The organism is Enterobacter sp. PL_is379 (assembly GCF_055817355.1).
Genome location: NZ_JBVPGT010000023.1, coordinates 115343 through 173013, shown reverse-complemented (window position 1 = coordinate 173013; position 57671 = coordinate 115343). Strand labels below are relative to the sequence as shown.

Here is a 57671-nt window from a genome sequence, read left to right as displayed (position 1 = left end):
CCGAGCCGGATTCGCCCACCAGCCCCAGGGATTCCCCCGGGCGCAGCGAGAAGCGGAGGTTTTTCAGCACCGGGTTGCAATCGACAATGCGGCGCAGAATACCTTTGCGGATCGGGAACGAGACGGACAGATCCTCAACGCGCAGCAGCGGCGTGCTGTCCGCATCGAGAGGAACCGGGTCGCCGGCGGGTTCGCTGTCGAGCAACCGCTGCGTATAGGGGTGCTGCGGTGCGCTCAGCAGCGTTGACGCCGTATTCTGTTCAACACAGCGCCCGTTCTGCATCACCGCGACGCTGTCGGCCAGCTTTCTGACAATGCTCAGGTTGTGCGTGATAAACAGCAGGCTCATGTTCAGCTCGTCACGCAGTTCCCGCAGCAGCGTCAGTATTTGCGCCTGTACCGTCACGTCCAGCGCCGTTGTGGGCTCGTCGGCTATCAGCAGTTCGGGGCGCGTGAGCAGGGCCATGGCGATCATCACGCGCTGGCGTTCGCCGCCGGAGAGCTGGTGCGGAAAATCATTCAGCCGTTTGGCCGCGTTGCGTATGCCTGTTCGCTCCAGACAGTCCAGAATTTCTCCGCGTGCGGCCTCTTTGCGCATCCCCCGGTGCAGGGAGAGCACTTCATAGAGCTGTTTCTCCAGGCTGTGCAGCGGGTTGAGGGAAACCATCGGCTCCTGGAAGATCATAGCGATTTTGTTGCCGCGAATGCCGCGCAGGGTCTGTTCGTCGGCGTGCAGCAGCGAACGGCCGTGAAAGAGAATATCCCCTTGCGGGTAGCTCACTGGCGGAGAGGGAAGTAGCCGCAGGATGGAGAGCGCCGAAACGCTCTTGCCTGAACCCGATTCACCCACCAGGGCCAGCGTTTCACCGGGCTGGATCTGCAGCGACAGGTCGGTGACCACGGTGCGCGTCTCGTCCTGCTTTGAAAAAGCAATCGACAGGTTATCAATACTCAGAAGAGGCTGGGTCATTTTATACCGCCTTGTTCGGATCGAAGGCATCGCGCACGGCTTCGCCAATGAAAATCAGCAGCGACAGCAACACGGCCACGGAAAGAAAGGCGGCGATGCCTAACCACGGCGCCTGCAGGTTGTTCTTGCCCTGCAGCAGCAGTTCGCCAAGCGATGGGGAACCCAACGGTAACCCGAAACCGAGAAAATCCAGTGAGGTGAGGGTGGTGATGGAGCTACACAGAATAAACGGCAGGAAGGTGAGCGTTGCCACCACGGCGTTGGGCAACATATGGCGGAAAATGATCCCGCGATCGCTAACGCCAAGCGCCTGCGCGGCGCGAATATAGTCGAAATTACGGGTGCGCAGAAACTCGGCCCTTACCACACCGACCAGCGCCATCCAGCCGAACAGGACGGTGATGCCTAATAGCCACCAGAAGTTGGGCTGTACGACGCTGGAAAGCAGGATGATCAGAAACAGCGTCGGCATGCCTGACCAGACTTCAATAATCCGCTGGCCCCACAGGTCAATTTTCCCGCCGTAGTAGCCCTGAACGGCACCCGCCACGACGCCCATGACGCTTGAGAAGATCGTCAGCATCAGCCCAAAGAGAAGCGAGATTCGCGTGCCGTACAGGATGCGGGCCAGCACGTCGCCGCCGTTCGCATCGGTTCCCAGCCAGTTTTGCGCGGAGGGCGGGGAAGGGAAGGGGGTCGTGGTGGCGAAGTTAATGCTGTTTGCGCCAAAACGTACCGGCGCCCAGAGCGCCCAGCCGTGCCTGTCGATTTGATCGCGAAGCCACGGATCCTGATATTCAGCCGGGGTCGCAAACGGGCCGCCAAAGTCGCTTTCGGTGTAACTGGCGATAACCGGTACGTACCAGCGGTCGTTAAAATGCACCAGCAGCGGTTTGTCGTTGGCGATCAGCTCCGAACACATGCTTAAGGCAAACAGCACGGCAAAAATCCACAGCGACCAGTAGCCGCGGCGGTTGTGGCGAAAACGGGCCCAGCGGGCCTGGTTGACGGGGCTTAAACGCGGCATCAGCGGCCCTCAAAATCGATTCGGGGATCGACCAGCGTATAGCTGATATCACTGATGATATTCAGCAGCAGGCCAATCAGGGTGAAAATATAGAGTGTGCCAAACATCACCGGATAATCGCGCGACACGGTAGCCTCATAGCCCAGCAGCCCCAGGCCGTTGAGCGAGAACATCACCTCTATCAGCAGCGAGCCGGTAAAAAACATGCCGATGAACGTGGCCGGAAATCCGGCGATCACCAGCAGCATGGCGTTGCGAAACACGTGTTTCCACATGATCTGCTTCTCGCTCACGCCCTTGGCGCGGGCCGTGACGACGTACTGTTTACGAATTTCATCGAGAAAGGCGTTTTTGGTCAACATGGTCAGGGCCGCAAACCCGCCGATGACCGTGGCCAGCACCGGCAGCGTGATATGCCAGAGGTAGTCGGTAATTTTCTGGTACCAGGGCAGGGAGCTGAAATCGGCGGAGACCAGCCCCCGCAGCGGGAAGAGGTCGAAATAGCTTCCCCCGGCAAAAAAGACGATCAGCAGGACGGCAAACAGAAATGCCGGGATGGCATAGCCAATAATGATGAACGTGCTGCTCCAGATATCGAACCGGCTGCCGTTGTACACCGCTTTGCGGATCCCGAGCGGAATAGAGACCAGATAGATAATCAGCGTTCCCCACAGCCCCAGCGTGATCGAAACCGGCAGGCTTTGCTTGATCAGCGTCAGCACTGACGCACTGCGAAACAGGCTATCGCCAAAATCGAAGCGGATGTAATCCCAGAGCATTTTGAAATAGCGCTCGTGAATCGGTTTGTCAAAGCCGTAGCGGTGGGTGATCTCGGCGATCACTTCCGGATCCAGCCCGCGTCCGCCGCGGTAGTGGCTTTCACTGATATTCCCTACGCCGGTTCGCGCATGGCTGGCGCCCATCCCTTCAGCGCCGCCGCCGGGCATGCCGCCGCTGTTGCCAAATTCAATGGCGGCAATGGCCTGATCGACCGGCCCACCGGGGGCGATTTGCACGATAAAAAAGTTAATCGTGATGATGGCCCACAGGGTGGGGATGACCAGCAGGAGACGGCGGAGAAGATAGGCACCCATGATAATTCCTTATCGCCGCTCAGCGGGAAGTCTGGCGGCTTTGTTAACGTCATACCACCAGGTATCAAAGCCCAGGGAGTAGACAGGGCGCACGGCAGGCACGGAGAACTTATCCCAGCGCGCAAGGCGATCTTCGCCCATATACCACATCGGCAGCATGTAGTAGTTCCAGGTTAAGACCCTGTCGAGGGCGCGCCCGAGCGGCAGGAGCTTTTCTTTATCCCCCTGCGCCGCCACGATTTTCGCAATGAGCGCGTCAATCGCCGGGCTTTTTACCCCCGGCGCGTTGTACGAGGAGTCAATGTAGCTGGAGGCCCAGGAGATTTGCAGGTCCGAGCTGGGCCACGGCTGGGCGGGCCACAGGCGCTGCATCATGTCGTAATCACGGCTGCGCATGCGGCTGGTGATCTGCGCGTTATCCACCTGGCGAATGTTCATAGTCACACCCAGCCGCTCAAGATTGTGCTTAAACGGCAGCACCCACTGATCGTTGCCTCCGGACGAGAGCAGCAGCTCAAAGCTGAGCGGCTTACCCGTTTTGGCATCCACACGCTTTTGATTTTTCAGGTGCCAGCCCGCGTCATCCAGCAGCTTGCTGGCCTTCAGCAGGTTGTCACGGTCGTAGCCGTCACCCTTCGATGCGGGCGGCTGAAACACGGTGGTGAACACCTGTGGCGGAACCTCCGCTTTTAGCGGTGCCAGCAGGACCAGCTCGTCGGCTTTCGGGTAATCGCGCGCGGCGTATTCGGTATTCTGAAAATAGCTGTTGGCGCGGCTGTAGGCCCCGTAAAACAGCGCTTTGTTCATCCACTCAAAATCAAAGGCCAGGGAGATGGCTTCCCGCACCCGGCGGTCATTAAATACCGGACGCTGAATATTAAACGCCAGCCAGCGGGTGTCCTGGGCAGACTCATTTTTGTGCTCGTCTTTGACGATATAGCCTTTTGCGAAATTTTTGCCGATATAGCGGGTCGCCCAGTTTTTGGCGCTGCTCTCGACGCGCAAATCGAAGGCCCCGGCTTTGAACGCTTCAAACGCCACGTTATCGTCGAGGTAGTAATCATAGCGAAGGGTGTCGAAGTTCCAGCGTCCGCGGTTTACCGGCAGATTGGCCGCCCAGTAGTCTTTGACGCGGGAATAGACGACATATTGCCCCATGCGCCAGTCGGTAATGCGGTAAGGGCCGCCAGCCAGTGGGGGAGTCGAAAGGGGATCGCTCAGCTTATGACTTTTCCAGAACGATTCAGGCATTACCGGCAGCGAGAAGAGGCTCAGCATGTTCTCTTTGTTGGGTTCGCTCAGCTCGATGCGCACGGTGAGCGGCGCAATGGCTCTGACGGACGCGCCCTTATATACGATGCGGAACTGGGGCACGCCTTCGGTCATAAATTTATGGAAGGTGAACGCAACGTCGCTGGCTTTAACCGGTGTGCCATCGTGAAAACGTGCCCGCGGGTTCAGCGAGATTTCCGCCCAGGCGAAGTTATCGGCGTAACGCACGTTCTCGGCAATCAGCGGATAGTAGCTGCCGGGTTCATCGTCAGAGGTGACAAAGAGCGTATCGTAAAGCGATTCCGTCCGCGCTGCCGCCACGCCGCGCAGGGCGAAGCGGTTGAAGTTGTCGAAGGTTCCCGTGGCGGAAAGCGTCACCTTACCGCCCTTCGGCGCGGCAGGGTTGACGTAATCGAAGTGCGTAAAATTGACCGCGTATTTTGGCTCGCCAATCACCGCGAAGGCGATATTTTCTTTGATGGCTTGCGCCTGGCTGGACAGGCTGGTGAATGCCAACATCAGCAACATAAAGCGCATAAGCATCTCGCGGCGGCTCCCTCTTTTACAGACCGGCTCGGTTAAGCTGAATAATAAGTGACGTCGCGGACAATGTGAAATTAATCGCCCTCGGGCGAAATATCAGGACGCCATTCGCGGAACTGCGCCAGCGGCATCGGACGGCTAATCCAGTATCCCTGCAGGAAGTTAACGCCGTGTTCGCGCAGCCAGGCCGCCTGTTCCGGCGTCTCTACCCCTTCGGCGACGGTCGACATATTCAGTCGTCTTGCCAGCGTCAGAACGGCATCCAGCACCGGCGACGTCACGGTCTCAGTACCGATCGCATTCACAAAACCACGGTCGATTTTGAGGTAGTCCATGGTGAAATGCTCAAGATAAATTAGCGCGCTGTGGCCGGTACCAAAATCATCAATGGCGATTTCAAACCCTTCGTTATGCAGCCATTCGAAGAGGCTGTTGGCTTCCCGATGATTCAGCATGTCACGTTCGGTAATTTCCAGCACGATCTGGAAATAATCCGGCGGCAGTAGCGCTTTGAAGGTGCGCATATCGTCCTTGAAGCTTTCCGCATGCAGATGCCCCGGCGCAATGTTAATGCCCACCTTGGCACCCGGGGGTAACAGCGTTTGTAACACGGGTGCATCGTGAATGATAAGGTCAAAGAGATGCAGCGTCAGCGGCACGATCAGCTTCTGCGCTTCGGCAAAATTGATAAACGCGTCAGGCGGAATTTCCCCCATTGTCGGGTGCTTCCAGCGCATCAGCACTTCAAGCCCGGTCATTTTGAGCGATTTGGCATCAACGACGGGCTGATAGACCACGTAAAACTGGCCGCGCTTAATGGCGCTTAAAATCTCTTTACCCGGGTTGAGCCGAATGCTGAGGATGTAGTAGTTGAGCGATCCGGCACAAATGCCGCATACCAGCCCGAAGAATACGGCGTAGAGAATTTCATCGCTGGTCCATGCGTCCGCATACAGGTTGATGGTCAGGGGGACGTCTTTCAGCGTCGCCGTGCGGACCGGGATGTCATGTAATTCGTGCGCATGAACCAGGGTACTGGACTGGGTCGACAATGCGTTATCGCCGATGATGATGGCTATACCCGCGAACTCGTCCTGGCGCTCCGTGTAGAGCAGGTAAGGCGTCAGATTAATATTCACTGAGGTGAACACTCCGCCGCCCTTTACTAATGGGTTGCGGTACCAGATCGCAATTGCAGGTTCATCAGGCAGCATGGGGGTACCCGGGAGCAGCGCCATATCGATCGGTTTATCGATATTCAGCTCAGGTATCAGCGTCTCCATCGGGACATTCATCGGGCCTGTGGCGGAAGAGCAGAACGCCATCTTGTCCCTGACCAGCAGGAAGGCGCGAACGTTAATGCTGAAGGCCGCGCGTGAGGTGAGTTCCTGATTGACGTCGTGGCACGTGTTAAGCGTGAGGGGCTGGAGAACATTGACCGCTTTTTTTAAATCGTCGAAATAGCTCCCCATATAGGCGCTTACATCATTCACCAGAGTGTCGAATTTGACTTCCCGCTTGTGGTAACTCCAGGAAAATTGCAGTGAACCCAGGAGCAGGGCGGTGATGAGACCCGTGATAATACTGAGGATCAGTATCTTACGATTACTGGAGAAGTAGCGGGTGAGCATAGACGTCGTGATTCCTGAAATGCCGCTGGATGTATTCAGTGTAATGGGCAAAAAAAAACACTGCCGAAGCAGTGCTTTTTTTCATCATATCGTCAGCCAAGGGATAACCAACGATACAATAGTCATATTAACTGCGGGTCAGTACGCGGCGTGCTTCGTTGTAGCGCTTCTTCCAGTACGGTTCATTCATGCTGGAAATGGTCACACCGCTGCTGGTGGAGGCATGTACGAACTGGTCGTTACCAATGTAGATGCCAACATGTCGACCTGTAGAACCGGCACGGAACAGGACTAGATCACCGGTGCGCAGTTTGGTACGTGAAATCGACTTGCCCATCTCCTGCTGTTCATAGGTTGAACGCGGAAGATCTAACCCAAATTGCTCACGGAACGTACGCTGTACAAAACCGGAACAATCAATACCTGTTTTTGTGCTGCCGCCAAGACGATAGCGCACGCCTTTCCAGTCAGCATACTGGTCCATAATGCGGGACTTCACGTCCAGATTACGTACCATATTTTCAAATTCATCCTGAGAGGCTTGCAGTGACGAGGAATCTTCCATTCCCACAACACGCGTCTCAGGATGCATATTCTTTGCGGTGTTCGATGTACTACATGCAGATAACAGTACCGCGACTGCTATCACCGGGATCCCCCGTAAGATATATCTCAGAAACGGTTGAGATTTGACCATTTTGTTTATTATCCCTTGAAGTCCTTAACGACAAATATCGTTATAAAAATGCCAAACGTGACGAGACTAATTATCTGTTCACATTGAGACAATTCTTTCTGGTCACATTTGTGGCATAGCGCACAAAATTATTCACCATCGAAATAATTATCCCTATGGGGCAAAACGAGTTCGAGATTAACCGATTGCCAGGGGTATTGCGAGTAAAAAAAGCCTTTTTTTTATAAGAAAATGTGATACAGAAAGTAAAAATCCGTAATTGCTTAAAATGCGGTCAGATCCGAGGCTTTATCGCGCAATTGCTTCATTTTTATCATGAATGTGATGACAAGAATATGACACTGGGAAAAGATCGTGGCGGGAAGGCTATCAGGGATCATGTCGATCCCTGATAGCTCACGTTAATTTAGGTTAGTTATTTGTTCAATTATTGTTGCGTTTTACCGGGAAGGTAACGATCGAACAGCGCTATTATCCTGTCGCTCAGTGGGGTCATCAAACACCACGGCAGCGCAATCAGCGCCACGGAGAGCGAACCGACGGCAATATCGGTGAACCAGTGAGCGCCAATCATTACGCGCGGGAAGGCAAAAACCACAAAAATAATCAGGGCTATGGCAAACGCTTTTCTGCCGAAATAGCGAAGCATAATTGCGGAAAAAATAAGCAGCATCATGCCGTGATCGCCGGGGAAACTGTCCTTCGACGCATCTTTTGTTGGAATATGCAGCAGTTCACTCACGCGATAAATATCGGTGAAAAAGAGCGTTGGGCTGGAACGCTTAACCGGAATAATCGCGGTGGCCAGCTGGTTAATGACGACGGCAAACAGCAGCATCACCAGACCGATAATCAGAATACGTCGACGCCCGGCTTTGTCCTCTTTCAGCCAGAAAGAGAGCATCAGGCATCCCATGGCCAGCAGCGAGAAGCCGTCGAAGGCGCGGTTGTTGGTGATGGCAACCAGCCACAGGAACGCGTTGCTCTTCACCAGCTCCTGGTTGAAGAAGTGGAAAATGGCAGAATCCAGCGGGAACCAGAAACCATGATCCGCCGGGATATACCAGGAGAAGAAAAGCGCCAGACCGGCGACATTAAGCAGTAATATCAGGGGAAATCGAGTTGTCATAACGTTCTGTATAGTGTGAAAACAGGGGCAACGTTAGCCGCCTGAACTTAAACGAATCCTCAACAGGCTGGACTGGAGGGCATTCCAGTCGGCGTTAACCGCACTAATTAACTCTATACGGCTGTCGGGCGGCGCCACGTTTTGCGTTTCAATAAAGAAATCGTCGCCCTGACGGTTGATTCGCACCAGCCCGTCTGGCGTGCGCATGATCCCTTTCACGCGATCGACGGGCGCAAGTCGGGCCCACTCGAGGATCCCGATGGTGTCGAAAACGGTTTCAGCATCAAAAATCCACCCGCAGGCCTGATATCCCTGACCGCTGTTCAGGTTACGGCGCCAGCGCTGGTGCTCCGGCAGACTCAGGGCTGCCAGGCCCTGCTTAACCGGGTGACTGTGCGCATGCTCCGCGCTGGCGGGCAACGCGGTGAGGTTCAGACGTGGAAGGTCAAGCAGGGCGCTATCAATATTCCCCTGGGTGGCCTGCACCCGCGTGCGATTGCCGCCGAAATGCTGCCACCACGACTCCAGCGCGGCCTGGCTTTCAGCCGTGGCGCGATCGGCTTTATTCGCGACTATAACGTCAGCCGAGGCGAGCTGATCGCGGAAGTTCTCATTGGCCAGCGACTTGTCATCCAGAAGCTGACGCGGATCGAGCAGGCACAGGGTGGCGCGCAGATCGATCCACGGCTCGTAAACCGGGGCGGTCAGTAGATCGAGGATCTGCTTCGGGTGACCCAGCCCGGTGGGTTCAATCAGCAGGCGGTCAGGTTTGCCCTGACGCAGCAGGGTATTGAGCCCGACCTGCATCGGCAGGCCATTGACGCAGCACATGCACCCGCCGGGGATCTCTTTAATCATTGCGCCGCTGGATGACAGCAGCGCGCCGTCAATGCCCACCTCGCCAAATTCATTGACCAGCACGGCCCATTTCTCGGCCGGATCTTTATTTGCCAGCAGGTGGAGAATTGAGGTGGTTTTACCGCTGCCGAGAAAACCGGTGATGAGGTTGGTTTTGGTCACGTGCGCTCCGGATGAGAATGGTGATGCTATAACACTATTCTCTATCCTGGCGAAAAACGTGCCCTGTGAGAAGGGGAAGGGCGAACGGAGGCCTCATCCGTTCGCATTAAGCGCAATAATCGTTAAAGATTTAACGTTTCGATAACAGCCTGACGTGCGCCGTGGCGGGTTATGCGCTCATAGGCCTGGCTGACAGCCTCCACAAAAACGCGATTATGCGCAAGATCGTGACCGAAGACCTCACTCAGCCCCAGCAGCGCGTGGACGCGGTTGGCGTCGCTGCTGGCATTGACGATGGCGCGGATTTTATCGCTAAGGGGATCGCGTACGTCAATCGCGTTTCCGCGTTCGTCGGTACCGCTGACGTAGCGTATCCAGCCGGCCACGCCCAGGGCCAGCAGCGACCACGGCGTATTTCGCTCAAGATGAACGCGGATCCCGTCCAGCATTCTCTGGGGCAGCTTCTGGCTACCGTCCATCGCGATTTGCCAGGTCCGGTGCTGGAGGGCCGGGTTGGCAAAGCGCTCCAGCAGGCTATCGGCGTAGGCGGTGAGGTCGACATCCTCAATACGTAATGTTGGGGCCTGCTCGTCCAGCATGAGTCGACGGGCGGCTTCACGGAACGCCGCGTCCTCCATGCATTCATTTATATGGGCGTAGCCGGCGAGGTACCCCAGATACGCCAGGAAAGAGTGGCTGCCGTTGAGCATGCGCAATTTCATCTGCTCCCACGGCAGAACATCCTGCACCATCTGGACACCGGCCACTTCCCACTCGGGACGTCCGGCGACAAAATTATCTTCTACGACCCACTGAATGAACGGCTCGCAGCTTATGGCGCACGGATCTTCCACGCCAAGCGCGTCGGTGATTTCCGCCAGCGAGGCCTCCGTTGCGGCGGGCACAATCCTGTCGACCATCGTCCCCGGGAAACTCACGTGGCTATCAATCCATTCAGATAACCCTGCGGAACGTTTTTGCGCCATGCCCAGCACCGCGTTTTTCACCACGTGCCCGTTGTCAGGGATATTGTCGCAGGACAGCACGGTAAACGCAGACAAGCCGCGCTCGCGGCGGCGGTGGAGGGCTTCGACCAGGATCCCTGGGGCCGAATGTGGCTCGGAGGGGTTTTCAAGGTCGTGGACGATCCGGGGGTTATTCAGATCGAGTTTTCCGGTCGCGGGATCGATGCAATAGCCTTTTTCCGTGATGGTGAGCGAGACAATCGCAACCTGAGGCTCGCAAAATTTCTCAATAATGGCGGGCAGGGAGTCCAGCTTTGCGTTCAGGCATTCATGGACGGCACCGACGATAATGGCCTCATTTCCTTCAGCCCCTTTTTCCAGCACTGTGAACAGATGATCCTGCGCGCGCAGCTGGCTCATCAGCACATCGCCGCTGAAAAGGCTAATCTCACAAATCCCCCAGTCGCCGCCTTTTTCATTCAGCACCCGATTTGTTAACAATGCCTGGTGCGCACGGTGAAACGCGCCAAAGCCAAAGTGGACGATGCGGGAGCGTAATGACTGGCGATCGTAGCGCGGTTGCTGAACCCGGGCAGGAAGGGCGGTGGAGGCAATTGTCTTCATGAGATACACACCTGATTAACCATTAATTAACAATGCCAGTGTAAAGTTATATGACAGCAAATAAAATTGGTGAGCCGTAAATATCCCCGTTATGTGAGTTTGATCAATCAATGTGTGGCGGTGTATTGACCCTTCACGGCAAACATGTATGGTAGTCGTCATTGCAGTAGCACATATTGGTATAACAACTTAAGAGGGTGAGGCAATGGAACAAACCTGGCGTTGGTACGGGCCGAACGATCCGGTTTCTCTTGATGATGTGCGTCAGGCTGGCGCAACGGGTGTCGTCACGGCGCTGCATCATATTCCAAACGGTCAGGTATGGCCGGTAGAGGAAATTCAACAGCGTCAGGCGCTGCTGGCGGAGAAGGGGTTAACCTGGTCTGTGGTGGAAAGCATCCCGGTTCATGAAGACATTAAAACCCATTCAGGGGAGTACCAGACCTGGATTGTTAACTACCAGCAGAGCATCCGTAACCTTGCGGCCTGCGGCATTGATACGGTCTGCTATAACTTCATGCCTATCCTCGACTGGACGCGAACCGACCTTGAATATCAGATGCCGGACGGCTCGAAAGCGCTGCGTTTCGATCAGATTGCCTTTGCGGCATTCGAACTGCACATTCTGAAACGCCCTGGCGCCGAAGCGGATTACACCGCGGAAGAGCAGCAGCAGGCGCGCGCGTGGTTTAACGCTGCCAGTGACGCGGACATCGAAAAGCTGACCCGTAATATTATTGCGGGCCTGCCTGGGGCCGAAGAGGGGTATACGCTGGATCAGTTCCGCGCGCGTCTGGCGGAATACGGTGATATTGATAAGCAGCAGCTGCGTGAAAACATGGCGTATTTCCTGCGCGCTATCGTGCCGGTTGCGGAAGAGGTAGGGGTTCGCCTGGCCGTGCATCCGGACGATCCACCGCGTCCTATCCTCGGCCTGCCGCGTATCGTGTCTACGATTGAAGATATGCAGTGGCTGAAAGAGACGGTAAACAGCATTTACAACGGTTTTACCATGTGTACCGGCTCCTACGGCGTGCGTGCGGATAACGACCTGGTGCGGATGATTGAAACCTTCGGCGATCGTATCCACTTCACGCATCTGCGCGCGACCTGCCGCGAAGAGAATCCAAAAACCTTCCACGAGGCGGCGCACCTGGGCGGTGATGTGAATATGGTGGCGGTGGTAGACGCCATTCTGGCGGAAGAGGCGCGTCGTAAGCAGGCGGGCGATGTGCGTCCTATTCCGTTCCGCCCTGACCACGGTCACCAGATGCTGGACGATCTGCGCAAGAAAACCAACCCGGGCTATTCGGCGATTGGCCGTCTTAAAGGCATGGCGGAAGTGCGCGGCGTTGAGCTGGCGCTGAAGATGACGAAGTATCCGGAGCTTCTGTAGCCTGAATTGATACAATAAAAAAACCGGCCTGAGAGCCGGTTTTTGTGTTTTTGTAGGTCGGGTAAGGCGAAGCCGCTACCCGACAAACGCCGCAATCAGTCAGCGCGACCCATATAGCGTTTTTCTTCGATATGGATGCGGATTTTCTCGCCAGCGGAGAGGTATTCCGGTACCTGCACAACCAGGCCGGTCGTCAGGGTAGCCGGTTTGTTGCGCGCGCTTGCTGACGCGCCTTTGATGCCAGGCGCCGTTTCAACGATTTCCAGATCGACGGTCTGAGGCAGTTCCAGCGCCAGCAGCACGCCGTCCCAGGTCAGAACCTGCATGTCAGGCATGCCGCCTTCAGGGATAAACAGCAGCTCTTCTTCAATTTGATCTTTGGTGAAGATGTACGGGGTGTAATCTTCTTTATCCATGAACACGTATTCGTTGCCGTCGATGTAGGAGAAATCAACATAGCGACGGGTCAGGGTCACGGTATCGACGATATCGTCACCTTTAAAGCGCTCTTCCACTTTCAGGCCGGTACGCACATCGGCGAAACGCATTTTGTACAGCGTTGCTGCACCACGGGCGCTCGGGGCCTGAATGTCGATATCTTTCACAATCAGCAATTTGCCGTTGTAATTCAGCACCATACCTTTCTTAATTTCGTTCGCTCTTGGCATTGCAGTAATCCTGTTTACGGGAGGTAAAAAATATCGCGCCAAATTACTCGCGCGCGGCCTTTCAGGCAAGAGGAATTCGTGGCTTTTGCTATCAATACGCAAAAGGTGTTACTGTGCGCGCGATGCCCGACTCGCGGGCGATCGTCAGCGAAAGAGAGCATTTATGGATTGCCGTCCCGATTGTGGCGCGTGCTGTACTGCACCGTCCATTTCAAGCCCCATTCCAGGAATGCCCGAGGGCAAGCCTGCCAATACCCGCTGCGTTCAGCTCTCGGAAACCAACCTGTGCATGATCTTTGGCTCACCGTTGCGCCCGAAAGTCTGCTCCGGGCTTCAGCCCGCTGCCGAAATGTGCGGCAGCACGCGAGAGCAGGCGATGACGTACCTTCTTGAACTTGAAACGCTCACTGCGCCTTAAACATCTTTAATTCTCGCCAGGCAGGCCATCGTCAGCGTACACATCACCAGCGCAATCCAGAACACCGTGTGATAGTTCCAGATTTCGGCCACGACACCGGCCATTGAGCCCGCGATAATCCAGCCCACGCGGGTGGTATTAGTATAAAGGGTGGTGGCTGAGCCTGCCTGACCCGGCATCAGATCCTGGAAATAGAGCATGCCTATCCCGGCGAGAATGCCAATATAGATGGCGTTCAGCAGCTGTAACGCCAGCAACAGCCCAGGCGTATGTACCGTCAGCATACCGATATAAAACAGCAGACCGGCGACAGCGGCGATGCGCATTAAAAACCGCTTTCCGAAGCGCTTAGCGTAATAGCCCGCGATGAGCATCGTCGGGATCTCAAGCCCGGCCGCGGTGCCCATCATGATGCCCGCCAGCTTCTCCGACAGGTGCAGTTCATTAATAATAAACAGCGGCATATTGATGATATACAGGCTGTTGGTGCCCCACATCATAGTGCAGATAACAAACAGGAGCAGGGAATCGCGGCGGTTACGGCGCGGCGCTTCCACTACGCCCGTTGCCACTTTGGGCTCTTTGCGCATGGACGGCAGGAAGAACCACACCAGCGCGCCGCACGCCACAAACGCAACGGCCGCACTCAGGTACATCACCGTAAAACCAAAACCCATCGCCAGCGCGTAGGCCAGCGGCGGACCAATCACCCATGCCAGCGATACCTGCGCACGCAGGACAGAGCTGAACATCACCGCTTCACGTCCGGTATGGTCCGCGTGTTCGCGGGCAAGGGCGAACAGCTGAGGGTTTGCCGTTGAGCCAAAGCTGCTCAGAAATACCCCGACGAAGAGCAGAATGAAATAGTTGCGGTTCCAGGCAAACAGAACGCAGGCCATGACCCCCAGCAAGCAGCAGAAAACGATCAGGCTTTTACGATCGCCTTTTCTGTCGGATCGCCCCGCCAGAAACTGGCTGACCAGGATGCCGATAATGGCGCTTCCGGTGAAAAAGAAGCCCACCATCGCCGGACGGACGTGAACCTCATTTGTCAGGAATAAGCTCAATGTCGGCGTCTGTAACGCGCCGGCAATGCCCGTGAAGAAGGCAACAACCAGGAATGCCGCAGAGGTCAAATCAAAGGGCTTCGGCGAGACGGCCGCAGGGGTGTTATGCATGTTTTATAATTAGCGAGTAGCAGAGAGGGGCGGAGTTTACGCCGTCAGCTAAAAAATAAACAGTGGGTGCGGTCAATGATGCCACGAAAAATCAAAATGGCATTTCAACTTACCTCTCACCCGGCTGACCTTAGCTGAAACTGGCTTGCTGAACTTCAGCAAAATTCAGCTGAACGAAGAAGAAATGTGCTGTATCTCTAAATTCTGAGATCGGAAATACGAGTTTACTTGCAAGACATTGCAGAAAGCGCAAGACTTTTTGAAACGTTTCAGCGCTATCTTGTTTTAACAAACGGAGCAGGCTAGCGCATTTTTTCTCATTAAAGCTGAAACGATTCAAGTTCAGCAGGAGTGGAGAACCATGTTCCAGTTATCTGTTCAGGATATCCACCCGGGCGCTCAGGCCGGGGATAAAGAAGAGGCTATTCGCCAGGTTGCCGCTGCGCTCGTGCTGGCGGGTAACGTCGCGGACGGCTATGTCAACGGCATGCTGGCGCGCGAGCAGCAGACCTCAACCTTCCTCGGCAATGGCATTGCCATTCCGCACGGCACAACCGATACCCGCGATCAGGTGTTGAAAACCGGCGTTAAGGTTTATCAGTTCCCGCAGGGCGTGCTCTGGGGCGACGGTCAGGTAGCCTATGTGGCCATCGGTATCGCGGCCAGCAGCGACGAACACCTAGGCCTGCTGCGTCAGCTGACGCATGTCCTGAGCGATGACGATGTGGCTGAACAGCTTAAGTCCGCCACCACAGCTGAAGAGCTGCGTGCGTTGCTGATGGGCGAAAAACAGAGCGAAGCGCTGAAACTGGATAATGAAACGCTGACGCTGGATGTGGTTGCCTCCGATCTGGTGACGCTGCAGGCGCTGAACGCGGGCCGTCTGAAAGAAGCCGGCGCGGCGGATGCCACGTTTGTGACGCGCGTGATTAACGATAAGCCGTTGAATCTGGGTCAGGGTATCTGGCTGAACGACAGTGCTGAAGGCAACCTGCGCAGCGCTATCGCCGTGAGCCGCGCGGCCAATGCGTTTGACGTAGAAGGCGAGCCTGCAGCCATGCTGGTGACCGTGGCGATGAACGATGAACAGCCGGTTTCCGTGCTGAAGCGTCTGGGCGATCTGCTGCTGAACAACAAAGCTGAAAAACTGCTGAACGCTGATGCCTCCACCGTGCTGGCGCTGCTGACCAGTGATGATGCGCCGACTGAAGACGTGCAGACCGCTGAGTTCGTGGTACGTAACGAGCACGGCCTGCATGCCCGTCCGGGCACCATGCTGGTGAATACCATTAAACAATTCGAGAGTGAGATCACCGTGGCGAATCTTGATGGCACGGGCAAACCTGCCAACGGCCGTAGTCTGATGAAAGTTGTCGCGCTGGGCGTGAAGAAAGGGCACCGTCTGCGTTTCACCGCACAGGGTGCTGATGCTGAACAGGCGCTGAAAGCGATTGGCGATGCCATCGCGGCGGGTCTGGGGGAGGGCGCATAATGAGCAGACGTGTTGCGACTATTACGCTGAACCCGGCTTATGACCTGGTAGGATTTTGCCCGGAAATTGAGCGCGGCGAAGTCAACCTCGTGCGTACCACTGGCCTGCATGCTGCGGGTAAAGGGATTAACGTCGCGAAAGTGCTCAAGGATCTCGGTATCGACGTCACCGTAGGTGGATTCCTCGGTAAAGATAACCAGGATGGTTTCCAGCAGCTGTTCAGCGAGCTGGGCATTGCCAACCGTTTTCAGGTTGTTCAGGGCCGTACCCGTATCAACGTTAAGCTGACGGAGAAAGACGGTGAAGTGACTGACCTGAACTTCTCTGGCTTCGAAGTGACGCCGTCAGACTGGGAGCGTTTTGTGAACGATTCTCTGACCTGGCTCGGTCAGTTTGACATGGTCTGCGTCAGCGGCAGCCTGCCGTCCGGCGTGAGCCCGGAAGCGTTTACCGACTGGATGACGCGTCTGCGCAGCCAGTGCCCGTGCATCATTTTTGACAGCAGCCGCGATGCGCTGGTTGCGGGCCTGAAAGCCTCGCCGTGGCTGGTGAAGCCGAATCGCCGCGAGCTGGAGATCTGGGCGGGTCGTAAGCTGCCAGAATTAAAAGATGTGATTGACGCTGCCCATGCGCTGCGCGAGCAGGGTATCGCTCACGTGGTGATCTCGCTTGGTGCAGAAGGCGCGTTGTGGGTTAACGCGTCTGGCGAATGGATCGCCAAACCGCCGTCAATGGAAGTTGTGAGTACCGTTGGCGCAGGGGATTCCATGGTTGGCGGCCTGATTTATGGTCTGCTGATGCGTGAATCCAGTGAACATACTTTACGTCTTGCCACTGCCGTTGCTGCCCTGGCCGTAAGCCAGAGCAATGTCGGTATTACCGATCGTACCCAGTTAGCCGCGATGATGGCGCGCGTTGACTTAAAACCTTTTAACTAACAGCAGGAGAGGAATAATGAAAACGCTGCTGATCATTGACTCCGGTCTCGGACAGGCTCGCGCCTATATGGCGAAGACCTTGCTGGGCGCGGCGGCACAAAAAGCACATCTGGAGATTATCGATAATCCAGGCGATGCAGAACTGGCCATTGTACTGGGCGACAAAATCCCGGCTGACAGTGCGCTGAACGGCAAAAAAGTGTGGCTGGGCGATATTAATCGCGCGGTGGCACACCCGGAACTGTTCCTGAGCGAAGCGAAAGGTCACGCGTCTGTCTACAGCGCGCCTGTCGCAACGGCACCGGCTGCGGCCACGGGTCCAAAACGCATTGTTGCGGTGACGGCCTGCCCGACGGGCGTGGCTCACACTTTTATGGCGGCTGAAGCCATTGAAACCGAAGCGAAAAAACGCGGCTGGTGGGTAAAAGTTGAAACGCGTGGCTCCGTCGGTGCCGGCAACGCTATCACCCCAGAAGAAGTGGCTGAGGCCGATCTGGTGATCGTGGCGGCGGATATCGAAGTGGACCTGGCGAAATTTGCCGGTAAGCCAATGTACCGTACGTCTACCGGCCTGGCGCTGAAAAAGACCGCGCAGGAGTTTGATAAAGCGCTGGTGGAAGCGAAGCCGTATCAGGCAACCGGCGCGCGTCAAACCGCGACAGAAGGTAAGAAAGAGTCTGCGGGCGCCTATCGCCATCTGTTGACCGGCGTGTCTTACATGCTGCCGATGGTGGTGGCGGGTGGTCTGTGTATCGCTCTCTCGTTCGCGTTTGGTATCACCGCGTTTAAAGAACAAGGCACGCTGGCCGCTGCGCTGATGCAGATCGGCGGTGGTTCAGCCTTCGCTCTGATGGTGCCGGTACTGGCGGGCTTTATTGCCTTCTCCATCGCTGACCGTCCTGGCCTGACGCCGGGCCTTATCGGCGGTATGCTGGCCGTGAGCACGGGTTCCGGCTTTATCGGCGGGATTATCGCAGGCTTCCTGGCCGGTTACGTCGCGAAGCTCATCAGCTCGAAGCTCAAGCTGCCGCAGAGTATGGAAGCGCTGAAACCGATCCTGATCATCCCGCTGATTTCCAGCCTGGTTGTCGGTCTGGCGATGATTTACCTGATTGGTAAGCCGGTTGCGGGCATCCTGGCGGGTCTGACCCACTGGCTGCAAACCATGGGTACCGCAAACGCGGTTCTGCTGGGTGCAATCCTCGGTGGCATGATGTGTACCGACATGGGTGGTCCGGTGAACAAAGCGGCTTACGCCTTTGGTGTTGGCCTGCTGAGTACCCAGACCTACGCGCCAATGGCGGCGATCATGGCGGCCGGTATGGTGCCTCCTCTGGCTCTCGGCCTGGCGACGATTATTGCCCGTCGTAAGTTCGATAAAGCACAGCAGGAAGGCGGCAAAGCGGCGCTGGTGCTGGGTCTGTGCTTCATCACCGAAGGGGCGATTCCGTTCGCGGCTCGTGACCCAATGCGTGTACTGCCTTGCTGTATCGCGGGTGGCGCGGTAACGGGGGCAATCTCCATGGCGATTGGCGCGAAGCTGATGGCACCACACGGCGGTCTGTTCGTGCTGCTGATCCCTGGCGCCATCACCCCGGTACTGGGCTACCTGCTGGCCATCGTTGCCGGTACGCTGGTGGCGGGTCTCTCTTACGCAGTGCTGAAACGTCCGGAAGCGGAAGTCGTGGCAAAAGCAGCGTAAGCGATAAACAACAAAAAAGCCGGGTTGCATTACGCACCCGGCTTTTTTTATGCCGCCTGTTCAGCGGTTTGCTGTGCCTTCAGCCAGGCAATCTCTTCTGCCCAGATATCCGGATTAATGGTTTCCAGCACCATCGGAATACCGTCGAAGCGGGCGTCCTGCATAATGAAGCGGAACGCATCGTGACCTATGTTGCCTTCGCCCAGGCTGTGGTGGCGGTCAACGCGGCTGCCAAAGGCGCTTTTCGCATCGTTCAGGTGCATTCCACGCAGGTACTTAAAGCCCACAATGCGCTCGAACTCATCAAACGTGTTTTTCGTTGCCTCGGTGGTGCGCAGGTCGTAACCGGCGGCAAACGCGTGGCAGGTATCAATGCACACGCCGACGCGGGATTTATCCTCCACGCCGTCGATAATCGCCGCCAGATGTTCGAACCTAAAGCCGAGGTTGCTGCCCTGACCGGCGGTATTCTCAATCACCGCGGTGACGCCTTTGGTCTTGTCCAGCGTGATGTTGATGGACTCGGCAATACGCGCCAGGCAGGCATCTTCATCGATTTGCATCAGATGGCTACCCGGATGGAAGTTCAGCAGCGTCAGCCCCAGCTGTTCGCAGCGCTGTACTTCATCAAGAAACGCCTCGCGGGATTTTTCCAGCGCCTCTTCAACCGGGTGACCGAGGTTGATCAGGTAGCTGTCGTGGGGAAGGATTTGGCCTGGCCCGTAGTGATACTTCTCACAGGCAGCCTTGAAATCATCAATCACTTCAGCGGTGAGCGCTGCGGCGCGCCACTGGCGCTGGTTTTTGGTGAACAGGGCGAAAGCGGTCGCCTCGATTTCGGCGGCGCGAATGGCGGCATTCGCAAGGCCACCTGCAGCGCTGACGTGCGCTCCAACATATTTCATAAAAAAACTCCTGCTAACCCGAAACGCTTATGATAGCGGGTTAGCAGGAGAAGGACGAGATGGTTTATGCCATCAGGCTGTGCACCGCGAGGTTAATGGCACCGCCGCCGACAATCAGCCAGATGAAGAGCACCAGCGCCATCAGCAGCGGTTTCGCACCGGCTTTTTTCAGCGCGCTGACGTGTGTGGTGACCCCCAGCGCCGCCATGGCCATCGCCAGCAGTACCGTATCCAGCGTTACCAGCATATCGACAACGGCTTTCGGCAGCAGGTGGAAGGAGTTGAAAATCGCCACCACGATAAACAGGATCGCAAACCACGGAACGGTGATTTTGCTCTTCTGGTTACTGTCTGCTGGTGCCAGCTGCTTAACCCGCGCGGCAAGGAAAATCAGGAACGGGGCCAGCATCATCACGCGCAGCATTTTGGCAATCACCGCCGCGTTTTCGGCGTCCGGGTTAATGGCATGTCCTGCCGCCACCACCTGAGCCACTTCGTGCATGGTCGAACCGATGTAGATGCCGTAGGTTTCCGGGCTAAACCAGTGGGCAACCAGCGGATACATGGCCGGGTAGAGGAAAATCGCCAGCGTACCGAAGATCACCACCGTCGCTACCGCCACGGTCACCTTGCTGGCTTCGGCTTTAACGACGGGCTCTGTTGCCAGCACCGCCGCGGCCCCACAGATACTGCTCCCCGCACCGATCAGCCAGCTGGTTTGCTTATCCAGGCCAAAGACTTTCTGGCCGATAAAGCAGGCCAGCAAAAAGGTGCTGGTCAGGGTCAGGACGTCGATGGCGATTCCGCTTACGCCCACATCCGCAATCTGCGAAAAGGTGAGACGGAAGCCGTAAAGAATGATCCCAAGACGCAGCAGGTGCTGTTTGGCAAAGATCACGCCGCCGTCGCAGGATTTCCAGATATGTGGGTAAACGGTGTTACCCACGACCATGCCCAGCAAAATGGCCAGCGTCAACGCGCTAAAACCCGCGCCTGCGATAGCCGGGATGCTGCCGCCCCATAGCGCGACGGCGGTGACCGCAGCGCTGAGCGCAAGACCCGGCACGAAGTGCCACACTGTACGATGATGTTGTAAGGTGATTTCTGACATAACCTTCTCCTTTGTCTGGCTAAAGGTTACGGCGCTCTGGCTTAAAAATAAAATTGATTATATACTTATAATCAATCTATATAAGTGGTAAGCAACCATGCACATTACATTGCGTCAGCTGGAAGTGTTTGCCGAGGTGCTAAAAAGCGGCTCGACGACCCAGGCGTCACAAATGCTGGCGCTCTCGCAGTCTGCGGTCAGCGCGGCGTTGACCGATCTTGAAGGACAGCTGGGCGTGCAGCTTTTCGACAGGGTAGGGAAGCGTCTGGTGGTGAACGAGCACGGTCGTCTTCTTTATCCACGCGCGCTGGCGCTGCTGGAGCAGGCTATCGAAATCGAACAGCTGTTCCGCGAAGACAACGGCGCGATCCGCGTCTATGCCAGCAGCACCATCGGGAACTACATCCTGCCGGAAGTGATTGCCCGCTACCGCCGGGATTTCCCGACTCTGCCGCTGGAGATGAGCGTGGGCAATAGCCAGGACGTCATCAACGCGGTGATCGATTTCCGCGTGGATATCGGCCTCATCGAAGGACCCTGCCATAACGTCGATATCATTGCCGAGCCCTGGCTGGAAGATGAGCTGGTGGTGTTTGCGTCCCCGGCCTCGTCGTTATTGCAGGGCGAGGTGACGCTGGAGCGCCTGGCGCAGGCGCAGTGGATCCTGCGCGAGCAGGGCTCCGGCACGCGTGAAATTGTCGATTATCTGCTGCTTTCCCATCTGCCGCATTTCCAGCTAGGGATGGAGCTGGGGAACTCTGAGGCGATCAAGCACGCGGTGCGTCATGGCCTGGGGATCAGCTGTCTTTCCCGGCGCGTCATTGCCGAACAGCTGGAAACGGGGTCGCTGGTTGAAATCCCGGTTCCATTGCCGAAGCTGGTGCGCACGCTGTGGTGCATTCATCATCGTCAGAAACACCTTTCCAGCTCGCTGCAGCGTTTTCTGCGCTACTGCGAGATGTAATCTTCCCCTCATCCTGACCCTCTCCCCAAAGGGGAGAGGGAAAAATTATGCTTTACTTATAATCCTGGCCGAGTCATGAAGCTCTCTTATAACTGAGTATTTCTGCCGGAAGGAACACGGATCGTCTGCTACAATCGCGCCTCATTTATTAAATGGACAGCATTTTCATATGGTTTCAGAAATTAAAACCACAGAAGCGCCCACGCTACGTCGTGAACTCAAGGCGCGTCACCTGACGATGATCGCCATTGGAGGCTCAATCGGTACAGGTCTTTTCGTTGCCTCTGGCGCAACGATTTCGGCAGCCGGCCCGGGTGGGGCACTTTTCTCTTATATCCTGATTGGCCTGATGGTGTACTTCCTGATGACCAGTCTCGGCGAACTGGCCGCGTACATGCCGGTATCCGGTTCGTTTTCGACCTACGGTCAAAAATACGTTGAAGAAGGCTTCGGCTTCGCGCTGGGCTGGAACTACTGGTACAACTGGGCGGTCACTATCGCCGTTGACCTCGTCGCCGCGCAGCTGGTAATGAACTGGTGGTTCCCGGATACGCCGGGCTGGATCTGGAGCGCCCTGTTCCTGGCCGTCATCTTCCTGCTGAACTACATCTCCGTGCGCGGTTTCGGCGAAGCGGAATACTGGTTCTCTTTGATCAAAGTGGCAACCGTCATCATCTTTATCGTCGTCGGTGTGGCGATGATCGTTGGTATTTTCAAAGGCGCAGAACCTGCGGGCTGGAGTAACTGGACAACAGGCGATGCGCCGTTTGCCGGTGGACTGTCGGCGATGATTGGCGTGGCGATGATTGTCGGTTTCTCCTTCCAGGGGACCGAGCTGATTGGTATCGCTGCCGGTGAGTCAGAGAACCCTGAGAAAAATATTCCGCGCGCGGTTCGTCAGGTCTTCTGGCGTATCCTGCTGTTCTACGTGTTCGCGATCCTCATTATCAGCCTGATCATTCCGTACACCGATCCAAGCCTGCTGCGTAATGACGTTAAAGATATTAGCGTCAGTCCGTTCACGCTGGTCTTCCAGCACGCCGGTCTGCTTTCTGCTGCGGCAGTGATGAACGCCGTTATCCTGACCGCTGTGCTTTCAGCCGGTAACTCCGGGATGTACGCGTCCACCCGTATGCTCTACACGCTGGCATGCGACGGTAAAGCCCCGCGTATCTTCGCGAAGCTGTCCCGTGGCGGGGTACCGCGTAACGCGCTGTATGCCACCACGGTGATTGCCGGTCTGTGCTTCCTGACCTCTATGTTTGGCAACCAGACGGTGTACCTGTGGCTGCTTAACACGTCCGGAATGACGGGCTTTATTGCCTGGCTGGGGATTGCCATTAGCCACTACCGTTTCCGCCGTGGCTTCGTCAAACAGGGTCACGATATTAACTCGCTGCCGTATCGCTCCGGCTTCTTCCCGCTGGGTCCCATTTTCGCCTTCATTCTGTGCCTGATCATTACGCTTGGACAGAACTATGAAGCGTTCCTGGCGGACACCATTGACTGGGGCGCCGTCACGGCGACCTACATTGGTATTCCGCTGTTCCTCGTCATCTGGTTTGGTTACAAGCTGACGAAAGGAACAAAATTCGTTCGCTACAGTGAAATGGAATTCCCGGAACGATTTAAACAATAACCGCACTTCCTCTCTATTAGCCCGCTCGTTTGAGCGGGCTTTTTTATTCCCACATTCTGAAACAAAGATATATTTCTTAACAATTCAATTGATAATAATTATCGTTTGCTTTATCGTTATCAAAAATAAGCGTGCTACCGACCCACCGCAGATGTGGGCGGCAGGGAAGACGCTGTGAGCAATGATGATTTGATTGAGTTGTATTTACCTCATGGAGATATGGAATGTTTAGGTTGAATCCCTTCGTCAGGGGAGGACTTTGCGCGTCCGCAATGTCCCTGGCCCTGCCTGTTATCGCAGCGGAATCCGGCGACACAATGGTTATCACGGCCTCCGCGACCGAGCAAAACCTGAAAGACGCACCGGCAAGCATCAGCGTCATCACCCAGGAAGATTTGCAGCGCAAACCCGTTCAGAACCTGAAAGATGTGTTACGGGATGTGCCGGGCGTGCAGCTCACGAGCGAAGGGGACAACCGTAAAGGGGTAAGTATTCGCGGACTGGACAGCAGCTACACGCTGATCCTAATTGACGGCAAGCGCGTCAATTCCCGTAACGCGGTATTCCGCCATAATGATTTCGACCTCAACTGGGTGCCGGTTGACGCCATCGAACGAATTGAAGTGGTGCGCGGACCGATGTCTTCTCTTTACGGCTCCGATGCGCTGGGCGGCGTGGTGAACATTATCACCAAAAAAATCGGCCAGAAATGGACGGGTACCCTGAGCGCAGATTCCACGGTTCAGGAACATCGCGACCGTGGAGACACCTACAACGGTCAATTCTATACCAGCGGTCCGCTGGTGGACGGTCTGCTGGGGCTGAAAGCCTACGGTAGCCTCGCAAAGCGTGAGAAAGACGGTCAGCAGAAGTCCTCTACCACGGCGAGCGGTGAAACACCGCGCATTGAAGGCTTCACCAGCCGCGATGCGAATGTGGAATTCGCCTGGACGCCGTCTGAAAATCATGACTTTACGGCGGGCTACGGTTTCGACCGTCAGGATCGTGACTCGGATTCTCTCGACAAAAACCGCCTTGAGCGTCAGAACTACTCTCTCAGCCACAACGGCCGCTGGGGCGTCGGCAACAGCGAGCTGAAGGTGTACGGCGAGAAGGTGGATAACAAAAACCCGGGCAACAGCAATCCGATCACCTCCGAGAGCAACGCGGTGGACGGGAAATACGTGCTGCCGCTGGGCGACATCAACCAGCTGATGACCTTCGGCGGCGAATGGCGTCACGATAAGCTGAAGGATCCGGTCAACCTGACGGGCGGTTCCGGCAGCAGTACGTCGACAAGCCAGTATGCCCTGTTCCTGGAGGACGAGTGGCGTATCTTTGAACCTCTGGCGCTGACCACCGGCATCCGTATGGATGACCATGATACCTACGGCGACCACTGGAGCCCGCGCGCCTATCTGGTCTACAACGCGACCGATACCGTAACGGTGAAAGGGGGCTGGGCGACCGCGTTTAAAGCGCCGTCACTGCTGCAGCTGAGCCCGGACTGGGTCACCGGCTCGTGCCGAGGTGCCTGTGAGATTGTCGGTAACCCGGATCTGAAACCAGAGACCAGCGAGAGCTTCGAGTTAGGTCTCTACTACAGCGGGGAAGAGGGCTGGTTAGAGGGCGTGCAGGCCAGCGTGACCACCTTCCAGAATAACGTCGATGACCGCATCAGCATCAGCCGTACGGCCAATGCGAAGCAGGCGCAGAGCTACCCTAACTACGTTGGCCTGAATGCTGACGGTGAACCGATATTCCGCTATTACAACGTCAACAAGGCGCGCATCCGTGGGGTGGAGACCGAGCTGAAATTCCCGCTGGCGGACGACTGGAAAGTGACGCTGAACTACACCTACAACGACGGTCGTGATATCAGCAACGGCGGCAACAAGCCGCTGTCCGATCTGCCGTTCCACACCGCCAACGGGACCGTTGACTGGAAGGCGACGCAGGACTGGTCGTTCTATGTTCAGGGCAACTACACCGGTGAGAAACGCGCGCTGACCAGCAGCGACCCAACGCCGGGTGGTTATGTTATCTGGAATACCGGCGCCGCGTGGCAGGCGACGAAAAGCGTGAAGTTGCGTGCGGGCGTGCAAAACCTGCTGGACAAAGATCTGAGCCGCGACGATTACAGCTACACGGAAGATGGCCGTCGCTACTTTGTCGGTGTGGATTATAAGTTCTGATGTAACCTTTATGCCCGGTGGCGCTTCGCTTACCGGGCCTACAAAACCCACGAATGTAGGCCGGGTAAGGCAAAGCCGCCACCCGGCAATCGGCCGCACTTACCCGAACAAATGCTCCGCATGGAAGCGGAGATGATCCTCAATGAAGGACGCAATGAAGTAATAGCTGTGATCGTATCCCGGCTGAATGCGCAGCGTCAGCGGCCAGTCCTTCTGGCGTGCCGCTTCTGCCAGCACCGCAGGCTGCAGCTGTCCGGCGAGGAACTGATCCGCATCGCCCTGATCGATAAGCATCGGGATAGCATTTTCTGAGCTGCTGGCCAGCATCAGCGCGCAGCTGTCCCATGCCTGCCATTTTTCCGCATCCTCACCCAGATAGTGTGTGAAGGCTTTCTGCCCCCACGGCACCTGTGTTGGGTTCACAATCGGTGCAAATGCCGACACGCTGACGTATTTCCCCGGATTTTTCAGCGCCATGATGAGCGCCCCGTGTCCGCCCATTGAGTGGCCGCTGATCGCGCAGCGCTCGCCGACCGCAAACTGCGACTGCACCAGCGCAGGAAGTTCATCGCGGAGGTAATCATACATGCGGTAGTGGCGCGCCCAGGGCTGCTCGGTCGCATTGAGATAAAACCCGGCGCCTTTGCCCAGGTCGTATCCGGCATCGTCGGCCACATCGTCGCCACGCGGGCTGGTGTCTGGCATCACCAGCGCAATGCCCAGCTCGGCGGCAATACGCTGCGCGCCCGCTTTGGTGGTGAAGTTTTCGTCGTTGCAGGTCAGGCCGGAAAGCCAGAACAGAACCGGTGGATTTTCCGTCTGCGGCAGGAAAATGCTGAACGTCATTGCACAGTTCAGGGTGGTGGAGTCGTGCCGCCAGCGCTGCTGTCGACCTTCAAAACAACGGTGCTCTTCGAGCAGTTCCATGCAGGGCTCCTTAATGAGAATGCGTATTCATAAAAACCATAATACAGCCTTTTCATTGACCTGTGAGTAACTTTCACTTTCGCCAGAGGGCGAGATGCTGCATCATAAATTTACTTTTCTTTAACATTTGGAGCGGTCATGGCGCTGCGTATTGCGCTCAGTGGGTTTGTCGTTCTGGTGGTGGCGATGGGGATAGGGCGCTTTGCCTTTACGCCCCAGGTGCCACTGATGATTGCTGCCGGACAGCTTACGCTGACCAGCGCGGGTCTGGTGGCGGCGATGAATTACCTGGGCTATCTGGTGGGCGCATGGGATGCCATGCGTGCGCACCGCTTTGTGGAAACGCGCCTCTGGCTTGGCATCACCGGCGCGGTGGCGCTGACGCTGCTCTCCGCGGCGGCGGAAAACGCCGTCGTGCACGGCCTGCTGCGTTTTGTCATCGGCTGCATGAGCGGCTGGTCGATGGTACTCATTGCCGCCTGGACCAACGAACGGCTGGGGCAGCTCGGTAAACCGGGGCTGAGCGCTGCGGTGTTTGCCGGACCGGGGGCGGGCATCGCCCTGAGCGGGCTGCTCGCCGTCTATATCCAGGCGAAATCCCTGTCGGCCGGGGCGGCATGGCAAATCTACGGCGTGCTGGCGCTGGTGCTGATTGCCCTGGTGGCGCGCTACCTGCCGCGATCCGGGCAGCTCCATCGACCCGGAACCGCGCCGGAGCCGCTGCTGCTGACGGCGGATTTAAAGCGCCTGGTCTGGAGCTACAGCCTGGCCGGGTTTGGCTATATCCTCCCGGCGACCTTCCTGTCGCAAATGGCGGCGGTGCGTTTTCCCGGCAGCCTGTTTGCCCAGTTTGTCTGGCCGATTTTTGGTCTCGCCGCCGTGGTGGGCATTGCGCTCAGTATTCTTTTACGCCACACCTCAACGGCTAACCGCAGGCTGGCTATCGTGCTGTGGTTACAGGGGGCGGGCGTGCTGGCGGCCTGGCTGCTGCCGGGGATTGGCGGTTTGCTGACGGGCGGGCTGCTGGTGGGAGGCGGCTTTTTGTGTGCCGTGCAGCTCTCTCTTTTATACGGTCGCGAGCTGGCGCCAAACCACACGCGCTATATGGCCGGCCTGCTCACCACCGGGTATGCGATAGGGCAATTGATTGGCCCGATGACCTCGGCGTTATCAACCTGGCTTACCCACCGACTGGAGCCCGCGCTGGGGCTGGCGGGCGTTGCGCTGTTCGTCGGCGGAGCCCTGGTCTGGAATCGTCACGCTGAAAGGCAACAGCAATTGCAATAATTATCGTCGTGAATACTGGATTATGTGCGCCGCCTCACGCACAATGAGCGCATACTTTTGCCACAACGAGGGCAAAAGACGCCACACCTGCAGGAGAACAAAATGTCATCACTCAGTAAAGAAGCTGCCCTGGTCCACGAAGCCCTGGTTGCGCGCGGTCTTGAAACGCCACTGCGTCCGCCCGTACAGGATTTGGACAATGAAACCCGCAAGCGTCTGATTGCCGGTCATATGACCGATATCATGGAGCTGCTGAATCTCGATCTGAGTGACGACAGTCTGATGGAGACGCCGCACCGCATCGCGAAAATGTACGTCGACGAAATTTTCTCGGGTCTGGATTACGCCAACTTCCCGAAAATCACCGTCATTGAAAACAAGATGAAAGTGGATGAGATGGTGACGGTCCGCGATATCACGCTGACCAGCACCTGCGAACACCATTTCGTGACCATCGACGGTAAAGCGACCGTGGCGTATATCCCCAAAGATACGGTGATTGGCCTGTCGAAGATCAACCGCATCGTGCAGTTCTTTGCTCAGCGTCCGCAGGTGCAGGAGCGCCTGACCCAGCAGATCCTGACCGCGCTGCAAACGCTGCTGGGCACCAATAACGTGGCCGTCTCTATCGACGCGGTTCACTACTGCGTGAAGGCGCGCGGCGTGCGCGATGCCACCAGTGCGACCACCACAACCTCGCTGGGCGGTCTGTTTAAATCGAGCCAGAATACCCGCCAGGAGTTCCTGCGCGCCGTACGTCACCACAACTAAGTCTTACAGGGCAGGGACCATGGAGCGAAACGTCACGCTCGATTTTGTTCGCGGCGTAGCCATTCTCGGTATCCTGCTGCTTAATATCACCGCCTTCGGTTTGCCGAAGGCGGCTTATCTCAATCCTGCATGGTATGGCGACATCACGCGCAGTGATGCCTGGACGTGGGCGATCCTCGACCTCTTTGCGCAGGTCAAATTCCTCACGCTCTTTGCCCTGCTGTTTGGCGCAGGCCTGCAGCTTCTCCTCAAACGCGGTACGCGCTGGATCCAGTCGCGCCTGACGCTGCTGGTTATCCTCGGCTTTATTCACGGCCTGTTCTTCTGGGACGGCGATATTCTTCTCGCGTATGGGTTAGTCGGGCTCATCTGCTGGCGTCTGATTCGCGATGCGCACAGCGTTAAAAGCCTGTTTAACACTGGCGTGATGCTCTATGTCATGGGGCTTGCCGTATTGCTGCTGCTGGGGATGATCTCCGGCGAGGCGACTAACCGTGCCTGGATCCCGGATGCCGCTAACCTGCAGTACGAGCAGTTCTGGAAGCTGAAAGGCGGTACGGAAGCAATAAGCAACCGCGCGGATATGCTGGGGGACAACCTCCTTGCGCTGGGGGCGCAATACGGCTGGCAGCTGGCGGGCATGATGCTGATGGGCGCGTCACTGATGCGCACCGGCTGGCTGAAAGGCGAATTCAGCCTGCGTCACTATCGGCGAACGGGTGTGGGGCTGGTGCTGCTGGGCGTGCTGATTAACCTCCCGGCGGTCATTACGCAGTGGCACATCCACTGGGATTACCGCTGGTGCGCGTTCCTGCTCCAGGTGCCGCGCGAACTGAGCGCACCGTTCCAGACCATCGGCTACGCGGCGCTGATCTATGGCTTCTGGCCAACGCTTTCCCGCCTGTGGATCCTCAGCGCTATCGCCTGCGTGGGCCGTATGGCGTTGAGCAACTACCTCCTGCAAACGCTTCTCTGCACCACGCTTTTCTATCGCTTTGGCCTGTTTATGAAATTCGACCGCCTCACGCTGCTGGCGTTTGTTATCCCGGTCTGGGTGGTTAACCTGGCGTTTTCTGTTCTCTGGCTACGTTATTTCCGCCAGGGACCGCTGGAGTGGGTGTGGCGTCAGTTAACCGCACATGCTTCAGGGGTATCATTGAAAAACACATCCAGATAACGATCTGGATCACAATCATTAACAAAACGGATGTAAGCGTTTTCATGAGTGTGAGCTTCTTCACGTAGTCCCCTTTCTCTCGCTGCCAAAATAGCCACCTTGCTAAACACAGGGGGTGTCTGTGAGTTGCTGCAATCCTTTGAAGGATGGTGAATATGATCACCATTCGTGACGTCGCCCGTCAGGCGGGCGTTTCTGTGGCTACCGTCTCGCGCGTGCTGAACAACAGCGCGCTGGTCAGCCCTGAAACCCGTGAAACCGTAATGAAAGCCGTGACCCAGCTCGGGTACCGGCCAAATGCCAATGCGCAGGCGCTTGCGACGCAGGTCAGCGACACCATCGGCGTGGTGGTGATGGATGTATCAGATGCCTTTTTCGGCGCGCTGGTGAAAGCGGTCGACGTGGTCGCCCAGCAGCATCAGAAATACGTCCTGATCGGCAACAGCTATCATGAGGCGGAAAAAGAGCGCCATGCCATCGAAGTGCTGATCCGCCAGCGCTGTAACGCCTTGATTGTCCACTCAAAAGCCTTGAGCGATGAAGAGCTAACCGGCTTTATGGATCAGATCCCGGGCATGGTGCTGATTAACCGTATCGTCCCCGGCTATGCCCATCGCTGCGTCGGGCTGGATAACGTCAGCGGTGCCATGATGGCCACGAAAATGCTCATTAACAACGGGCATCAGCGGATTGGCTATCTGGCCTCCAGCCATCAGATTGAAGATGACGACCTGCGGCGCGAGGGATGGCAAAACGCCCTGAAAGAGCACGGCATGATGCCATCCGAAAGCTGGGTGGGAACCGGTACGCCGGACATGCAGGGCGGTGAAGCGGCGATGGTGGAACTGCTGGGCCGCAACCTGCAGCTGTCTGCGGTGTTTGCCTATAACGACAGCATGGCGGCAGGGGCCCTGACGGCGCTGAAAGACAACGGCATTGCGGTGCCACAGCATTTATCACTCATTGGCTTTGATGATATTCCGATTGCCCGTTACACCGACCCGCAGCTGACAACGGTGCGCTACCCCATTGCCTCTATGGCGAAACTGGCGACTGAGCTGGCGTTACAGGGGGCGGCAGGGCTGCTGGATCCGGGCGCAACGCACTGTTTCATGCCGACTTTAGTGCGTCGCCACTCCGTCGCGGCCAGGCAAACTGTGGTTCCGATCACTAACTGATTACATGAGGTGATGTAACCGTTTTCAATCTGTGAGTAAATTCACAGTATCTTAACAAGGCGCTGACTATGATGTCAGCGTTTTAGGAGCTGAAACGCTATGTAACGGTGATTATTCACTTTCACTATAGCCAACGTGCCGCAAACAACGAATAAAACGCATTTCTGGAGCGTTACCGAACACGGAAGATAGAAATTTTATAAGTGAACTTCGGCTGTCAGTAACGTTTTATTAACACCTGCCCGCCGATCGTTATTCACAAGAACTACCCTGCATAAAAAAACCGGAGATACCATGAATAAGAAGGTGTTGACCCTTTCTGCTGTAATGGCAAGCATGCTTTTTGGTGCAGCAGCGCACGCTGCGGATACCCGTATTGGTGTGACCATCTATAAATACGACGACAACTTCATGTCTGTTGTGCGTAAAGCGATTGAGAAAGATGCGAAAGCAGCGCCAGACGTTCAGCTGCTGATGAACGACTCCCAGAACGACCAGTCCAAACAGAACGATCAGATCGACGTTCTGCTGGCGAAAGGCGTGAAAGCCCTGGCCATCAACCTGGTTGACCCGGCTGCAGCAGGCACGGTTATTGAAAAAGCGCGCGGCCAGAACGTGCCGATCGTCTTCTTCAACAAAGAACCTTCCCGTAAGGCGCTGGATAGCTACGATAAAGCGTATTACGTCGGTACCGACTCCAAAGAGTCCGGTATTATTCAGGGCGATCTGATCGCCAAACACTGGGCGGCGAACCCGAACTGGGACCTGAACAAAGACGGTCAGATTCAGTTCGTGCTGCTGAAAGGCGAACCAGGCCACCCGGATGCTGAAGCCCGTACCACTTACGTTATCAAAGAGCTGAACGACAAGGGTCTGAAAACCCAGCAGCTGGCGTTAGATACCGCGATGTGGGATACCGCTCAGGCGAAAGATAAGATGGACGCGTGGCTGTCCGGCCCTAACGCGAACAAAATCGAAGTGGTTATCGCCAACAACGATGCGATGGCAATGGGTGCGGTAGAAGCGCTGAAAGCGCACAACAAATCGTCCATCCCGGTATTCGGTGTGGATGCGCTGCCAGAAGCGCTGGCGCTGGTTAAATCCGGTGCGATGGCCGGTACCGTTCTGAACGATGCCAACAACCAGGCGAAAGCGACCTTCGATCTGGCGAAAAACCTGGCCGATGGCAAAGGCGCGGCAGATGGCACCAACTGGAAAATTGAAAACAAAATCGTTCGCGTACCTTACGTGGGCGTAGACCAGTCCAACCTGGCTGAGTTTATCGGTAAATAAGTTAGCGGTACTGTCTCCACTGGGCGCAATTCGTTGCGCCCTTTTATAACGCGATATGCGAGGCCAACAAGGTATAATTATGGTCAGCACAACTACTCAGTCATCCGGTGAATACCTGTTGGAAATGAGCGGTATCAACAAGTCATTTCCCGGCGTTAAGGCACTCGATAATGTTAATTTAAAAGTTCGTCCTCACTCTATTCACGCCTTAATGGGTGAGAACGGTGCGGGTAAATCAACATTATTAAAATGTCTTTTTGGGATCTATCAAAAAGATTCTGGCAGCATTCTTTTTCAGGGGAAAGAGATCGATTTCCATTCAGCGAAAGAAGCACTGGAAAACGGTATCTCGATGGTTCACCAGGAATTAAACCTGGTGCTGCAGCGTTCAGTCATGGATAACATGTGGTTGGGGCGTTATCCCACCAAAGGTGTCTTTGTCGATCAGGACAAAATGTATCGCGACACCAAAGCGATTTTCGACGAGCTAGATATTGATATCGATCCGCGCGCCCGCGTGGGAACATTATCCGTCTCCCAGATGCAGATGATCGAAATCGCCAAAGCGTTCTCCTATGATGCGAAAATCGTCATCATGGACGAACCGACATCGTCATTAACGGAAAAAGAGGTTAATCACCTTTTTACCATTATTCGCAAGCTGAAAGATCGCGGCTGCGGCATTGTGTATATCTCCCACAAAATGGAAGAGATCTTCCAGCTGTGCGATGAGATTACCATCCTGCGCGACGGCCAGTGGATTGCCACGCAGCCGCTGGAAGGGCTGGACATGGACAAGATCATCGCCATGATGGTCGGCCGTTCCCTGAACCAGCGCTTCCCGGACAAAGAAAACAAGCCGGGTGAAGTGATTCTGGAAGTGCGCAATCTGACCTCGTTACGTCAGCCGTCTATCCGCGATGTCTCCTTCGACCTGCACAAGGGTGAAATCCTGGGGATTGCCGGGCTGGTGGGGGCAAAGCGTACCGACATCGTGGAAACCCTGTTTGGCATTCGTGAGAAAGCCGAAGGCACCATTACGCTGCACGGAAAGAAGATCAATAACCACAACGCCAACGAAGCCATTAATAATGGTTTTGCGCTGGTGACGGAAGAGCGTCGTTCGACCGGTATTTATGCCTATCTGGATATTAACTTTAACTCGTTAATTTCTAACATTCGCAATTACAAAAACAAAGTCGGGCTGCTGGATAACTCCCGCATGAAGAGCGATACCCAATGGGTGATTGACTCCATGCGCGTGAAAACGCCAGGCCACCGCACCCAGATTGGTTCGCTGTCAGGCGGTAACCAGCAAAAAGTCATTATCGGCCGCTGGTTATTAACCCAGCCAGAAATTCTGATGCTGGATGAACCGACCCGCGGTATTGACGTCGGCGCGAAGTTTGAAATTTATCAGCTGATTGCCGAGCTGGCGAAAAAGAATAAAGGGATCATTATTATTTCTTCCGAAATGCCGGAATTGTTAGGGATCACAGACCGTATTCTGGTTATGAGCAATGGTCTCGTCGCCGGTATTGTTGACACCAAAACGACAACGCAAAACGAAATTTTGCGTCTTGCGTCTTTGCACCTTTAAGATCAGGGGCTCCTCATGAGTGCGTTAAATAAAAAAAGTTTTCTCACTTACCTGAAAGAAGGCGGTATTTACGTTGTTCTTTTAGTACTGCTGGCTATCATTATTTTCCAGGACCCTACGTTCTTAAGCCTGCTGAACCTGAGTAACATTCTGACCCAGTCCTCCGTGCGTATTATCATTGCGCTGGGCGTGGCGGGCCTGATCGTGACCCAGGGGACGGACCTTTCTGCCGGTCGTCAGGTGGGTCTGGCGGCGGTTATCGCGGCAACCCTGCTGCAGTCGATGGAAAACGCCAACAAGGTCTTCCCGGAAATGGCCACTATGCCGATTTTCGTGGTGATCCTGATTGTCTGCGCCATCGGTGCGGTGATTGGTCTGATCAACGGTATCATCATCGCCTACCTGAACGTGACGCCATTTATCACCACCCTGGGTACGATGATCATCGTTTACGGTATCAACTCCCTGTATTACGACTTTGTCGGTGCTTCACCCATCTCGGGCTTTGACAGCGGCTTCTCGACCTTTACGCAAGGGTTTATTGCGCTGGGCAGCTTCCGCCTGTCGTATATCACCTTCTATGCGCTGATTGCGGTCGCCTTCGTCTGGATCCTGTGGAACAAAACGCGCTTTGGCAAAAACATCTTCGCCATCGGCGGTAACCCGGAAGCGGCGAAAGTGTCCGGCGTAAACGTTGCCCTGAACCTGCTCATTATCTATGCCCTGTCCGGCGTGTTCTATGCCTTCGGCGGGATGCTGGAAGCCGGCCGTATCGGCTCTGCAACCAACAACCTTGGCTTCATGTACGAGCTGGATGCGATTGCAGCCTGCGTGGTGGGCGGCGTCTCCTTCAGCGGCGGTGTGGGTACCGTACTCGGCGTGGTGACCGGTGTGATCATCTTCACCGTCATCAACTACGGGTTGACCTATATCGGCGTGAACCCGTACTGGCAGTACATCATCAAAGGCGCCATTATTATCTTCGCGGTTGCGCTGGATTCACTGAAGTACGCGCGTAAGAAATAACCGTCTCTCGCGATACCTGGCCCGCTCACCGAGCGGGCTTTTTTTATGCCTTATGCCAGCTGTGACTCCTCTCGGGTCACAATGCGTTCAAACCAGTCGAGTTCAGAGAGCTTGCAGGCGATCCACTGTTCGGAAAAGGCGTCGCCCAGGCTGTCGGTGAGGTACTGACAGCGGGCAAAAGTCTCAATCGCCTCCTGCTGAAACAGCGGCAGTTCAGGTTGATCGTGCTGCGGTTCGGGCAACTCCTCCTCGTCGATATTTTCCAGCCCATACAGCATGCCGGTCAGGATAGTAGCAGCCACCAGATACGGATTGGCGTCAGCCCCGGCCAGCCGGTACTCGATACGACGGTTGTGGTCATCCGAGCAGGGAATACGCAAAGCGGCGGAGCGGGTGTTATAGCCCCAGGAGTTAAATACGGGTTCCGTCAGGTTTTTACGCAGGCGACGAAACGCGTTGACGCCCGGCGCAAGAATGGCGATAGAGGCGGGCATCAGCGCCAGCTGGCCCGCGATGCACAAACGCACCATGCTGTTCAGCGCGTTAACCGGGGAAGCAAAGACGTTTTCGCCGCGGCTGTCGTTGAGGCTGAAATGGAAGTGCAAGCCGCTGCCGGAAAGTTCGCTGAAGGGCTTGGCCATAAAGTTGGCCTGCAGGCCGTGCTTTTCGGCAACATATCGGGTCAGGCGACGCAGCGCCAGCACGTTATCGCAGACCTCAACGACGCGATGGCTGTGCTTCAGGTTTAATTCGTACTGACCGGACTCGGCCTCCGCTACGACCCCTGACAGCGGGATGTGCTGCAGGTGCGCCAGCTGCTCCAGCTCGTCAAACAGCGCGGCATGCGCCGACGAGGTATCCATATGAAAACAGCCCTGATTTTGCGGATCCCGATCGTCATGTCCCGTCAGATAGAACTCGATTTCCGGGGCAATCACCGGGAAAAGGCCGTGCCGGTGGAAGCGGGCCAGCACGTTCTGCAGTATCACGCGCGGCTCAAGCGGGCAGGGGCTATCGTCGCTGGCTTTCATCGTCAGCAGGATCTGCGCGTTGTGCTGCGGATCTTGTAGGCAGGGACGCAGGGAGCCGGCGACCGGAACGCACAGCCGGTCCGGTTCATCATGAAGCGGGGCGGCGATTTTTCCCTTCTGATCCATCGAGTAGACCGAAAGGGGAAAGTAACAGCCTTTTTCCAGACTCAGCATGCTCTCCACCGACAGACGCTTGCCACGCATCGTGCCGTTGATATCGTTCAGGTAAACGTCTACATGTTTCGTCTGCGGGTAACGTTCCAGGTAATCGGCTACTTCCACTGAAATGTTGTGCTGCAGGGCGTCAATTTTTTCATCAAGCCAGAGACCGGAATTGAGTGCGCCAGGAAGTGATAAACCGGGAAGGTTAAAATACGGACGGAGACTTTTGAGGAAAAACGCATTCATTATCGAGTTCATAGTCATTCTTCAATGAAGCCGTAGCGGCAGTGAACTCAGCTTAAAAGAGCCGACGTAAAGGGGAGATAAAAAGCGTCAGGCCCGGCGTAAAGAAAGTATAAAGGCGGTGCTGTTATTTCTCTTTTTTCTGCATATCGAGCAGCTGCTCGGGCGTGACGGCCGGGTAACCCTGGGCGTCTTCCGGCACTTCGTGCATCGCCGGAATCGGCACCAGCGGGCCTAAAAAGCGCGGTTCGCGTTTGAAGATATACAGATCGGCCAGGGCACCAAAGCGGGCACCGAACTCGCGGACGCGCACGCTCAGCATATCTTTTGGCGACGGCACCGCATAGCACTGTGCCTGAATGCCCATGTGCAGCGCGATAAACAGTGCGCGTTCGCAGTGGAAGCGCTGGGTGATGATGATGAAGTCGTTGGTATCGAAGACTTTGCGCGTGCGCACGATGGAGTCCAGGGTGCGGAACCCGGCGTAGTCGAGCACGATATCGGCAGGATCCACGCCTGCGGCAATCAGGTCCTTACGCATCGTCACCGGTTCATTGTAGCTTTGCAGCGCGTTATCCCCGCTCAGCAGCAGGTAGTTCACCTTGCCGCTGTTGTAGGCGTTCAGCGCGCCCTGAATGCGGTAACGGTAATACTGGTTGATGACGCCGGTGCGGTAATACTTGGCGGTGCCGAGCACCACGCCAACCTGACGATAGGGCAGGTCCTGCAGGTCGTCAAAGATGTAGGGGGCGGTTTTCCAGCTCATCCAGCGGTCGAGACCGAGCACGATCAACAGCAGTATGCCGACCAGGACAGACAGGCTGTAAAAAACGCGCTTTAACATGCAGATGGCTCGTGCGTGGATGAAATTTAACTCAGGCTACTTTACCCGCCTGGTTAGCGCAAGAAACAGCGACTCAACTGAGGGGTTTTTCAGCAAACTGGCGGGCATTTCTGCCCGCCGGAAGGATTACGCCAGCAGTACGCGGTCAATTGTCGTACAGCCTAACGCTTTGAGCGTTGCGGCGGTGGCATCCCACTGGATCAGCGGCGCATCGGCAATCTCGGCCAGAATGGCGCGCTGAATGTCCGGATAGTCATAGCAGTTCAGGCTCAGCAGGTTAAGTGCGCCCTGCAGCGGCGGCAGCGTTGGGTTAAACGCGGCGTTTTCCGCATAGCTGCCGGTGAAGATTCGGCCATCGCGGCACTGCAGCGCCACGCCGCTCGGGGACTTGCTGTACGGCGTGTGGCTCTTGTTGGCGGCGGTAATCGCCGCCTGGCTCAGGTCATCGCCGGACAGGGCGAAACCGTGGTTCTGCTCGTCCATCAGCAGGGTTTTGATCTCCAGATCTTTCGGGCCAAACGCGTCAGGCAGATAATCCCCCAGCGTGTGCGGCGCGCGGCCTGGCAGATTGATGCGCAGCTGCAGCCCGCTGTTCAGCTCGTTCATAAACTGACGGCAGTGGCCGCAGGGGGTGTAGTTAACGGTAATGGCGCTCAGGGCTTTTTCACCGCGCAGCCAGGCGTGGCTGATAGCGCTCTGCTCGGCGTGAACGGTCTGCTGCATGGTTGCGCCCAGGAACTCCATGTTGCCGCCGAAGTACCAGGTGCCGCTGACGCCGCGCGCAATGGCCCCGACGTTGAAGTGGGAGAGATCGGCCCGCGCGCAGGCAGCAGCCAGAGGAAGCAGTGCGAAAGCCAGCGCGTCTTCATCCAGTCCCGTTGCCTGTTTCAGCATCGTGACCTGCTCCGCGGTCAGCAGGGCGGGGAAGTGTGCATCTGCCAGAACGGGAGCAAGGGCTGACTGCAAATTCTCTGCAAGCTGGGCGAAAGCAGCTTGAAAACGTGGGTGCATGGCGTTTGCCTCATAAAGGTTAATGGATCGGTAGTTTACGGAGCCGCCAGGGCTTTATATGTGATCCACTTCTCATTATGTATGCAACTAATGAAATCAAAATGAAATTTGCGCGACGCATCGCAAATTTTAGCCCATCACCGCCAGAATCAGCGGGAAAATGAACGGGGCCAGCAGGGAGGTAATAATCCCGCAGATCACCAGCGCCAGGGAGCTAAACGCCCCTTCCTGATAATCCAGCTCCGCGCAGCGGGCCGTGCCCAGGGCGTGGGAGGCGGTGCCCATCGACAGCCCCCGTGCCGCTTTAGTATGAATACGCATCGCGTTTAGCAGAGTGTGGCCAAACACCGCGCCGAGAATACCGACGAAAATGACGCACATCGCGCTGATGGCCGGAATACCGCCGAGGCTGCCCCCAACCGCCATCGCGATAGGCGTGGTCACCGATTTAGGTAGGATTGACGCCGCAATCTGTGGGGAAGCGCCCATCAGCAGCGCCACCGACGTGCCGGTGATCATCGCCACCAGGCTACCCACAAAACAGATGGTAATGATGGATTTCCAGCGGGCGCGGATCTGGTGCAGCTGCTCGTATAAAGGAAAGGCGAGCGCCACGACGGCGGGTTGCAGCAGGTCGTTTAAAATTTTGCTGCCGGCAAAATAACGCTCGTAAGGAATACCGGTAAGCAGCAGGAGCGGAATAATCACCACCATCGCCACCAGCAGCGGGTTCAGCAACGGCATTTTGAAACGTACGGCAAGCTTGCGCGCGGCGAAGAACACCACCAGGGTTAACGGCAGCGACCACCAGATATTGGCCATCATTTTTTTGTTTTCTCCCCGATCACGTTACGTTCGCCATGCACCAGATGTGAACTCCAGCTCACCACCAGGAAAACCACCAGCGTACTGACCGCGCAGGAGACCACAATCGGGCCGAACTGGGCCTTGAGCAAATCAAAATACTGCATGACCCCGACGCCGATAGGCACGAAAAGCAGCGCCATATAGCGAATGAGGACGAAGCAGCCGGGGTTGACCCATTTTGCGGGCAGGATTTGCAGCGCCAGCAAAACGAAGAGGATCAGCATGCCGATAATGCTGCCGGGGATGGTGATGGGCAGCAGCGACGCGATGAAAATCCCGGCATACAGGCAGGCGTAAATCAGGGCGAATGCGCGCAGATATTGCCAGATAATGTTCAATGATTTGCTCATGGTGATAGTCCTTGCTGAAACGCATTCATCATACAATTAAACCTAAAAATGTGCCATGGATCACATCATGAATTTTGAGCATACCAGACATTCCGGAATGGAACGTCCGGTATCACCATAACGGTGCAGGCTACAGTTTAGAGGAAAGGGATTGCGCTGGCGAAACGGCGTGCCAGAGAAGGCATCAGCGACAGGCGGTCAGTTTATCGAGAAAAGAAAACAGCACCTGGTTCATTTCGCGATAATCATGCGAGCGGAGTTTTTCCGCCGTTTCGACAAAACGGAATTCACCCGCGCGGCGGAGGTCACTCTGCGAATGCTCAATCAGCAACTCTACCACCTCCGGCGTCAGCTCCATATGGCACTGGAAACCGTAAACCCGTTCGCTGTATTGCACGATCTGGCGGGGACAGCCCTCGCTGTAAGCCAGAACCTTAGCCTGCGGCGTCAACCCAGGCATATCGTTATGCCAGTGACCGACGTTCAGCACGCTGCCAAAGTCCTTAAACAGCGGGTTCGCCTTGCCTGCATCTGTGAGCCTGACGGGAAATTTGCCGATCTCTTTTTCCGGGCTGTGGCAAAACGCTGCGCCCAGCGCTTCGCCGATAAGCTGTGAGCCCAGACAAACGCCTATCACCGTTTTACCTGCCTCTATCGCGCGGCTGATGAGTGCCTTTTCCGCCTGCGCATCAAACCAGGGGCATTCCTCACGCGTGGTGGCGGGGGATTGCGGGCCTCCCATGATGATAAGCAGGTCTGTGTGCCCCAGTTCCTCAGGTAATGAATCGCCCTGATACACTCTGGTGTAGCTCAGACTGCAGCCGCGACTTTTCCCCCAGATTTCATAGGCGCCTGGCGCCTCGAAATGTTCATGAATAATAAAATGGATGTGCATTGCGTCTCTCTCCGGTTACGTGTACAAGCAGCATCATAAGAGGAAGGGGGGAATGTGAAATGCCAACCGTTATCGATAAAACGCCAATTCACGACGATGCCATCGGATGGTCAAGAGGGGCAATTCGCTATACGCGCGGCGAAGTCGATCCGCCTCACCAGCATTCGCAGGGACAACTTTTGTTTGCCATCAAAGGAGTCATGCTGGTCGAAACCGGCAGCAAACGCTGGGTCATACCGCCGCAGCGCGCGCTGTGGATCCCTCCCTTTCAGGAGCATACCTACAGCGTGCTATCCACAACGGAGCTCCGCGCGGTCTGGTTTAGCCCTACGCTGATATCGCAATGCGAGCCTTTTAAGCGGAAAGACGAGGTTCACGTGATTATGGCGACTGCGTTGTTCAAAGAGCTGATTGCCGGGCTGTTCAGCGCGGAATACCGCCCGGCAAGCCAGCGCAGCATGGCCGTTTTGCTGCTCGATATCCTCAGCGAGACGCAGCAGATTTCGGCCGAACTGCCGATGCCCGTGGATGAGCGCTTGCATCGCGTTGCCTGTGACCTCATTGCCAACAATCTCTGGGATCTCTCTCTGGAAAGGCTGGCGGAACGGGCCGCGATGTCAGAACGCACATTTTCACGTGCGTTTATCAACGATACCGGCTTTAGCTTCCGGGCCTGGCGACAGCGCGCAAGGATTTGTGCCTCGCTGGATCTCCTCGCCAACGGATACCCGGTTAAGCAGGTGGCCTGGATGCTGGGGTTTTCCGGCCCGGCGGCATTTGCGGCGGCGTTTCGCGCCATTGTTGGGGCAACGCCGGGTGACTTTCTGCCTGAACAGAAGCGCTTCCCAGCGATATAGAGAGCGGCTACTATAGCGCGTCTTTTTTCACAGGTACTGCTATGCGTGTTTTACTGGCCCCAATGGAAGGCGTGCTCGACTCCCTTGTGCGCGAGCTTCTGACCGAGGTGAACGACTACGATCTCTGCGTGACGGAGTTTTTGCGCGTGGTCGATATGCTGTTGCCGGTAAAATCCTTCTTCCGGCTTTGCCCCGAGCTGCACAACCAGAGCCGGACCTCTTCCGGCACGCTGGTGCGTATTCAACTGCTCGGCCAGTATCCGGAATGGCTGGCGGAAAACGCCGCCCGCGCGGTTGAGCTGGGCTCTTACGGGGTAGATCTCAACTGCGGCTGTCCGTCTAAGCTGGTGAACGGCAGCGGCGGCGGAGCGACGTTGCTGAAAGATCCTGAACTGATTTACCGCGGCGCGAAAGCCATGCGCGAGGCGGTACCCGCGCATTTGCCGGTGACGGTTAAGGTTCGCCTGGGGTGGGACAGCGATGCGCGGCAGTTTGAAATCGCCGATGCGGTACAGCAGGCCGGAGCCACCGAGCTGGTGGTGCATGGCCGTACCAAAGAAGATGGCTACAAAGCCGATCGCATTAACTGGCAGGCGATCGGTGAGATCCGCAAACGCCTCACCATTCCGGTGATCGCCAACGGCGAAATCTGGGACTACGAGAGCGCACAGGTCTGTCTGCAGGCCACCGGCTGCGATGCGGTAATGATCGGCCGCGGCGCGCTGAACGTGCCCAACCTCAGCCGGGTGGTGAAATATAACGAACCGCGTATGCCGTGGGCAGATGTCGTCACGCTGCTGCAAAAATACAGCCGTCTGGAAAAGCAGGGCGACACCGGTTTGTATCACGTCGCGCGAATTAAGCAGTGGCTGAGTTATTTACGCAAAGAGTACGATGAAGCGCTGGGGTTATTTCAGGAGATTCGTACATTACAGACGTCCTCTGATATTGCACGGGTTATTCAGTCAAAGTAATTTATTCATTTGGTGAATAATTTTCTGATTATGTAAATGTATAACAATTTACGGATTGCCACGCATTACTAAAAAAATAAATAGTATCAAGCGTATTTTTCGCCTTTATTTTTTGAGTATATGGCGTAATGAAACGTTCTCTTATTTTATCTCTGAGTGTCCCCTTTGCATTAATTCTGGCAGCCTGCGCACCTGAACATTCCACCGTCTCTCCGCTAAATACACAACCGGCCGCCAAGTCTGTGAATACCTCATTGCATTATACCGACTGGCCGAAAAATGCGTGGTGGAAGGCGTATAACGATCCCCAGCTTAACGGGCTTATTGCAAAAGCATTAAGCGATGCGCCGGATATGCAGATTGCCCGTCAGCGGATTACGCTTGCCGAAGCTCAGGCCAAAGCGGCTATGGCTGCCGACGGTCCGCAGATCGATTTTTCCGCCGATGCGGAACGTCAGAAAATGTCCGCCGAAGGGCTGATGGGGCCCTTTGCCATTACCGACCCGGCGGCAGGGACCACCGGGCCGTGGTACACCAACGGCACCTTTGGCCTGACCGCAGGCTGGGATCTCGATCTGTGGGGTAAAAATCGCGCGCAGGTCGAAGCCCGGATAGGCAAAGTGAATGCGCAAAAAGCGGAGCTGGAGCAGACCCGTCAGCTGCTGGCCAGCAGCGTGGCGCGGCTTTACTGGGAATGGCAAACGCAGGCCGCCGTGGGGGAGGTCCTCGCGCAGATCAAATATGAGCAGGACAATATTATCGGTGCCGATCGCGAGCTGTACCAGCACGGCATCACCTCCTCCGTGGAGGGTGTCGAAACGGATATCAACGCCAGCAAAACCGAAGAGCAGCTGGCCGAGGTCAACGGAAAGATGAAAGCCATAGAGGCGCGTCTGGTCGCGCTGACGAACTCCTCCTCCGTGAAGCTAACGCGGCACGCCTTGCCGACGGTGGAAGCCTCGTTACCGTCGACGCTCGGATATGAACTGCTGGCACGCCGTCCGGATCTTCAGGAGGCGCACTGGTATATCGAAGCCTCCATGAGCGAGGTAGAGGCCGCCAGAGCGGCGTTCTATCCTGACGTGAACCTGATGGCGTTCTTACAGCAGGATGCCCTCCACCTGAGCGATCTGTTCCGTTCATCCGCGCAGCAGATGGGCGTCACCGCCGGGCTGACGCTACCAATTTTTGACAGCGGCAGGCTGAACGCCAGCCTGGATATCGCTCAGGCGCAGAACAACCTTTCGGTAGCCAACTACAACAAAGCGGTGGTGGAGGCCGTAAATCAGGTGGCACGCACCGCCAGCGAAGTCGAAACGCTGATGGCGAAGAACGGCCAACAGCAGCAGGTTGAAAAAGATGCGGCACGGGTTGTGGCGCTGGCACAGGCGCGTTTCAGCGCGGGGATAATTGCGGGCTCCCGTGTCAGTGAAGCCAGAATACCGGCCCTCAAAGAGCACCTCGAAGGCGTGCTGCTGAAGGGGCAATATGTCGACGCTACCCTGCAGCTGACCTCGGCGCTGGGCGGTGGCTATCATCATGGCTAAAAAAGGCCATTATCTATACTTACCCCTTTGCAGTTTTTCAGGAGGTGAGTATGACCAGAGTAGCGATTGTTACGGCATCGGATTCCGGGATTGGGAAAACCACGGCCCTGATGCTGGCTGAGCGCGGGTTTGATATTGGCGTCACCTGGCACTCGGATGAGAAAGGGGCGCTGGAAACCTGCCGCGAAGTTGAAGCGCAGGGGCAGTGCGCGGAGGCTATCCATCTTGATTTAAGCACGCTGCCGGAAGGCGCTGAGGCTATTGAAACGCTGATTGCGCGTTTTGGTCGGCTGGACGTGCTGGTCAATAATGCAGGGGCGATGACCAAAGCGCCGTTCCTCGAGATGCCGTTTGACGACTGGCGGAATATTTTCACCGTCGACGTGGACGGCGCGTTTCTCTGTTCACAAATTGCCGCAAGGCAGATGGTGAAGCAGGGGAAAGGGGGGCGGATTGTAAACATCACTTCGGTGCATGAGCACACGCCGCTTCCGGAGGCCAGCGCCTATACGGCGGCGAAACACGCGCTCGGCGGGTTAACCAAATCCATGGCGATGGAGCTGGTTAAGCACAATATTCTGGTGAACGCCGTCGCACCGGGTGCCATTGCCACGCCGATGAATGACATGGACGACAGCGAAGTGAAGGACGGTTCAATGCCGGAAATCCCGCTGGCAAGGCCGGGCCATACCAAAGAGATTGCCAGCCTGGTCGCGTGGCTGTGCGACAGCGACGCCAGCTACACGACGGGGCAATCGTTTATCGTCGACGGGGGCTTTATGCTGGCGAACCCGCAGTTTAAGCCGGAGGGGTAGGTTCCCCTCTCCCTGTGAGAGAGGGTGTTTTTAGTTCCCTCTCCCTGTGGGAGAGGGTTAGGGTGAGGGCATCAGGCCGCACTCACTCCTCATCCCGCCTCTTTTCCCGATGTTTCAGCCACAGCCTGACCCCAATCACCGCCACGACCACCAGAATCAGCCACGCCCAGTGCTTGAGGTGCTGGTCGAGATTATGCAGCCAGGGCGCAATCACTTCGCCCCCCACATAACCGAGCGTCGTAAAGATCAGCGCCCAGGCAATCGCACCCACAATATTGAGCGGCAGGAAAATTTTTGGCGGCAGATGGCTGGCACCAATGAGTATCGGCCCGATAATGCGAAAGCCATACATAAAGCGCGTGCCAATGACGAACAGATAGGGGTGGCGTTGAATGAGCCGCTGAGCGCGGCGAATTTTCTTCTGATGCTTTGTGAAACGCTTAAGCAGCGTTGGCCCGAAGCGCAGCCCGAGAAAGTAGAGCAGCTGATCGCCAATCATCCCCCCCAGCGCAACCGCGGCGACGACCAGCGGGAATTTCAGCAATCCCTGATGCGCGGCGACGCCGCCTAACAGGGTGATGGTTTCGCCTTCTGCCACGCTACCGATGACCAGCGCGGCATAGCCATATTGTTCAATGAGTGCGTTAATATCCATTACGTAACTGTTATCTCCCTCTGCGTACCTCGTTTAATCATATACCCCATGAATCAACAGCGGGGAAATCAACGGAAATTTCCCACTGTACATAAAATAATCTAAAGCCTGCATTATACTTAAGGTATCGCTGACGGGCCGACAACAAGGGGGCGCTATGAACCATGTCTGGGGACTTTTCTCCCATCCCGATCGTGAAATGCATGTCATTAAAAGTGAGAACGAAACGGTCTCGCATCATTACACGCACCACGTGCTGCTGATGGCTGCGGTGCCGGTAATATGCGCTTTTATCGGAACGACACAAATCGGCTGGAACTTCGGTGACGGCACCGTGGTTCAGCTTTCCTGGTTTACCGGACTCTATCTGGCCATCGTCTTTTATGGTCTGATGCTGGCGGGTGTGGCGGTCATGGGGCGAGTCATTCACTGGATGGCGCGTAACTACCCACAACGTCCATCGCTGGCGCACTGTATGGTCTTTGCCGGATATGTCGCGACCCCGCTGTTCTTAAGCGGTATTGTTGCGCTCTATCCACTGGTCTGGCTGTGCGCGCTGATCGGTACCATTGCCCTCTTTTACACCGGGTATCTGCTGTATCTGGGGGTTCCAACCTTCCTGAATATCAATAAAGAAGAAGGCCTGAGTTTTTCCAGTTCAACACTCGCTATCGGGGTGCTGGTGCTGGAGGCGCTACTGGCGCTGACGGTGATCCTTTGGGGTTATGGATACCGTCTCTTCTGAGTTCACTGCATTGCTGGCGTAAATGCCAGCAATGCAGCATCTGTTCACGATTATCCTCTGGCGACAACGCCCGCTGACGGCTATGATGCCGAAGCCAGCCTGTGTTTATCCGTTGATACAGGCGGTGTACGTCATGACGTGCGTGAATAATTATCAGAAGTCTCACCATGCTGAAATTCCGAGTCTCTTTACTTAGCCTGGCGCTGTTGCTGGGTGCGTCCGCTGCCGTGCCGGCCGTCGCCAAAACGCCCGCGGTGACCGCTGCCGCTGCCCAACCGCAAATTGCTTCAGGCAGCGCGATGATTGTCGATCTCAACACCAATAAGGTGATCTACGCCAGCCACCCGGACCTGGTGCGCCCGATCGCCTCGATTACTAAATTAATGACCGCGATGGTGGTGCTTGATGCCCATCTGCCGCTGGACGAAAAGCTGAAAGTGGATATCAGCCACACGCCGGAGATGAAAGGGATCTACTCCCGCGTGCGGCTGAACAGTGAAATCAGCCGTAAAAATATGCTGCTGCTGGCGCTGATGTCGTCTGAAAACCGCGCGGCGGCGAGCCTGGCGCACCATTATCCGGGCGGCTACGACGCGTTTATCCGCGCAATGAACGCCAAAGCCAAATCGCTGGGGATGAACAATACGCATTATGTTGAACCGACGGGTCTGTCGATCAGCAACGTCTCCACGGCCCGCGATCTGACGAAACTGCTGATTGCCAGCAAACAGTACCCGCTGATTGGTCAGCTCAGTACCACCCGTGAAGAGATGGCGACCTTTGCGAACCCGGCCTATACGCTGCCGTTCCGCAATACTAACCATCTGGTTTACCGTGATAACTGGAATATTCAGTTAACAAAAACCGGTTTTACCAATGCGGCAGGGCACTGTCTGGTGATGCGCACGGTGTTTAACGGTAAGCCGGTGGCGCTGGTGGTGATGGATGCCTTCGGCAAATACACGCACTTTGCGGATGCGAGCCGCCTGCGTACCTGGATTGAAACAGGAAAAGTGCAGCCCGTTCCGGCCGCCGCATTGACGTATAAAAAGCAGAAAGCGGAGCAGATGGCGACGGCGCAGAACGACTGATGCGCCTCTGCGCGCTGATGCCCTCGCCCCGACCCTCTCCCACAGGGAGAGGGAGAAAACACTAAAAACGGTAACCCAGGTTACCGTTTTGCTTTTATTCCGGCAGCGTCCAGTCACCATCGTTGAGCGGGCGCTGCATAATCACCGTATCCCGCCAGTCGCCTTTCTTATAGCCTACGCTGCGCAGCTGACCGACAATCACGAAGCCGTGCTTTTTATGCAGGCGTAACGAACCGGCATTATTATTGCCATCTCCCACCACGGCAATCATCTGCCGCCACGGACCTTGTTCGCAGCGTTCAATTAGCGCAGACATTAACGCCGTGCCAAAACCGCGCCCGGTGATGCTGGCATCCACGTAAATCGACTCTTCCAGGGTATAGCGGTAGGCGTGTCGCGGACGGTAAGGCGTGGCGTAGCAGTAGCCCACCACGATGCCGCGATACAGCGCGATAAGCCACGGTAAACCATTCTCAGCCACGCTTTTCATTCGATGACGCATTTCGTCGATAGTGGGGGGGACTTCTTCAAATGACGCGCGCCCGTGAAGCACATGCCAGGCATAGATCGCGGCGATGGCATGCACATCATCGGGAAGGGCATCGCGCACTTCCAGTTCGGTCTCGGATAAAACATCAATAGCCGACATGATGAGCCTGCTCCTCGTTATAGAAAGCCGGAGAAACGTTTCTCCGGCGTCAGACAGTTACTCTATTACGATTAAGGAGCGCTTAACAATCTCTCAAATTTGGCTGTAGGAATTAATCAGACGCTTGCGTTATGCGCTGCTCCGCGTCCGCGCTTTCTTTCCAGTATTTCTTCCGCGTTGTTTTACCGATGCCGGGATTCATGCTGTTTGTAGGGTCATTCTCGCGATAAAACTGCTTAAGTGCGTCGGGGGCTTTATAAAGATGTCCGACGTTATGTTCCGCAGGATATTGTGCGCCACGTTCACGCAGAAGGGCGAGCATCTGCTCCTTCAGTTCGTGTGCATCGACCCCTTTTTTGACGATGTAATCCTGATGGAAGACATAACACATAAAGTGGCCGTAATAGAGCTTATGCACCAGCTTGCTGTCGATTTCCGGCGGCAGGTGTTCAAACCACTCGGTATCGTTACGCCGCAGAGCGATATCCAGCGCCAGAATATCTTCCACCTCTTCGGAATGCACCGCCTGGTAACGGATGGCGGCACCCGCAGCAGCGAAGCGGTGCAGGAAGGCTTTGCTGCCTTCTTCCGGCGTGCATGCAAAGAAATCACCCTCAGCGGTTTTGAAAAATTCAGTCAGCCAGGACTGCGCTTCGGCGATCCCGTCTCCGGCCATTTTCAGCAGCAGGTGGTGTTCGTACCTGTCGCGCCAGGTTTTCATCCTCTCCGGTAAATGCGCCGGGAAAACGTTGCCCAGTTTCTGCATAAAGCGGTCGGTGAAGTGGGGTTTGAACAGCGACACTTTCTCCAGCATCGCGTCGGTGCGGCCCTTCATGGTGAAGAAGAACGGCATTTTGTCGGTGCCCAGCTTGTCGATCATCAGGAACGTATCTTTGCCGTAACGCTCGGCGATGTCGTAAATGTCCCGGTGCATGTACTCGCCCGCCACCGGCAGATGGGTAAATTCACCCAGAATATGACGGCGGATCTCCGTCAGAACCTCAGGCTGATTGGTACCGATGTAAAATACCTGCTGCTTTTTCTCTGCCGGGAAGGTATCCAGGCGCACGGCAAAAACGGCAAGCTTCCCGGCGCAGCCGGAGGATTCAAACAGGCGGTCCGGGTCGGCGTTGTAGCGCGCCGGCGTATCGGCGTCGATATCCCGCACGCGGGTCACGTAGTCGTGATCGTGCGCGTGGCGGCCGTCGTGCTGCACATCTTCATCCTTCACGCGATCGTCGTCGAGCTTGCTGAGGATCTGCTCCGGCGTCACGCCGAGATCGATTCCCAAATGGTTCACCAGCGTCAGCTTGCCATTTTCGTCAATACGGGCAAACAGCGACATCTCGGTATAGGCCGGGCCGCGCTGTACCAGCGAGCCGCCGGAGTTGTTGCAGATCCCACCGACCACCGAGGCGCCAATACAGGAGGAGCCAATCACCGAGTGCGGCTCACGACCCAGCGGCTTAAGCGCTTTTTCCAGGGAGTAGAGCGTGGTGCCGGGGAACGCGAGCACCTGCTCGCCTTTGTCCAGCAGGTGCAGCTTGTCGAGGCGCAGGGTGCTGATAATCACGATGTCGCGATCGTAATCGTTGCCGTTCGGCGTGGAGCCTTCGGTCAGGCCGGTATTGGCGGCCTGCATTAAAATAATCTTGTCGGCGGCGACGCAGGCGCTCAGCACGCGCCACAGCTCCAGCAGCGTGCCGGGGAAGACCACCGCCAGCGCCTCGCCCTGGCCGGAGCGGAAACCCTTACGGTAGCGGGCGGTTTTGGCCGGGTCGGTAAGCAGATGAGAGGAGCCAACCAGGCGCGACAGTTCGTTAATAAAAGCCGTGTTATCGTTTGTTCGAACAGAAGACATCTTCCACTCCTTGTGGTGGGGCAAATTTCTCGCTGTAAAGCATAGCGCGATTAACTGTTAAGCGGTCGAGTATTCACGAGAAAAATCAGAGAATAACCCTGCAACGTTCTGAGGGTTTGTGGCACACTGCGCTTTTCGCACGGTATGGCCGAGATCGTCCGGCGGTTATTGATGAGAGAGTAAAACGACATGAAATGGCTATGTTCTGTAGGTGTCGCCGTCAGCCTGGCGCTGCAACCTGCGCTGGCAGAGGATTTGTTTGGCAATCACCCGCTCACGCCTGAAGCACGGGATGCGTTTGTCACGGAATTGCTCAAGAAAATGACGGTCGATGAGAAAATCGGCCAGCTGCGCCTTATCAGCGTCGGCCCGGATAACCCGAAAGAGGCCATCCGGGCGATGATCAAAGACGGGCAGGTAGGGGCCATCTTTAATACCGTCACCCGCCAGGATATCCGCAAGATGCAGGACCAGGTGATGGATCTCAGCCGCCTGAAAATTCCACTGTTCTTTGCCTATGACGTGGTGCACGGCCAGCGTACCGTCTTCCCGATTAGCCTCGGCTTAGCGTCTTCCTTTAACCTCGACGCGGTGAAAACCGTCGGGCGCGTGTCGGCTTATGAAGCGGCGGACGACGGCCTGAACATGACCTGGGCACCTATGGTGGACGTCTCGCGCGATCCGCGCTGGGGCCGCGGCTCGGAAGGCTTTGGTGAAGATACGTATTTAACCTCCACGATGGGCAAAACCATGGTGGAAGCGATGCAGGGCAAAAGCCCGGCGGATCGCTACTCGGTGATGACCAGCGTCAAACACTTCGCAGCCTATGGCGCAGTGGAAGGCGGTAAAGAGTACAACACCGTCGACATGAGCCCGCAGCGCCTGTTTAACGACTATATGCCGCCGTACAAGGCAGGGCTGGATGCGGGCAGCGGCGCGGTGATGGTGGCGCTGAACTCCCTGAACGGCACGCCGGCGACGTCCGATTCCTGGCTGCTGAAAGACGTGCTGCGCGACCAGTGGGGCTTTAAAGGCATCACCGTTTCTGACCACGGCGCGATTAAAGAGCTGATCAAGCACGGTACCGCCTCCGATCCGGAAGACGCGGTGCGCGTGGCGCTCAAGTCCGGCATCAACATGAGCATGAGCGATGAGTATTACAGCAAATACCTGCCGGGGCTGGTGAAGAGCGGCAAGGTAACGATGGCGGAGCTGGACGATGCCGCGCGCCACGTGCTGAACGTGAAATACGACATGGGGCTGTTTAACGATCCGTACAGCCACCTGGGCCCGAAAGAGTCTGACCCGGCAGATACCAACGCCGAAAGCCGTCTGCACCGCAAAGAAGCGCGTGACGTGGCGCGCGAAAGCCTGGTGCTGCTGAAAAACCGCCTCGACACGCTGCCGCTGAAAAAATCCGGCACCATTGCCGTGGTGGGCCCGCTGGCCGACAGCAAGCGCGACGTGATGGGCAGCTGGTCTGCCGCAGGCGTGGCTGACCAGTCGGTGACCGTGCTGACCGGTATCAAGAGTGCCGTGGGTGATAACGCCAAGGTGATGTACGCCAAAGGGGCGAACGTCACCAACGATAAAGACATCGTGACCTTCCTCAACCAGTATGAGGAAGCTGTGAAGGTCGATCCGCGCACGCCGAAGGAGATGATTGACGAGGCGGTGAACGCCGCGAAGCAGTCTGACGTCGTTGTCGCGGTCGTGGGGGAAGCGCAGGGTATGGCGCACGAAGCCTCCAGCCGGACCGATATCACCATTCCGCAGAGCCAGCGCGATCTGATCGCCGCCCTGAAAGCCACCGGCAAGCCGCTGGTGCTGGTGCTGATGAACGGTCGTCCGCTGGCGCTGGTGAAAGAAGACCAGCAGGCTGACGCCATTCTGGAAACCTGGTTCGCCGGTACCGAAGGCGGTAACGCCATCGCCGACGTTCTGTTTGGCGATTACAACCCGTCGGGCAAGTTGCCGATGTCCTTCCCGCGCTCCGTCGGGCAAATCCCGGTCTACTACAGCCACCTGAACACCGGTCGCCCGTACAACGCCGACAAGCCGAACAAGTACACGTCTCGTTACTTCGACGAAGCTAACGGCCCGCTGTATCCGTTTGGTTACGGCCTGAGCTACACCACCTTCAAGGTCTCTGACGTGAAAATGTCAGCGCCTACGATGAAGCGTGACGGCAAAGTCACCGCTAGCGTTGAGGTGACCAACACCGGCAAGCGCGAAGGGGCAACGGTGATTCAGATGTACGTTCAGGATGTCACCGCGTCGATGAGCCGTCCCGTGAAGCAGCTGCGCGGCTTTGAGAAGGTCAACCTGAAGCCTGGCGAAACCCAAACTATCAGCTTCCCGATCGACGTGGATGCGCTGAAGTTCTGGAACCAGCAGATGAAATATGACGCGGAACCGGGCAAGTTTAACGTCTTTATCGGCGTGGACTCCGCCCGCGTGAATAAAGGCGAGTTCGAACTGCTGTAACCTGTCCCTCCTTTGCCTCCCCCCGTCCTGCGGGGGAGGCGTCTTACCTTATGCTAAAAAGGCATTTTGACGGTTAATTCTGCCGTTTTAAGCTACGCTTTTCTCTCAAGCCTCTGAAAAAGGCAGCAAAATAAATGAGGATAGTAGAATGACGATTGCAAAGGGGATGTTGGGATCTGTGGTGCTGCTGGCGGCGCTAAGTCTGCCGCTACAGGCGGCGGAGCCGGTAAAGGTGGGCTCAAAGATCGATACCGAAGGGGCGCTGCTCGGCAATATTATTTTGCAGGTGCTGGACAGCCACGGCGTGAAAACCGTCAATAAAGTTCAGCTCGGCACTACGCCCGTCGTGCGCGGTGCGATCACCTCCGGCGAGCTGGATATCTACCCGGAATACACCGGCAACGGCGCGTTCTTCTTCAAACAAGAAAACGATCCGGCATGGAAAAACGCTAACGCCGGGTATGAGAAAGTCAAAAAACTCGACGCGGAACAGAACAAACTGGTCTGGCTGACCCCGGCTCCCGCCAATAACACCTGGACTATCGCCGTGCGCAAGGACGTGGCGGAGAAAGGCAAGTTAACCTCGCTTGCGGATCTCAGCCGCTACCTGAAAGAGAAGGGCGATTTCAAGCTCGCGGCCTCTGCGGAGTTTATCGAGCGTCCCGACGCGCTGCCCGCGTTTGAAAAAGCCTACGACTTCAAGCTCGACCAGGCGCAGCTGCTCTCTCTGGCGGGCGGGGATACTGCGGTGACCATCAAAGCGGCGGCGCAGCAAACCTCTGGCGTTAACGCGGCCATGGCCTACGGTACCGACGGTCCGGTGGCGGCGCTCGGCCTGCAAACCCTGACCGATCCTAAAGGCGTACAGCCGATTTACGCCCCGACCCCGGTCGTGCGTGAGGCGGTGCTGAAAGCCTATCCGGAGATTGCCGACTGGCTCAAACCGGTCTTCGAAAAACTGGATGAAAAAACGCTGCAACAGCTGAATGCCAGCATTGCCGTCGAGGGGCTGGATGCCAAAAAAGTGGCCGCCGACTTCCTGAAACAACAAGGGCTTGTGAAGTAACGGGAAAGGGCTGTGCCAATAAAATGTCATAACCGCGTCCTGCTGCTGCTGGCCTGCGTGGCCATCGCGGCGGTCGCGCTGCCGTTTGTCAACGTAGCCCCAAACCGTCTGATGTCGGGGGAGGGCAAAGCGCTCTGGCAGGTCTGGTCTTTCACGCCGGGGTGGCTGGCGGCGGCGCTGGCCGCGTGGGTTGCGCTATCGTTCTGGCAAGGGCGCACGGCGCAGTGGCTGACGCTGCTCCTCGCTGAAGGGCTGTTTATCATTCTGTTCTGGAGTGGCGGGCTGGCGGCGACGCACATGGCGTCGGCAGAAAGTCCGCTGGCGAGAACCACGGTGGGTAGCGGCCTCTGGCTGTGGCTGGCGCTCTGTCTGCTGGTCAGCAGCGATGCCATTCGTCGACTCATCTCCAGCGCCGTCTGGCGCTGGGTGCTCAACGCGCAGATATGGTGCATTCCCTTGTTCCTGCTGTTCAGCGGGGAACTGAACAATCTCTCGCTGTTAAAAGAGTACGCCAACCGCCAGGAGGTGTTTGACGATGCCCTGGCGCAACACCTGACGATCCTCTTCGGCACGCTCTTTCCGGCGCTGCTGCTCGGGATCCCCCTGGGCATGTGGTGTTACCGCCATCCTTCACGTCAGGGCGGTGTCTTTGCCGTGCTCAACGTGATCCAAACCATTCCTTCCGTTGCGCTGTTTGGCCTGCTGATTGCGCCGCTGGCCGGGCTGGTGAAGTCATTTCCGGTGCTGGGGACGCTCGGCATAGCCGGAACGGGGTTAACGCCCGCCCTTATCGCTCTGGTGCTGTACGCCCTGCTGCCGCTGGTGCGCGGCGTGGTCGCGGGCCTGGGCCAGGTCGCACCTGACGTGCTGGAAAGCGCCCATGCGATGGGCATGAGCGCGCGGCAGTGTTTCTGGAAAATTCAGCTCCCGCTGGCGCTGCCCCTGCTGCTGCGCAGCCTGCGGGTGGTAACGGTACAGACCGTCGGCATGGCGGTGATTGCGGCGCTGATTGGTGCGGGCGGCTTTGGCGCCCTGGTGTTCCAGGGGCTGCTAAGCAGTGCGCTCGATCTGGTGTTATTGGGCGTGGTTCCGACGATTGCGCTGGCGGTTGTCGTCGACGCGCTGTTTGCCTTATGGCTCGCGCTGCTCAGGAGAAGAGCCAATGATTGAATTCCATGATGTCAGTAAAACGTTTGCCGGTCGCCCGGCGGCGAGCCACCTGAACCTGAACTTTGCCGAGGGGGCGTTTTCCGTGCTGATTGGCACCTCAGGCTCGGGAAAATCCACCACCCTGAAGATGATCAACCGTCTGGTTGAGCATGACAGCGGGCTGATCCGCTTTGCCGGAGAAGAGATCCGCAGCCTGCCGGTGCTGGAGCTGCGCCGTCGGATGGGCTATGCCATTCAGTCTATCGGCCTGTTTCCACACTGGACGGTGGCGCAGAACATCGCCACCGTGCTGCAGCTGGAAAAATGGTCGCGGGCAAAAATTGCTGACCGGGTGGATGAGCTGATGTCTTTGCTGGGGCTCGAGCCCGCGCTGCGCGATCGCTATCCGCACCAGCTTTCCGGAGGCCAGCAGCAGCGCGTGGGCGTGGCGCGCGCGCTGGCGGCCAACCCGCAGGTGCTGCTGATGGATGAACCCTTTGGCGCGCTGGATCCGGTTACGCGCGGGGCGCTGCAGGCGGAGATGACCCGCATTCACCGCATTCTCGGACGCACGATCGTACTCGTGACGCACGATATTGATGAAGCCCTGCGCCTGGCCGACCATCTGGTGCTGATGGATCATGGCGAAGTGGTGCAGCAGGGCTCGCCGCTTGAGCTGTTAACCTGGCCGAAGAACGACTTTGTGCGCGAGTTTTTTGGCCGCAGCGAGCTGGGCGTGAGGCTGCTCTCCCTGCGGACTGTCAGCGACTATATGCGTCGGGAGGAGACATTGCTAAGCGGCGAACCGCTGCATGCGCAGATGAGCCTGCGGGATGCCCTCTCCGCGTTTGTCGCGCGCCAGTGCGAGGTATTGCCCGTCTCGGACGCTCGCGGGACGCCGTGCGGAACCTTACATTTCCGCGATCTGCTGGCCGGGGAGGTGACGCGTGAAGGCACTGCGTGATCCGCTCCTTTGGCTGGTAGCGCTCTTTGTCGCCTTGCTGTTTCTGATGCCGCACAGCGCGGCGCTGTTTAACGCCCTTTTTCCCGGGCTGCCGCGGCCGGTCTATCAGCAGGAGAGCTTTATTAATCTCGCCCTGGCGCATCTCTGGCTGGTGGCGCTCTCAAGCGCCATCGCGGTTGTGCTGGGGGTAGGGGCAGGCATTGCGGTCACGCGACCTGCGGGCAAGGAGTTTCGTCCGCTGGTAGAGACGATAGCGGCCATTGGACAGACGTTTCCGCCGGTGGCGGTTCTGGCGATAGCGGTTCCGGTGATGGGCTTTGGCCAGCAGCCCGCCATTATTGCGCTGATTTTATACGGCGTACTGCCGGTTCTGCAGGGCACGCTGGCGGGCCTCGCGGCGGTACCGGCGTCGGTGCTGAGCGTGGCTGAAGGGATGGGGATGAGTCGCGGCCAGCGGCTGCGCAAGGTTGAACTGCCGCTTGCGGCACCGGTTATCATTGCCGGGATCCGCACGTCGGTGATTATTAACATCGGGACGGCGACCATTGCGTCTACGGTTGGTGCCAATACGCTGGGAACGCCGATTATTATCGGCCTGAGCGGGTTTAATACGGCTTATATAGTGCAGGGAGCGGTGCTGGTCGCGCTGGCGGCAATCGTCGTCGATCGCCTTTTTGAGCGGCTCGCGCTCTACCTCAGCCGACACCGCCGCGAACAATAAACGAGTATCCTGCCAGCATCACGCCGCCGATACCGCTTACGGCCATCAGGACAAAAAGGGTAATAATGGCCAGTTTGGTTGCCTTCATCATGTGCTCCTGTTGTTAACGGAACAATTATACGGTGAAGCGCAGCTGTTAATGAACCATTAAATGCCGTTATGGCTCATCCGGACCAAGGGAATAAACCGGGTAACCATTCTCACGCCATTCCGTCAGCAGCTGTTGCTGCGTGGCGGACGGCACTTCGCCACACCAGACCAGCAGGGTCTGGCCCTCAAAAAACTCAGGCTTAAGCTGCGCCAGCGAATGCGCCAGGACATCCACGCGCCAGCCCTTCTGGGTGGCAATCCACGCTTCCAGCCACAGGCGGGTGGTATCGTGCACGTTCCAGCCGACCACCAGCGCATCTTTTCCGGCTTTGTTCTTCGCTGAGGCAAGGCAGACGGCGATGTAGTTGATCAGCACCCCGTCGAGCATGCTGAGCAGCGCCTGCAGGGTGGACTGCTGGCACTGCAGGCGTCGACGGAGCGGAATGAAAAGATGGTTGATCAGCGTCTGTGCCGGATAATCGCGGCCTTGCTCTTTTATCCATGCGCGCAGGCGCTGCAGGTTGCCCGCCTGCAGGAGTCGCAGCAGGGTTTCCTGTTGTTCGCGCCAGAGGTGCTGCGTGTCCGGGTCGTCGTGGCTCAGCAGGGACTTCACCTTGCCGACCTGCACCCCGTTGTCGATCCAGCTTTTAATTTCGCGAATGCGGTCGATATCGGCTTCATTGAAAAGGCGATGCCCACCGTCGGTCCTCTGCGGTTTGAGTAATCCATACCGTCGCTGCCACGCCCGTAGGGTAACGGGATTGATATCACAAAGGAGTGCCACTTCACCTATTGTGTAAAGCGCCATATTCGCCCCCTGGCTTACGCGTCCCCAGCTTAACTGTAGACTCACTTTGGCGAACCAGGAAAGATTGATTGATTTTTGAACAAACAATGCGAAGCATGCGCGATATTCAGAAAAAGGTGTGATAACGGACACGATTTTGCGCTTTTTTGGGATGCTTCAAAGAAAGTAAACCCGCATCAGTGTATGTTACGCGTTTTTAGCGTGTGCGGTTTTGAGTATGTACGAGTTTAATCTGGTGCTGCTGTTGCTTCAGCAGATGTGCGTGTTTCTTGTCATTGCCTGGCTGATGAGCAAAACGCGCCTGTTTATCCCGCTGATGCAGGTCACCGTACGTCTGCCGCATAAGCTGCTCTGCTACGTCACCTTCTCTATTTTCTGCATCATGGGGACTTATTTTGGTCTCCATATCGAAGACTCTATTGCCAATACGCGCGCGATCGGCGCGGTGATGGGCGGGCTGCTGGGCGGTCCCGTCGTCGGTGGCCTTGTCGGTTTAACCGGGGGGCTGCATCGCTATTCCATGGGCGGGATGACGGCGCTCAGCTGCATGATCTCCACGATCGTGGAAGGTCTGCTCGGCGGGCTGGTGCATAGTTACATGATCAAACGCGGCCGCCCGGATAAAGTCTTTAGCCCGCTCACCGCCGGTGCCATTACCTTTGTAGCCGAAATGGCGCAGATGGCGATCATTCTGCTCATTGCCCGTCCGTTTGAGGATGCGCTGCACCTGGTCAGCAGCATTGCCGCCCCGATGATGGTGACCAACACCGTGGGCGCGGCGCTGTTTATGCGCATTCTGCTCGACAAGCGCGCCATGTTTGAGAAGTACACCTCGGCCTTTTCCGCGACGGCGCTGAAGGTCGCCGCCTCGACCGAAGGGATCCTGCGCCAGGGCTTTAACGAAGAGAACAGCATGAAGGTCGCCCAGGTGCTCTACAAGGAGCTGGATATC

At 56.6% G+C, this 57671-nt stretch carries 52 protein-coding genes (2 of these 52 running past the window's edge); 27 read left to right on the top strand and 25 right to left on the bottom strand.

Annotation, left to right across the window (positions count from 1 at the left end; translation table 11 throughout):
* From yejF to AC0TOY_RS05530, 9 genes are all read right to left on the bottom strand, one after another.
* Positions 1-970 carry the 5' portion of a microcin C ABC transporter ATP-binding protein YejF gene (gene yejF / locus AC0TOY_RS05570; protein WP_473721591.1) on the bottom strand. Its footprint begins 620 nt before the window's first position, so only the first 970 of its 1590 coding nucleotides appear in the window; it begins with the start codon at positions 968-970; its stop codon lies beyond the left edge, outside the window.
* A 1-nt stretch (position 971) separates the two neighbouring features.
* Positions 972-1997 (bottom strand): ABC transporter permease, encoded by a 1026-nt coding sequence (locus AC0TOY_RS05565; RefSeq protein ID WP_024908183.1) that lies wholly within the window; start codon positions 1995-1997, stop codon positions 972-974.
* Positions 1997-3091, bottom strand: a complete 1095-nt coding sequence (locus AC0TOY_RS05560) for a microcin C ABC transporter permease YejB (protein WP_248272533.1) — start codon at positions 3089-3091, stop codon at positions 1997-1999. The genes AC0TOY_RS05565 and AC0TOY_RS05560 overlap by 1 nt, the downstream gene beginning before the upstream one ends.
* Positions 3092-3100: 9 nt before the next feature.
* The gene (locus AC0TOY_RS05555; RefSeq protein WP_148769120.1) at positions 3101-4906 is read right to left on the bottom strand and encodes an extracellular solute-binding protein; all 1806 of its coding nucleotides are present in this window, start codon (positions 4904-4906) and stop codon (positions 3101-3103) included.
* Between the two features lie 74 nt (positions 4907-4980).
* Complete coding sequence (locus tag AC0TOY_RS05550) at positions 4981-6537, bottom strand: cyclic di-GMP phosphodiesterase (RefSeq protein WP_024908180.1); 1557 nt, start codon at positions 6535-6537, stop codon at positions 4981-4983.
* A 127-nt stretch (positions 6538-6664) separates the two neighbouring features.
* Positions 6665-7234, bottom strand: a complete 570-nt coding sequence (mepS, locus tag AC0TOY_RS05545; protein WP_058654858.1) for a bifunctional murein DD-endopeptidase/murein LD-carboxypeptidase — start codon at positions 7232-7234, stop codon at positions 6665-6667.
* Between the two features lie 427 nt (positions 7235-7661).
* Positions 7662-8363: a phosphatase PAP2 family protein gene (locus AC0TOY_RS05540; RefSeq protein WP_032645294.1), complete on the bottom strand. Its 702-nt coding sequence runs from the start codon at positions 8361-8363 to the stop codon at positions 7662-7664.
* Positions 8364-8396: 33 nt separating this feature from the next.
* The gene (locus tag AC0TOY_RS05535) at positions 8397-9383 is read right to left on the bottom strand and encodes a CobW family GTP-binding protein (RefSeq protein ID WP_024908179.1); all 987 of its coding nucleotides are present in this window, start codon (positions 9381-9383) and stop codon (positions 8397-8399) included.
* A gap of 122 nt (positions 9384-9505) precedes the next feature.
* On the bottom strand, positions 9506-10972 hold the full coding sequence (locus AC0TOY_RS05530; protein ID WP_473721590.1) for a mannitol dehydrogenase family protein: 1467 nt from the start codon (positions 10970-10972) through the stop codon (positions 9506-9508).
* Positions 10973-11177: 205 nt separating this feature from the next.
* Between AC0TOY_RS05530 and uxuA the strand changes: the two genes are divergently transcribed.
* Entirely contained in the window at positions 11178-12368 is a 1191-nt protein-coding gene (gene uxuA, locus AC0TOY_RS05525; protein WP_473721589.1) for a mannonate dehydratase, read from the top strand.
* Positions 12369-12463: 95 nt separating this feature from the next.
* On the opposite strand, the gene yeiP is transcribed toward uxuA, so the two are convergent.
* Positions 12464-13036 (bottom strand): elongation factor P-like protein YeiP, encoded by a 573-nt coding sequence (gene yeiP / locus AC0TOY_RS05520; protein WP_008500940.1) that lies wholly within the window; start codon positions 13034-13036, stop codon positions 12464-12466.
* 163 nt (positions 13037-13199) lie between these two features.
* Between yeiP and AC0TOY_RS05515 the strand changes: the two genes are divergently transcribed.
* Positions 13200-13454, top strand: a complete 255-nt coding sequence (locus tag AC0TOY_RS05515; protein ID WP_032645293.1) for a YkgJ family cysteine cluster protein — start codon at positions 13200-13202, stop codon at positions 13452-13454.
* On the opposite strand, the gene setB is transcribed toward AC0TOY_RS05515, so the two are convergent.
* The gene (gene setB / locus AC0TOY_RS05510) at positions 13451-14632 is read right to left on the bottom strand and encodes a sugar efflux transporter SetB (protein WP_473721588.1); all 1182 of its coding nucleotides are present in this window, start codon (positions 14630-14632) and stop codon (positions 13451-13453) included. The two genes, AC0TOY_RS05515 and setB, sit on opposite strands and share 4 nt — an antisense overlap.
* A gap of 361 nt (positions 14633-14993) precedes the next feature.
* On the opposite strand from setB, the gene fruB reads away from it, so the two are divergent.
* The 3 genes from fruB to fruA are packed head-to-tail and all read left to right on the top strand — an operon-like array spanning position 14994 to position 18764.
* Entirely contained in the window at positions 14994-16124 is a 1131-nt protein-coding gene (gene fruB, locus AC0TOY_RS05505) for a fused PTS fructose transporter subunit IIA/HPr protein (RefSeq protein WP_473721587.1), read from the top strand.
* Positions 16124-17062, top strand: a complete 939-nt coding sequence (gene fruK, locus AC0TOY_RS05500) for a 1-phosphofructokinase (protein ID WP_008500936.1) — start codon at positions 16124-16126, stop codon at positions 17060-17062. Before fruB ends, fruK begins: the two co-directional genes overlap by 1 nt.
* A gap of 16 nt (positions 17063-17078) precedes the next feature.
* Positions 17079-18764: a PTS fructose transporter subunit IIBC gene (gene fruA / locus AC0TOY_RS05495; protein WP_267216893.1), complete on the top strand. Its 1686-nt coding sequence runs from the start codon at positions 17079-17081 to the stop codon at positions 18762-18764.
* Between the two features lie 47 nt (positions 18765-18811).
* Here the strand turns inward: fruA and nfo are convergent, their stop codons facing one another.
* A complete protein-coding gene (gene nfo / locus AC0TOY_RS05490; protein ID WP_024908173.1) occupies positions 18812-19669 on the bottom strand; it encodes a deoxyribonuclease IV in 858 nt (285 codons plus the stop codon).
* A 64-nt stretch (positions 19670-19733) separates the two neighbouring features.
* Complete coding sequence (locus AC0TOY_RS05485; RefSeq protein WP_032646563.1) at positions 19734-20780, bottom strand: YeiH family protein; 1047 nt, start codon at positions 20778-20780, stop codon at positions 19734-19736.
* Positions 20781-20877: 97 nt separating this feature from the next.
* Between AC0TOY_RS05485 and yieE the strand changes: the two genes are divergently transcribed.
* From yieE to cirA, 3 genes are all read left to right on the top strand, one after another.
* Positions 20878-21744, top strand: coding sequence for a DNA-binding transcriptional regulator YeiE (yieE, locus tag AC0TOY_RS05480; protein WP_024908171.1), 867 nt, complete (start codon positions 20878-20880; stop codon positions 21742-21744).
* Positions 21745-21913: 169 nt separating this feature from the next.
* Complete coding sequence (locus AC0TOY_RS05475; protein ID WP_024908170.1) at positions 21914-23383, top strand: amino acid permease; 1470 nt, start codon at positions 21914-21916, stop codon at positions 23381-23383.
* A 224-nt stretch (positions 23384-23607) separates the two neighbouring features.
* Positions 23608-25578, top strand: coding sequence for a catecholate siderophore receptor CirA (gene cirA / locus AC0TOY_RS05470; protein ID WP_420278514.1), 1971 nt, complete (start codon positions 23608-23610; stop codon positions 25576-25578).
* 99 nt (positions 25579-25677) lie between these two features.
* On the opposite strand, the gene fghA is transcribed toward cirA, so the two are convergent.
* Positions 25678-26505, bottom strand: coding sequence for an S-formylglutathione hydrolase (fghA, locus tag AC0TOY_RS05465; protein WP_473721586.1), 828 nt, complete (start codon positions 26503-26505; stop codon positions 25678-25680).
* A gap of 138 nt (positions 26506-26643) precedes the next feature.
* On the opposite strand from fghA, the gene AC0TOY_RS05460 reads away from it, so the two are divergent.
* From AC0TOY_RS05460 to mglC, 7 genes are all read left to right on the top strand, one after another.
* Positions 26644-27792, top strand: coding sequence for a YbfB/YjiJ family MFS transporter (locus tag AC0TOY_RS05460; RefSeq protein ID WP_463727114.1), 1149 nt, complete (start codon positions 26644-26646; stop codon positions 27790-27792).
* A 102-nt stretch (positions 27793-27894) separates the two neighbouring features.
* The gene (gene folE / locus AC0TOY_RS05455; RefSeq protein WP_008500927.1) at positions 27895-28563 is read left to right on the top strand and encodes a GTP cyclohydrolase I FolE; all 669 of its coding nucleotides are present in this window, start codon (positions 27895-27897) and stop codon (positions 28561-28563) included.
* A gap of 19 nt (positions 28564-28582) precedes the next feature.
* Positions 28583-29740: a DUF418 domain-containing protein YeiB gene (gene yeiB / locus AC0TOY_RS05450; RefSeq protein WP_473721585.1), complete on the top strand. Its 1158-nt coding sequence runs from the start codon at positions 28583-28585 to the stop codon at positions 29738-29740.
* Between the two features lie 155 nt (positions 29741-29895).
* Positions 29896-30918 carry an HTH-type transcriptional regulator GalS gene (gene galS / locus AC0TOY_RS05445; RefSeq protein ID WP_032646558.1) on the top strand — a complete coding sequence of 341 codons (1023 nt, stop codon included), beginning with the start codon at positions 29896-29898 and terminating at the stop codon, positions 30916-30918.
* A 294-nt stretch (positions 30919-31212) separates the two neighbouring features.
* A complete protein-coding gene (mglB, locus tag AC0TOY_RS05440) occupies positions 31213-32211 on the top strand; it encodes a galactose/glucose ABC transporter substrate-binding protein MglB (RefSeq protein ID WP_024908164.1) in 999 nt (332 codons plus the stop codon).
* 79 nt (positions 32212-32290) lie between these two features.
* Entirely contained in the window at positions 32291-33811 is a 1521-nt protein-coding gene (gene mglA, locus AC0TOY_RS05435) for a galactose/methyl galactoside ABC transporter ATP-binding protein MglA (protein ID WP_008500922.1), read from the top strand.
* Between the two features lie 15 nt (positions 33812-33826).
* Positions 33827-34837, top strand: coding sequence for a galactose/methyl galactoside ABC transporter permease MglC (gene mglC / locus AC0TOY_RS05430; RefSeq protein WP_008500921.1), 1011 nt, complete (start codon positions 33827-33829; stop codon positions 34835-34837).
* A gap of 50 nt (positions 34838-34887) precedes the next feature.
* Here mglC and AC0TOY_RS05425 read toward each other — a convergent pair whose 3' ends face one another.
* The 6 genes from AC0TOY_RS05425 to AC0TOY_RS05400 form a co-directional block, all read right to left on the bottom strand.
* Positions 34888-36276 carry a glutamine synthetase family protein gene (locus AC0TOY_RS05425; protein ID WP_473721598.1) on the bottom strand — a complete coding sequence of 463 codons (1389 nt, stop codon included), beginning with the start codon at positions 36274-36276 and terminating at the stop codon, positions 34888-34890.
* A 124-nt stretch (positions 36277-36400) separates the two neighbouring features.
* The gene (gene sanA, locus AC0TOY_RS05420; protein WP_008500918.1) at positions 36401-37117 is read right to left on the bottom strand and encodes an outer membrane permeability protein SanA; all 717 of its coding nucleotides are present in this window, start codon (positions 37115-37117) and stop codon (positions 36401-36403) included.
* 126 nt (positions 37118-37243) lie between these two features.
* Positions 37244-38128, bottom strand: coding sequence for a cytidine deaminase (gene cdd / locus AC0TOY_RS05415; RefSeq protein ID WP_148768823.1), 885 nt, complete (start codon positions 38126-38128; stop codon positions 37244-37246).
* A gap of 129 nt (positions 38129-38257) precedes the next feature.
* On the bottom strand, positions 38258-38953 hold the full coding sequence (locus AC0TOY_RS05410) for a CidB/LrgB family autolysis modulator (protein ID WP_473721584.1): 696 nt from the start codon (positions 38951-38953) through the stop codon (positions 38258-38260).
* Positions 38950-39345 (bottom strand): CidA/LrgA family protein, encoded by a 396-nt coding sequence (locus AC0TOY_RS05405; protein WP_045908676.1) that lies wholly within the window; start codon positions 39343-39345, stop codon positions 38950-38952. Before AC0TOY_RS05405 ends, AC0TOY_RS05410 begins: the two co-directional genes overlap by 4 nt.
* Before the next feature lie 184 nt (positions 39346-39529).
* A complete protein-coding gene (locus AC0TOY_RS05400) occupies positions 39530-40240 on the bottom strand; it encodes a type 1 glutamine amidotransferase (protein ID WP_473721583.1) in 711 nt (236 codons plus the stop codon).
* 59 nt (positions 40241-40299) lie between these two features.
* On the opposite strand from AC0TOY_RS05400, the gene AC0TOY_RS05395 reads away from it, so the two are divergent.
* The 4 genes from AC0TOY_RS05395 to AC0TOY_RS05380 all read left to right on the top strand — a co-directional run bounded on the left by AC0TOY_RS05395 (position 40300) and on the right by AC0TOY_RS05380 (position 44433).
* The gene (locus AC0TOY_RS05395) at positions 40300-41097 is read left to right on the top strand and encodes an AraC family transcriptional regulator (RefSeq protein ID WP_059362182.1); all 798 of its coding nucleotides are present in this window, start codon (positions 40300-40302) and stop codon (positions 41095-41097) included.
* Positions 41098-41138: 41 nt separating this feature from the next.
* Entirely contained in the window at positions 41139-42071 is a 933-nt protein-coding gene (gene dusC / locus AC0TOY_RS05390; RefSeq protein ID WP_473721582.1) for a tRNA dihydrouridine(16) synthase DusC, read from the top strand.
* Between the two features lie 128 nt (positions 42072-42199).
* The gene (gene mdtQ / locus AC0TOY_RS05385; protein ID WP_473721581.1) at positions 42200-43618 is read left to right on the top strand and encodes a multidrug resistance outer membrane protein MdtQ; all 1419 of its coding nucleotides are present in this window, start codon (positions 42200-42202) and stop codon (positions 43616-43618) included.
* Between the two features lie 50 nt (positions 43619-43668).
* On the top strand, positions 43669-44433 hold the full coding sequence (locus AC0TOY_RS05380) for an SDR family oxidoreductase (protein ID WP_473721580.1): 765 nt from the start codon (positions 43669-43671) through the stop codon (positions 44431-44433).
* A gap of 82 nt (positions 44434-44515) precedes the next feature.
* Here AC0TOY_RS05380 and AC0TOY_RS05375 read toward each other — a convergent pair whose 3' ends face one another.
* On the bottom strand, positions 44516-45088 hold the full coding sequence (locus tag AC0TOY_RS05375) for a DedA family protein (protein WP_024908155.1): 573 nt from the start codon (positions 45086-45088) through the stop codon (positions 44516-44518).
* Positions 45089-45245: 157 nt separating this feature from the next.
* Here AC0TOY_RS05375 and AC0TOY_RS05370 point away from each other — a divergent pair, with 157 nt between their 5' ends.
* Together AC0TOY_RS05370 and pbpG are read left to right on the top strand one after the other, a co-directional pair.
* Positions 45246-45833, top strand: coding sequence for a Yip1 family protein (locus tag AC0TOY_RS05370; protein WP_023312454.1), 588 nt, complete (start codon positions 45246-45248; stop codon positions 45831-45833).
* Positions 45834-46000: 167 nt separating this feature from the next.
* Positions 46001-46924 (top strand): D-alanyl-D-alanine endopeptidase, encoded by a 924-nt coding sequence (pbpG, locus tag AC0TOY_RS05365; RefSeq protein ID WP_024908154.1) that lies wholly within the window; start codon positions 46001-46003, stop codon positions 46922-46924.
* A 94-nt stretch (positions 46925-47018) separates the two neighbouring features.
* Here the strand turns inward: pbpG and AC0TOY_RS05360 are convergent, their stop codons facing one another.
* A complete protein-coding gene (locus AC0TOY_RS05360) occupies positions 47019-47573 on the bottom strand; it encodes a GNAT family N-acetyltransferase (protein ID WP_024908153.1) in 555 nt (184 codons plus the stop codon).
* A 112-nt stretch (positions 47574-47685) separates the two neighbouring features.
* Positions 47686-49434, bottom strand: a complete 1749-nt coding sequence (gene dld, locus AC0TOY_RS05355) for a D-lactate dehydrogenase (protein ID WP_024908152.1) — start codon at positions 49432-49434, stop codon at positions 47686-47688.
* A 189-nt stretch (positions 49435-49623) separates the two neighbouring features.
* Between dld and bglX the strand changes: the two genes are divergently transcribed.
* From bglX to AC0TOY_RS05330, 5 genes are all read left to right on the top strand, one after another.
* The gene (gene bglX / locus AC0TOY_RS05350; protein ID WP_208763087.1) at positions 49624-51921 is read left to right on the top strand and encodes a beta-glucosidase BglX; all 2298 of its coding nucleotides are present in this window, start codon (positions 49624-49626) and stop codon (positions 51919-51921) included.
* A gap of 148 nt (positions 51922-52069) precedes the next feature.
* On the top strand, positions 52070-52987 hold the full coding sequence (osmF, locus tag AC0TOY_RS05345) for a glycine betaine ABC transporter substrate-binding protein OsmF (RefSeq protein ID WP_267216905.1): 918 nt from the start codon (positions 52070-52072) through the stop codon (positions 52985-52987).
* Positions 52988-52999: 12 nt separating this feature from the next.
* Positions 53000-54157 carry an ABC transporter permease gene (locus AC0TOY_RS05340; RefSeq protein ID WP_208763086.1) on the top strand — a complete coding sequence of 386 codons (1158 nt, stop codon included), beginning with the start codon at positions 53000-53002 and terminating at the stop codon, positions 54155-54157.
* Entirely contained in the window at positions 54150-55100 is a 951-nt protein-coding gene (locus AC0TOY_RS05335; RefSeq protein WP_267216906.1) for an ABC transporter ATP-binding protein, read from the top strand. The genes AC0TOY_RS05340 and AC0TOY_RS05335 overlap by 8 nt, the downstream gene beginning before the upstream one ends.
* Positions 55084-55821: an ABC transporter permease gene (locus AC0TOY_RS05330; RefSeq protein WP_033146011.1), complete on the top strand. Its 738-nt coding sequence runs from the start codon at positions 55084-55086 to the stop codon at positions 55819-55821. The genes AC0TOY_RS05335 and AC0TOY_RS05330 overlap by 17 nt, the downstream gene beginning before the upstream one ends.
* Here AC0TOY_RS05330 and AC0TOY_RS05325 read toward each other — a convergent pair.
* Complete coding sequence (locus AC0TOY_RS05325) at positions 55796-55909, bottom strand: protein YohO (protein WP_008500895.1); 114 nt, start codon at positions 55907-55909, stop codon at positions 55796-55798. The two genes, AC0TOY_RS05330 and AC0TOY_RS05325, sit on opposite strands and share 26 nt — an antisense overlap.
* A gap of 69 nt (positions 55910-55978) precedes the next feature.
* Entirely contained in the window at positions 55979-56719 is a 741-nt protein-coding gene (mlrA, locus tag AC0TOY_RS05320; RefSeq protein WP_024908146.1) for an HTH-type transcriptional regulator MlrA, read from the bottom strand.
* A 217-nt stretch (positions 56720-56936) separates the two neighbouring features.
* On the opposite strand from mlrA, the gene AC0TOY_RS05315 reads away from it, so the two are divergent.
* Positions 56937-57671 carry the beginning of a sensor histidine kinase gene (locus tag AC0TOY_RS05315; RefSeq protein ID WP_208763083.1) on the top strand. 951 nt of this gene lie beyond the right edge of the window, so only the first 735 of its 1686 coding nucleotides appear in the window; the start codon lies at positions 56937-56939; its stop codon lies beyond the right edge, outside the window.

What these genes read in the sequence shown, in the direction of transcription:
- AC0TOY_RS05565 (WP_024908183.1), bottom strand. Translation starts at nt 1,997, where the DNA reads ATGCCGCGTTTAAGCCCCGTCAACCAGGCCCGCTGGGCCCGTTTTCGC.
- AC0TOY_RS05560 (WP_248272533.1), bottom strand. Translation starts at nt 3,091, where the DNA reads ATGGGTGCCTATCTTCTCCGCCGTCTCCTGCTGGTCATCCCCACCCTG.
- AC0TOY_RS05555 (WP_148769120.1), bottom strand. Translation starts at nt 4,906, where the DNA reads ATGCTTATGCGCTTTATGTTGCTGATGTTGGCATTCACCAGCCTGTCC.
- AC0TOY_RS05550 (WP_024908180.1), bottom strand. Translation starts at nt 6,537, where the DNA reads ATGCTCACCCGCTACTTCTCCAGTAATCGTAAGATACTGATCCTCAGT.
- mepS (WP_058654858.1), bottom strand. Translation starts at nt 7,234, where the DNA reads ATGGTCAAATCTCAACCGTTTCTGAGATATATCTTACGGGGGATCCCG.
- AC0TOY_RS05540 (WP_032645294.1), bottom strand. Translation starts at nt 8,363, where the DNA reads ATGACAACTCGATTTCCCCTGATATTACTGCTTAATGTCGCCGGTCTG.
- AC0TOY_RS05530 (WP_473721590.1), bottom strand. Translation starts at nt 10,972, where the DNA reads ATGAAGACAATTGCCTCCACCGCCCTTCCTGCCCGGGTTCAGCAACCG.
- uxuA (WP_473721589.1), top strand. Translation starts at nt 11,178, where the DNA reads ATGGAACAAACCTGGCGTTGGTACGGGCCGAACGATCCGGTTTCTCTT.
- yeiP (WP_008500940.1), bottom strand. Translation starts at nt 13,036, where the DNA reads ATGCCAAGAGCGAACGAAATTAAGAAAGGTATGGTGCTGAATTACAAC.
- AC0TOY_RS05515 (WP_032645293.1), top strand. Translation starts at nt 13,200, where the DNA reads ATGGATTGCCGTCCCGATTGTGGCGCGTGCTGTACTGCACCGTCCATT.
- setB (WP_473721588.1), bottom strand. Translation starts at nt 14,632, where the DNA reads ATGCATAACACCCCTGCGGCCGTCTCGCCGAAGCCCTTTGATTTGACC.
- fruB (WP_473721587.1), top strand. Translation starts at nt 14,994, where the DNA reads ATGTTCCAGTTATCTGTTCAGGATATCCACCCGGGCGCTCAGGCCGGG.
- fruK (WP_008500936.1), top strand. Translation starts at nt 16,124, where the DNA reads ATGAGCAGACGTGTTGCGACTATTACGCTGAACCCGGCTTATGACCTG.
- fruA (WP_267216893.1), top strand. Translation starts at nt 17,079, where the DNA reads ATGAAAACGCTGCTGATCATTGACTCCGGTCTCGGACAGGCTCGCGCC.
- nfo (WP_024908173.1), bottom strand. Translation starts at nt 19,669, where the DNA reads ATGAAATATGTTGGAGCGCACGTCAGCGCTGCAGGTGGCCTTGCGAAT.
- AC0TOY_RS05485 (WP_032646563.1), bottom strand. Translation starts at nt 20,780, where the DNA reads ATGTCAGAAATCACCTTACAACATCATCGTACAGTGTGGCACTTCGTG.
- yieE (WP_024908171.1), top strand. Translation starts at nt 20,878, where the DNA reads ATGCACATTACATTGCGTCAGCTGGAAGTGTTTGCCGAGGTGCTAAAA.
- AC0TOY_RS05475 (WP_024908170.1), top strand. Translation starts at nt 21,914, where the DNA reads ATGGTTTCAGAAATTAAAACCACAGAAGCGCCCACGCTACGTCGTGAA.
- cirA (WP_420278514.1), top strand. Translation starts at nt 23,608, where the DNA reads ATGTTTAGGTTGAATCCCTTCGTCAGGGGAGGACTTTGCGCGTCCGCA.
- fghA (WP_473721586.1), bottom strand. Translation starts at nt 26,505, where the DNA reads ATGGAACTGCTCGAAGAGCACCGTTGTTTTGAAGGTCGACAGCAGCGC.
- AC0TOY_RS05460 (WP_463727114.1), top strand. Translation starts at nt 26,644, where the DNA reads ATGGCGCTGCGTATTGCGCTCAGTGGGTTTGTCGTTCTGGTGGTGGCG.
- folE (WP_008500927.1), top strand. Translation starts at nt 27,895, where the DNA reads ATGTCATCACTCAGTAAAGAAGCTGCCCTGGTCCACGAAGCCCTGGTT.
- yeiB (WP_473721585.1), top strand. Translation starts at nt 28,583, where the DNA reads ATGGAGCGAAACGTCACGCTCGATTTTGTTCGCGGCGTAGCCATTCTC.
- galS (WP_032646558.1), top strand. Translation starts at nt 29,896, where the DNA reads ATGATCACCATTCGTGACGTCGCCCGTCAGGCGGGCGTTTCTGTGGCT.
- mglB (WP_024908164.1), top strand. Translation starts at nt 31,213, where the DNA reads ATGAATAAGAAGGTGTTGACCCTTTCTGCTGTAATGGCAAGCATGCTT.
- mglA (WP_008500922.1), top strand. Translation starts at nt 32,291, where the DNA reads ATGGTCAGCACAACTACTCAGTCATCCGGTGAATACCTGTTGGAAATG.
- mglC (WP_008500921.1), top strand. Translation starts at nt 33,827, where the DNA reads ATGAGTGCGTTAAATAAAAAAAGTTTTCTCACTTACCTGAAAGAAGGC.
- AC0TOY_RS05425 (WP_473721598.1), bottom strand. Translation starts at nt 36,276, where the DNA reads ATGAATGCGTTTTTCCTCAAAAGTCTCCGTCCGTATTTTAACCTTCCC.
- sanA (WP_008500918.1), bottom strand. Translation starts at nt 37,117, where the DNA reads ATGTTAAAGCGCGTTTTTTACAGCCTGTCTGTCCTGGTCGGCATACTG.
- cdd (WP_148768823.1), bottom strand. Translation starts at nt 38,128, where the DNA reads ATGCACCCACGTTTTCAAGCTGCTTTCGCCCAGCTTGCAGAGAATTTG.
- AC0TOY_RS05410 (WP_473721584.1), bottom strand. Translation starts at nt 38,953, where the DNA reads ATGATGGCCAATATCTGGTGGTCGCTGCCGTTAACCCTGGTGGTGTTC.
- AC0TOY_RS05405 (WP_045908676.1), bottom strand. Translation starts at nt 39,345, where the DNA reads ATGAGCAAATCATTGAACATTATCTGGCAATATCTGCGCGCATTCGCC.
- AC0TOY_RS05400 (WP_473721583.1), bottom strand. Translation starts at nt 40,240, where the DNA reads ATGCACATCCATTTTATTATTCATGAACATTTCGAGGCGCCAGGCGCC.
- AC0TOY_RS05395 (WP_059362182.1), top strand. Translation starts at nt 40,300, where the DNA reads ATGCCAACCGTTATCGATAAAACGCCAATTCACGACGATGCCATCGGA.
- dusC (WP_473721582.1), top strand. Translation starts at nt 41,139, where the DNA reads ATGCGTGTTTTACTGGCCCCAATGGAAGGCGTGCTCGACTCCCTTGTG.
- mdtQ (WP_473721581.1), top strand. Translation starts at nt 42,200, where the DNA reads ATGAAACGTTCTCTTATTTTATCTCTGAGTGTCCCCTTTGCATTAATT.
- AC0TOY_RS05380 (WP_473721580.1), top strand. Translation starts at nt 43,669, where the DNA reads ATGACCAGAGTAGCGATTGTTACGGCATCGGATTCCGGGATTGGGAAA.
- AC0TOY_RS05375 (WP_024908155.1), bottom strand. Translation starts at nt 45,088, where the DNA reads ATGGATATTAACGCACTCATTGAACAATATGGCTATGCCGCGCTGGTC.
- AC0TOY_RS05370 (WP_023312454.1), top strand. Translation starts at nt 45,246, where the DNA reads ATGAACCATGTCTGGGGACTTTTCTCCCATCCCGATCGTGAAATGCAT.
- pbpG (WP_024908154.1), top strand. Translation starts at nt 46,001, where the DNA reads ATGCTGAAATTCCGAGTCTCTTTACTTAGCCTGGCGCTGTTGCTGGGT.
- AC0TOY_RS05360 (WP_024908153.1), bottom strand. Translation starts at nt 47,573, where the DNA reads ATGTCGGCTATTGATGTTTTATCCGAGACCGAACTGGAAGTGCGCGAT.
- dld (WP_024908152.1), bottom strand. Translation starts at nt 49,434, where the DNA reads ATGTCTTCTGTTCGAACAAACGATAACACGGCTTTTATTAACGAACTG.
- bglX (WP_208763087.1), top strand. Translation starts at nt 49,624, where the DNA reads ATGAAATGGCTATGTTCTGTAGGTGTCGCCGTCAGCCTGGCGCTGCAA.
- osmF (WP_267216905.1), top strand. Translation starts at nt 52,070, where the DNA reads ATGACGATTGCAAAGGGGATGTTGGGATCTGTGGTGCTGCTGGCGGCG.
- AC0TOY_RS05335 (WP_267216906.1), top strand. Translation starts at nt 54,150, where the DNA reads ATGATTGAATTCCATGATGTCAGTAAAACGTTTGCCGGTCGCCCGGCG.
- AC0TOY_RS05325 (WP_008500895.1), bottom strand. Translation starts at nt 55,909, where the DNA reads ATGAAGGCAACCAAACTGGCCATTATTACCCTTTTTGTCCTGATGGCC.
- mlrA (WP_024908146.1), bottom strand. Translation starts at nt 56,719, where the DNA reads ATGGCGCTTTACACAATAGGTGAAGTGGCACTCCTTTGTGATATCAAT.